The following is a 57,671-nucleotide window of genomic DNA, read 5'->3' on the forward strand; positions in this document are numbered from 1 at the left end:
AGAAGGCGATGTACAGATATTGCGGTTTATGAATACAACTGGGGGCTAACTTGCCTGATAGCAAATTCTAGCCACTTACCAGATAGTAAGTGGTGAAGTCTCTTTTTGGTTTCATTGGGCAGGGCTTACATTTGATGGTTTGTTGGTAACCATAGCTTCATTGGTACCTATTGCTTGCAGCAGGCTTTCATGTAGCTACTTCTGTGGGACGCTATAAATATATCCCTATACGCTCTGCGGTTTCATCCCTGAAACCGAAGCCCACAGCCGCACCTACACCGGTTATTTATCTCTTCGAATTAAGCTAATTGGCTACGAGCCCTTTGTTTAACTTAAGTTTATACCGACACTACCATTCTCAGTTATTTATTAATTGACCACTTGTAAACTATTGACTATTTGTCAAGTTTCAGTGATAATTTCAACTACAGGATGTTTCGTCCTGATGTTCTTTAAAATAATGACCTTTTTCGGATCGTAACTGGCAGTAATGCCGATTATCTTAGTGATAATCCACTTTACCCACACCTAAATGTAATGCTCGTCAGATAGACAGTTCGTCAGATAGACAGTTCGTCAGGCAGACAGTTCGTCAGGCAGACAGTTCGTCAGGCAGACAGTTCGTCAGGCAGACAGTTCGTCAGGCAGACAGTTCGTCAGGCAGACAGTTCGTCAGGCAGACAGTTCGTCAGATAGACTGTTCGTCAGATAGACTGTTCGTCAGGCAGGCAGCTAAAATGGAGGGAGAACAATAAATTGTTCTAAAGATTGTGGTTTACGCTATCTATATCATTTTATTCGGTTCGGTAAATTTTTGGAGGGAATTTTCCCAACATCGAATAAAAAGGTTGTTTTATGAATACTAAAATTTTAAAGAACTCACGTGAAGTACTAGAATTAATTTTACGTGAGAAACATGATGATATAGATAGCAGTACGAAACTTAAGGTAGAGCAATTACTCAGCCAGATCAATGCAGAACTTGAAGGAAAATCAGCTTCTAGAACAACTAAACGTGAGGTTTTGGAAACGTTTGGAGTGTTACTAGGTGTAATCCATAAAGGAGCAGAACTTGTTGAAAAAATGTTCTCCATCTTCAATTCGTAAAGTAAACCATTAGTTTTTTATTATGAATTTTTCAAATACTTTAGAAAAGTGCCGTAAGCACAGAAAATTATCCAAGAAATACTTGGCGGATAAGATTGGCAAAAGTGCCTCTTATATAACTCTTTTAGAACAAGGGAAGAGAGAACCAAACTTTAGTCTTGTTGAAGATTTGTGTGCAGCGCTAGATATTCCAACATCTGTCTTTATGTTTCTTGCTTCTCAGGATCAAGATTTACCTATGAGTGATGAGTTAACTACAAAGATAGAAAAACTTATGTATAAATTAATTGATGACTCTGACTCCTGAATACAAGCTAAAATCTATCGGTAGCATTGATGCTCTCGCCTTCTTACTAGATCTTCCATTAAACAGAGTTCAGTATTTAGCAAATAACGCATCTGATCTATATCGTGTAGCCAGAATTGAACAAAAGAAGTCTGGTGGTCAACGCGTTACCTATGATGCTTATAAAGTCCTTAAAGCCATTCACCGAAAACTTCAGCATCAAATCTTTAAAAAAGTAATATATCCTCAATACATGCAAGGCTCAATCAGTGGGCGTTCTTACATAACGAACGTTAGATATCATACAAAGTGTAAAATTGTGATTTGTGAAGATATTTCTAATTTCTTCCCTACTATTCAAGCCGTCCAAGTCGAAAAAATGTTTATGCGTCTGTTCCGCTTCCCTCTAGAGGTGGCAAAAACCTTAACAAATCTAGTAACTTTAAACGGCAGTGTACCCCAAGGTGGGATTTGCAGTAGTTACATCGCCAATCTGGTAATGTGGGAGAAAGAATCGATTCTTGTTTCACGCCTTCTTACTGTCAAACTAACCTATACCAGATATGTCGACGATATTACTGTATCTTCTAAATCTTACATGACTAAACAAGAAATCAGTGAAGTGATTGCCTCAATTTATGGAATGCTTCGTTATTACGGTGTTGAGCCAAATAAAAGTAAACATGAAGTTTTAGGTAATGGTTCGCACCAGGCCGTACATCGTGTTGGAGTTAATGGTAACCGTCCTAGTTTTGGTAAAGAAGAGAAGAAGAAAATAAGAAGTGCGGTTCATAATCTAAGTACCTTATTTTCTGATGACAAGTGTACATATGAAGCTTACTTGAGAGAATTTAGTTCTGTGAGTTCACAAGTAGGCAAGCTACAACAACTCAATGAATACCAAGGGAAGAGATATAGAGGAGACTTAAACACAATGAAACCGTCTATTAAACGATTTAACCTGGGATAATTGGGGTCGTGTAAACTTTTGCTCTACCTATTAGCACTTACCTTCAGAACTGCATTTGTCTCGAGAGACTTTAAGAGGATTATACGCTTGCGGGGGATGGATTCGTGATGGATATCAGGTTGTTTGCTTAAAACATAAGCTGATATGTATACAGTATGTCTATCAGTAATTTCACTGATTAGGTTTGTACCATCGCTCAATTTACTCATTATATTACAGCTAGTTAAGTAGCCACTAACATAACTCACTACTTCAGTTTTCTTACCCGTAGCCACAGGCTATTCTGTGAGCAACGCATTCTGTAGACGCTTCTCCTTCCTTAAGGCTTTCCACTCGCAGCGAAGCGTTCTAGCAGTGAGCCTGCGAACGACCTCTCAGGCACATAGTGCCGTCCTCGCAGGGCTAAGCCCGCTCTGTAAACACCAAACAAAAAAGCGATTCACCACGAAGGACACGAAGACCACGGAGAGGAGCAAAGAGGCTGAACACATTCGTTATTGATTAAACCGAAGAGATGACCTTTTTGTAGATCAGCAAGTTTAGATACGGTTGGAGGTTAAACTGTCCCCATTGGAAGTTGCCGAAATACGTAATTCAAAATGCTGTAGAGTCATCATGGATGATGACTCAGACTCGGAGCTACATGGACGGTGAACAGGCCCTTAAACAAAAAAGTTGTTGATGAGGCCGCTCTCTAACATCCATGTTATCGCGGCATTTGTGAATCCATTCACATCAAACAGCAGTCCTCCTTGCCCGGTGTGGTATGGAATACCACGACTTTAATTTCAAACAAAGTTTGAACAAAAGATAAAGCAGATGAAGATACTGCCTTCAACAAACAAACCAGATACCCAACCAGCTGGAAGCTAAACCAAACAATGTGACCAGTCTTCATTTGAAGACTGGGTAACTTACCGATACACTGATTAACTAACCAACATTAGATGACTAGCTGAAATAGAACTATGGCGCTATCACGTAAAAACTGGAATAACATCATCATCTTTAGCTCATTGATGATGATTGCCATACTCACTTTACTCAATGACAAAACCATTGAATTGCCTTCGGATGCGCATCCTCTTTTTGATGAACAATCGCCATTAGCGCAGCTGCAAATCAATGAACTCTGGTTGAGTAAAGGGAGCCAATGGCAATGCCATGAGAGCGTGCTTAATTGCCAAGTTTGGGCCAATGCTTGGAGTCAAATACAGCTATCACCTGTCGCCGATCAGCAAGTCTTGTTCGAACATGATAATGCCGATAAGCCCCTTGAGCTGATGATATTAATAGCCGATAACAGTCAGGCTCAAACTTGGTACTGGTATCAACATCAAGGGCTACTTAAATCTTCGGCAAATAATTGGTATCTCATCCCTCCAAGTTTAAGAGAAGCCTTGAACCCAATCATTAAAATATCTGCACCGGTTTCTGAAGCCGCTTCCGGTATGAATAAAGAGAGTTAATATGCCAGAACTACCAGAAGTTGAGGTCACCCGTCAGGGAGTCTCGCCATACTTGATTGACCAAGAGGTCACCGGGCTTACCGTACGTAACGCTAGTCTCCGTTGGCCAGTGCCTGAACTGGCACAGCAGATTGTCGGTCAAACTATACGTAGTGTGCATCGCCGTGCTAAGTATCTGCTTATCGACACTGATGCTGGCACGACAATCGTGCATTTAGGCATGTCGGGTAGTTTAAGGATTGTGACGGCGTTAACCCCTGTCGAGAAGCATGATCATATTGATTTAGCCTTAGCGAGTGGCAAGATATTACGCTTTAACGATCCTCGCCGCTTCGGTGCTTGGTTATGGTATGAACTCCCGATCGATGCGCATCCTCTACTCACGAAACTGGGGCCAGAGCCACTAACGGACGCATTCACACCCGACCATCTCTTTGGGGCATTAAAGAATAAGAAAAAGGCGATAAAGCTTTGCTTGATGGACAATCATATCGTGGTGGGGGTTGGCAATATCTACGCCAACGAAGCACTGTTTGCTGCTGGGATACACCCAGAGACTGAAGCGGGCAAGGTCGATTTAGAGCGTTTGGTCATCTTGGTATCTGAAGTAAAACAGATCTTAGCCAACGCGATTAAACAAGGCGGAACAACGTTAAAAGATTTTACCAATGCAGATGGGAAACCCGGATACTTTGCCCAGAAACTTCATGTTTATGGCCGAGGAGGTCAAATTTGTACTCAATGTGGCAATCTGCTCAGTGAAATAAAACTGGGGCAAAGAGCCACGGTCTTCTGCGGCTTGTGTCAGACGAGATAGAAAGTTGGAAAGAACGCCACTGCGTTATTACGAGGGCGTTCGCAAGCTCACAGCGAGCTGCTTCTAGGACCTAGAACCTAGAGTCTCGAACCTTCTCCTAAAAACGATACTCGTAGGTACCGAATAACGTTGCGTCAGTCTTCTTATCTTCAACCTCAAACTCAGATTGAGATACAGTCCCTCCAACACTCATCATCCCTTTCCAGATAGGCATACGATAACTCAATTCCAGCATCAGCAAATCTTCTTTAGGCGGCTGAGGTGCCCAGCCATGAGTTGGACTTGAACCATCTTTATTAAGCTGTGCATAACGGAGTATCGATGTTATTCCACGACTGTCAGCAAACTGCCCGATTAAGCCTAACGCATACACCTTGGCATCACTGTCATAAGTACTGCCATAAGCCTTGCCATGGTAACGGGAGCCACTTTTGTAATCACTGTGTTCATACATACAGTTGAAGACATTATCATCTTCACCACAGGCAACCATGGTGTCTGTGTACTCAAAAAACAATTTGTATTGAGCAGAGTCGATATTAAAACGAGTATCAACACCACCAGCGTGACCACAATCGACAATATCCCAAGGGGCAGAGCCAGTAGCATCTTCACAAGTTTGTTCGTAATAGACACCGAACGGCACATTGAACCAGGTATCGCTAAAACGAATATCGTAACCTGCTACTTGGTTTCCATAGTTAGTACAACCGCCCTCACCCTCTTCGCGACAATCTCTTTGGCCTGTTATCGACTTAAGCGCAGTCTGTAACGAACACTCTTGGCCTTCACCACAAAATTGGGTCGACCAAGAAAAACCTATCTCTAATTGTCTAAAAGGGCGCAGCGAACTTCTAAAATTCCACAACAGAGGATTGGCAATTGCTCGCTCCTCCTCTAAACGGCTAATACCAGCAGTGAGTGTCCAAGGGCCTAGCCAAGAGAGCCAAGGCGTCTCAAATGCAGCGGCATTATTACGACTCAGCATGACTGAAGGCAATGGTCGCGCATTATTCGTTCTGGCCATCGCCGAATCAAACCCTGGTCCCCACCATTGTTCAACAGCACCGACTGTCACCATCCAGTTACCTAATGCCATCGCCAGATAGGAATCATCGAGACGAACCTCTTTACCATCTGTTGGCTCATAGTTAGCAGACGCAGCAACTTTATAAGCGAAACGCTCCCCCATATATTCATGGGAAACTTGCAGCTCACCTTTTTCACGATAATCTGAACCGAAATGCTGGAAACGAGCAGGATCGGTGGCAGCCACAGCTTTAATTCGTGTATTGCCTTTATTGCCTACAGCATTACGGTAATAAAAATTAACGCGGGCAAAAGCCTGTGCTAAAGCAGGAGTCAAGGTAGATGGCTCAGTCTTAGCCAAATCCACAGCAATACCAGACCACATTAAAGGATATGTATTTACAGGAACGGTGATGACGCCTTCATCGGCAAGCGCTTGAATATCAGCTCGTAAATAGATATCAGACACATCAACCCAAGGCGCTGATAAAACTGAAAAAGAACTTAGAAGCAGTAAAACTGCCGTGAGCTGTACACTATAAAATTTCGACATAAAAATTGACTACTATCCTTTACTTAAAAGTGCTTTGCTCACTTCCGGGTGAACAAATTGGCTGACATCACCACCATGTAAAGCCACCTCTTTTACTAAGGTCGAAGAGATAAACGAGTTCTCCTCCGACGGCGTTAAAAATACGCTTTCTAGATCAGGGCTCAAACGGCGATTCATATTAGCCAGCTGAAATTCATATTCAAAATCAGACACAGCCCTTAACCCTCGAACGAGTACACTCGCTTGTTGATCTTTGGCAAAATCGACTAACAAACCACTGAAACCAACAACTTCTACATTATCAAGATGCGCCGTCACCAGTTTAAGCAGTTGAACTCTTTCATCTAAACTAAATCTAGGCTGTTTTGATGGATTAGCTGCGATACCTATCACCACATGCTTGAACAGCTTAGCGGCCCTTTCGATAAGATCCGCATGTCCATTCGTCACGGGATCAAAGGTCCCAGGATATATTGCTCGTTTATGCACTATGTTCTATCCAGTGATCATTCCAAATTCATTGGAACTATAGATGAGTCAGACACACATCTTACTTGGTTTACTTTAGTATGTGAATCGCACACATACTGCTCAACGTCATACAGACACTAAATATTAATGTCTGTTTTATACTGGCAGCGATAACACTATAACTTTGGAAACTCAGGCAACTTACTACGATTACACCATAATAGAATTTCATAGCGTATTTTTTGTAGAATACGTCGAATGGGCCTTTTCTTAACAATACGCCTATCACCGGTTTTATTAATTTCACTGCCAAAATCACCATTTAAGATAGGAAATGGAGAGACAACAAAACACCGAAGAGACTTTTCAAACCAATATTGAATATCCATGTCTATCGGTCTTGCAATAGGATAAGCGTGTGAAAGAAGCCTTTTAGCTCCAGATAATGAAATAAGTTGACCCGTTGTCGTTGAAGGCAATTTCAGTACTTTTTTTAGAGTAAGACCATCCCCAAGATCCATGCAATCCACAGCCGATTTAATCTTGCTACCGTGAGACAATTTAATATAGTCCCAGTCAGAGCTAGTATGAGCCAACTTATCAACATACTTGGCCATGTCTTCAGTTAGGATGGCATCATCTTCTAACACTAAAGCAAAATCTAACTGCTGCTCTACTATCAATTCCCAACAACGGATGTGGCTCATGTAACAACCAATCTCACCATCATTGAGTATCTTGTCGTACTTGCTAAGATTAGAGGAAAGTTGGTATACATCACTCTTCTCTTTTTCACTTAACAGACTGCCACGCACAGCGGAAACTCTTTGAGGCGACAAGCCTAAAAGATCACACTGCTTAGTCATCGACTCCCACCTGTCGGTACTGGAATCTAGATTAATCACCATCACATTAAATTTCATTTTACCGTCAAAAGAGTAGTTGATATAGACTGGTAGCATAATAACATGCAGCCATTTTATTTCATAAAACTTCCCTATATGATGTTAATATCTAGCTCAACAAATTTGCCTTAACGAAGCCATTATGAAACTGCCCATTAGCGTATTTATCATCACCAAGAATGAAGAGAAGCATATTGAGAAAACACTGCAAAGTGTTTCTCTTTTCGATGAGGTGATATTAGTCGATTCTGGCAGTACAGATGGTACTTTAACGATAGCCGAGCGTTATGGCGCTAAAATCTACTCTCACCCTTGGCAGGGCTACGCCAAACAGAAGCAATACGCAATGTCGCTCTGTTCACATGAGTGGGTATTAAATCTGGATGGCGATGAAGCGATAAATACGAGTTTAATCGAAGCGTTTAAGACAATTATGGAGCAAGATAAAGCTGACAGTGTTCGTTTTTGGCGCAACGATATCTTTATCGATAAACCCTTATCATCTTGGAGTAAGAAACCCAATAACCATAGATTTTATAAGCGTTCAAAGTCTTTCTTTGATGATTCTCGCTTAGCCCATGAAAGCGCAACGGTGGATGGTAAGGAGCTCTTTATTAATGAGACTTTTGATCACTTTGGCTACTGCTCCATTGAGGCTATCACAAGCAAAAACAACAGCTATTCAGGCTTAAAAGCCGATGAAAAATTTGCTAAAGGGAAGAAGTTTTCCAACTTGAAGTTGATTACGGTTTTTCCGCTTATCTTTATCAAAGAGTATTTTATTCAACGAAAGATCTTCTCTGGAAGACGTGGTTTTATTCTGGCGATCATGGACGCCTATTACGCCTTTATCAAAGAAGCTAAGCTTTATGAACACCATCAATTAAAAGATAATAAATAGACTTCATAAGAGAGAAAATACCTATACACAGCCGTTCACTGTGTATAGCGATACAGCTCGGAATTAGAGCCCCAGAATATTACAAATCTTGGCTTTTACTCTTTTAAAGCCAACGGAGAAATCTTTAGCAAATTGACTTTGACCAACCTTATATCTTATACCGCGGTGGTCACCAATATGACGAACAGATCCTTCAGGAAAAATCGCAGCTTTAAAGCCCTTCTCATGATAAAGCTGACTCATATTCAGTTCCCCCTCTAACTCACCGATGGGGGCAAACAACTGATAATCTTTAAGTCTTCTTAAACCCGGATTAAAAGTAAAACCATGCCATAAGCTTGAGCGCTCTCTACGCTTATGATTACGTTTCATAATTTGGTAGGGAGTTGATTGATCTTCGCCACAATAAAATACTTCAGCCTCTACAGGATGTTCATTAGTGTCATTTTGCTCTCTAAGCCAAACAGTGACCACTTTCTCATCGGCATTAAGTATCTTAAATGACTCTTCGATAAACCCTTTACGGTAAAACTCCCAATCATCCTCACAGTGGAAAATGTATTCCGAAGTGACAGCTGCATAAGCTCTATCGATACTCTTCATCTGTCCAAGTTGAGGCTCATTGTTAAGCACAGTAAAATCAATATCTGAAAACTTAGCCAATACTCTCTCTAGTTTATCTCGGTTATGACTATCTTCAATAATAACGTATTGAGCTATCGGGTAAGTATTGAACTTGAAAAAGCTGATTAATGTCTCTTCAAGTAGATCGAATCGATTACAGCTAGTCAGCACGAATGAAACTTGTGGATTATCCACTTACCGGTCCTCAAAATATGGAAATATGGAAATATGGAAACAGTCTATCAAAAATGTACACTCTAGCAATGTCGAAAATAACTCAGAAACAAAATTAACAAACCCAAAGCATGTAACTCTGGTGTTAAGCAGGTCAAAGAACCAACAGGCGCCGCAACCTATTTCGTATCAACAACCCCGCAAATAAAACAAAAAGATCCACTGCGTAACAAACGCATACTGAATGTATCGCCAGCTGTGTAATTACGGGGTTTTTCCTCTTAACCTAGATAAAATGAGCGTATAAAATACCCAATCTTTAAAAGCTTACTCAAGATTGGAATTCAGTTGATGACCTCATCATTAATCATTACGACTTATAATTGGCCCGAGGCTTTGGCGCGCGTACTTGAAAGCGTGATGTCTCAATCAGTCACTCCAGATGAAATAATCATTGCAGATGATGGTTCTACCAAAGAGACAGAAGAGGTTATTCGTCAATATCAGAATCTATTCTCTATTCCAATCATCCATAGTTGGCAAGAAGACAACGGCTTCAGATTATCTCGCAGCCGAAACAAGGCTATTTCTCTCGCGAAGATGGATTACATCATAATGATCGACGGCGATATGATACTCCATCAAAAGTTCATTGCTGATCATCTTAAACACTCAGAGAAAGGCTTCTTCATTACTGGCAAGCGAGTCAAACTCTCACCGGAGTTAAGCCAAAAGCAGCTCAAATCCCCTAAGCCACTTACTTTGTTCAGCCGAGGGTTATCTCGCGGACGTGAAAATGCGCTTAGACTGCCTTGGCAGCCAAATGTAATGAGTAAGACTCAAAAAAACTGTGTTGAAGGAATTCATGGCTGTAACTTGGCTTTCTGGAGAGCAGATGTATTAACAATAAATGGTTTTAATACACAATTTGAAGGATGGGGACCTGAGGATAAGGAGTTTGCTCTGCGTATGATCAACAACGGGACCAAAAGAAAGCGTCTAAAATACGCTGGTGTCGCTTTTCATATCTACCACGACGAGAGCCCTAAAACCCTCCTCGAAGCCAATAGGGCTATTTTTGAAGAAATCAAAATAAGTAGGGCTCGCTGGTGTTCGCTAGGGATAAGCGAGTTTATAGCAATCGAATATCCCCACATCAATGAATTTGACGCTAGCTTGGTAACTCACTCACTAGCTTAACATTGTTAAACTCACCCATTGAGCGTTCAAACACGGCACGATTTTTAAAATAAGAGTTATCAAGGAAGATAACCTGCTTACCTAACAGGGTTGACGCTATACACACATGCAGGCGATTGGTCACCATCTGCTCAAAAACATCTAAGTGAGACAAAAACTGCTGAGCAGCATAAAAATTCGTCGCTTTGGTTTTCGTTCCCAATGAAAACAGTGCGGACATATCCATATTTTCAACTGGAATATCAATATCACTTCGCTCTTCATCAAGTCTTAGAGCATTTAACTTTTCATTGCCATTACGCTTAATATAACTAGCCACCTGTGCATGGCTTTTGGCACCTTTTATACGATTTCGTATAGATGATAACGAGGATTTTGCAGACATAATACGCTTAAAATCTGCACCAAATACCATATCATGACTCAGGTATATTTTAGGACCGTTACAAATACTTCTTAAGTATTCAAAACTTACCTGTTCCCGACAAAACACACTGACTTTATCACTAAGACCACTCAATGTATCTGGGTACCCCTCAATCGTACAAGGAAGCAAAATCAACTGTTTTACATGGCGATCTAAGGCCGTCACTAATGTATTTGAATAAGGGTAGTGTTCGGTAAAGCCACCGCCGCCACCGAGTACAACCACTTTATCTTTAAGCTCAAACTTATCAACGATAGAGTGACCTTTTTTCAATACTTGTTTAATCTCCCTAGGAGATACAATCCTATACTCAAGTTTCATATCATCCAGAAACTGAAAACTGGCAGCATTGATTAATGAATCCCCCGCATTTCCCGGGTTAGGGATAAATACAAACTCTTGGCCTGACAACTCTGCCAGAACACTTCTCAACTCTTCCATCAATACACCTTACCAACGTGAAACTACTAGTTAATTTATCACAAACTCGTTACGACTCTTCAAGCGAAATAATCAGTCGATCAAAAGCTTGTAAAACAGGCTCTACCTCTATCATCGACATCAAGTCTTCCCCCTTGGCACGAGTCCCCCAGGCAACGGGCTGACTATATTGAGTAGTGATGACTTCGTCATACACGCTCACAGTATTTGCCAAACTCAAATAAGGGCCTGTTCGTCCCGGATTCGAGTGAGCATAAAGGCCAATAACGGGTGTACCTTGTGTGACTGCCATATGAGCAGGGCCGGTATCTGGCGCTAATACGATTGTCGCTTGCTTTAATACTGCCAATAACTGAGTGAGCGAGGTTTTACCCACGTTATTCTCAATAGGCTGAGTGCAATTTTTTTCAATTTCGACCGCTAAGTTTCGCTCTAATTCAGAAGGCCCACCACAGAGAATCACGCTAAAGCCTTTCGAGATAGCATACTCGGCTACGGCTGCGTAGCGCTCTGGTAACCAATTACGTTCCGCTTTACTTGCTGCCGCACAGATCACCAAGGTTTTATCGCCATCAGGGATCATATTCTTGGCAAACTCTGTATCTGCAACGGGCACAGGAATGTTCCAGCGAGGAGTGAGGTCTGTTACGCCAAGTGCCTTAGCAAAACCCATAAAACCTTCGAGTACATGAGGGCTATCTAAAGCTTCAACTCTCTGGTTGGTCACCAACCACTGCCCCTCTTTGGCTCTGGCACGATCAAAACCGATACGCACCTTGACAGAAATAGCTAACGACGCAATTGTTGCTCTCAAGGCGACCTGCATATGCAACAGCACATCAAACCTTTGACCTGCTAATGCTTTTCTCAGATTAAAGTAACTTCTCCAGCCCTGTGACTTATCAAAAATAACAAACTCAACGTCAGGTAGATGCTTGAGCAGTTGATATTCAACTTTACCTATCACCCAAGTGATCTTGAGATTGGGGTACTGTTTCTGTATCGCTTGCACCATGGCCACCGCATGACATACATCGCCAATAGCAGACAGTCGAAGTAAACAAAGTGAGTTAATATTATTCAGGTCTAGAGTCATAGGTTCGGAGTTAATCTTGAAAGAAAAAACAATGAGAGTTTAAAGGAGAATGTCCAAGGTTCCAAACTTAAGTTCCTCTGAAATAACGAATCGAAAGAACAGAGGTTAAGTTAACTTATTAGTTACTGTAGAATAGCCTTGCTTGCTAACCTAAACCAAATAAAGATAAGCCAGTTCCTATGCCCACTCAACTACCTGTGACAGAGCTAACCAAAATGCAGATCAAAGAAACGCCACAAGGTTCAATCGCTTTTTGCCACCCGACACCGGATACGATCTGCAGTGATTGGTTTACCATGGAATATTGGCAGCAAAAATCGGCCATCACAGGCTCGTCGAAAGGCCGTTACACCACTTGGTTTGTAAAGCCTGATTTGATTGAAACAGGTGATAGCCAATGGGTACTGCGTCACTATTATCGGGGCGGGTTGATGGCGAAAATCAGCAAAGACAGCTACCTCTATACCGGTCTACACAAGACCAGAGCCGTATCCGAACTGGCACTACTGGCACTGCTTTATAGTGAAGACTTTCCTGTTCCGAAACCTGTGGCAGCGAATGTTGAGCGACGCGGCCTGCATTATCGTGCTGATATTATTATAGAGCGTGTCGAAGGCGCCCAAGATCTCGTCGCTAAATTGAGTAAAGCGCCAATGTCAGATGCCCAATGGCAGCAACTGGGGAGCTGTATCGCCAAGTTCCATGAGCGCGGTGTTTACCATGCTGACTTGAATGCAAAGAATATTCTGATCACCGATGATAACTTCTATCTTATCGACTTCGACAGAGGCGAGATCCGCCAACCTGATACTAAATGGCAAAATGCCAATTTAGAACGCTTATTACGCTCTTTCAATAAAGAGAAAGGGATACTTAGCTCTCTTGAATTCACGCAAGATAATTGGCAGCAGTTGATGTTAGGTTATTCAAAAGCTTAAGCTTGAATTCCCTGGAATGCTGCAAGTCGATTCTCTGTAAGTTCGATGGTGACATACATGCCACCATCTCCAGCTTTAGATTCTTAAAACAAGGAAAGTTATTAATATCTTCTTAAGCTTTTTCTAGATTAACTAGGCTCCCATAAACTTGCTGACGAAGTTACCAACATTGCCGAAACTCGCAGCAGCCATGCCTAAGACAATCACGATCCCCACCATCGACAGGTACACGGGATGTTTATAATCACCGACAATATCTTTACGGCGCGTAGCCGCCAGCATGAACCCGAGTACGATGGGAAGAATGAGACTATTGATCAAGCCTGCCAACATCAAGAGTAAGATCGGCATGTCCATCATCACAGTACCTACGCTGGTTAATATGATAAACCCGACACACCAGGTTTTTTCGTTGCGCTCAACCACTGGGAATAGCGTCTTAATCAGTGAAATGGCCATATATGAGTTACCTACTACAGAGGTAATCGAAGCAACAAACAACACCAATCCGAAAATAAAGTAACCTGTATCACCAGCACCTTGGCGAAAAGCGTCAGCAGCTGGATTAGACGTGTCCAACACTGCACCTGTTGCAATCACACCAAATACAGCAAGGAAAAGTAAAATTCGAATCACTACGGCAATCGATATTCCCGCCCATGCAGCGCACTTAATCGCACCAATCTGTTCTTTTCCTTGCAGACCAATATCAATCAATCGCTGTGCGCCAGTGTAGTAACCACCAACTGCGCCACCAACGATGGTCAGAGTGGGTAGTAGCATGTTACCCATGTCCATTGGCATTATCGCAGCACTTAAGGTTTCGCCCATTGGCGGAAGACTGGTCATTGCGACGTATGCAATCAAGATAATCATAAACAAGCCGAGGTAACGGGCCATTTGATCCATACGTTTTGATGCATTATGAACCACAAATAACAGACAGCCCACCACACCAGTGAACAATGCGCCCCATGTAGTATCAACGCCCGTTAGCACGTTAATCCCCAGTGCTGCGCCACTGACGTTACCGAAATTAAAGGCCACAGCCCCCAGTGCCAGCAAAATGCCGATAAAGTAACCTGCGCCTGGTGTAATCTTATTGGCAATGTCTTGGATACGAAGGCCGGATACACCCACTATTCGCCATAGATTCATCACAATACCAAAAGTGATAAAAATTGAGGCAAAAACAGGGAATGCCATATCGATCTTATAAATATTGGTGAAAACCGCTGTTTGCGTCAGAAAACCAGGGCCAACGGAAGTTGTCGCCATCAAAAAGGCAACGCTAAGAATGGCTTTATTCTTCCAAGATGTGGACGATGAAGTAACGGTCGAGGTATTTTCTGTTGTCGCTGGCGTGGTCATTCTGTTCCCAAAAATAGTTGTCTCTCTATTTATAAAATAGAAAAGCAACTGATCGAGATCAGCTGACGTAAAGCATCGAAATTAATGATAAGACTTACCACTGCGGGCAGCCTTTTTGCTGGGAGCGGATATTAATGACTCATCAAAAACAAGTCAATCTTTTAATTTAAGATTTAAGACAACCCATTTAAATATAATAAATCCGATGAGAATCTAAGACTTTGATATAAGCATTGCACATTGAAAATAATGAAGAGTTCAAGATTAAGATTGATAAGCCATCAACATTTATCAATGGCTTATTGTGACTCCAATCAAATGCAATACTATCTGGCGTTGGTTGGTGCCGTTAAGACAGCTTTGCCAATCACATGTTGTAAAATGTAATAGCCAGCTAATGCACCAGAGGCATGTTCAGGTATCGTTATCTTATCGGTGTCTAATGCGTACACGGTCAACTGATATTGGTGTGGCTTCGCGCCTTCTGGAGGACAAGCACCACCATAACCAGCAAAACCAAAATCATTGGTTATCATACGTGCACCTTTGGGCAGCTTAGGCATTTTAAGATTACCTGCATCGCTGCTTAAACCGCGCGCTGAAGAATCGATATTAATCACTAACCAATGCCACCAGCCACTCCCAGTAGAAGCATCGGGATCGTACAAGGTGATGGCAAAGCTTTTAGTTCCACTCGGCACATCTGACCATTTAAGTTCTGGGGATACATTATCTCCAGTACACCCCCATTGATTAAATAACTGTTCGTTATTGAAAGTTTTACCATTAATTATTTCAGGACTGGTTAGCGTTAATGCTGCTAGCGCATTAGTACTGCATATCAAACAGAATAGATAAAATAGATAAAATAGATTACGCATTTTCTGACCCTTTCATATTTATAGGACACCGCATTGTAGAACAATAATTAACCACCCTCATCAAATAAATACTATGTAGCATTGGGAAACATTCTCTTTTAAAGATATTTTCCAATAACACCGTGTACTTAAAACATCGATGACACGTTAATTTTTTACATTACGAATATTTAGGTAAAGGCCATAAATAGCCTCGCGGAGCGTATGTAATCAGAAATGATATGGCATTCTAGTGACGTAGATCACACATGAATAAATATTAATTACCGTATTAGCCCTATTTAATGCGATCTATTACGCCAGTGATTTTCGATATAAATATTCCTTACTCAGGCTAATATCGAAAACACCATTTGCTACGTCAGCATTAAAGTACGTATCGAATGAATTCGTGCAAATTGCACACACTTTGGATAAACGTAAAACAATGGAATTTCTGCTTGAACCACAATTGTGGGTTGGTTTAATTACACTGATCATCATCGAGATTGTACTGGGTATCGACAACCTTGTTTTTATCGCCATTCTCGTCAAGAAACTACCACCAGAGCAAAGAGATAAGGCCAGAACCATCGGCTTATCATTAGCGTTAATCATGCGCCTAGCTCTACTCAGCGTTGTGTCATGGCTAGTCACGCTGACCAAACCTCTGTTTAGTATCTTTGAGTTTTCGTTCTCAGCACGAGATCTGATCCTGATTATTGGTGGACTCTTCTTGCTCTACAAAGCAACTCATGAACTTCATGAGCGAATGGAAGGCGATTTGAGCAATCAGCAAAGCACCAATGTATATGCTTCATTTGGCGTTATCATTGCACAAATTCTCGCACTTGATGCAGTGTTCTCTCTTGATTCGATCATTACCGCAGTGGGCATGGTAGATAGTTTATCTGTCATGATGGTAGCAGTAATTGTCGCCATGATTGTTATGTTAGTTGCTTCTAAATCAATAACTAACTTCGTCAATGCGCACCCAACTGTCATTGTATTGTGCTTAAGCTTCCTACTAATGATTGGCTTCATTCTCGTTGCAGAAGGTTTTGGTTTCCATATTCCAAAAGGTTACCTCTACGCGGCGATTGGCTTCTCTATTTTGATTGAGTTTTTGAATCAATTGATTCAATCAAATAAAGCTAAGAAGGCTGAACGTCAGCCTCTGCGCCAACGTACAACAGAAGCCATTTTTAGATTAATGGGTAATAAACATTATAACGAACAGCACGAAGAAGATGAAAGCGAGGAGCCAGCACCAGTCAGTTTTGCGGCAGCCGAGCGCGACATGGTTACCGGAGTATTGTCACTTGCTGAGCGTAATGTACGCACGGTCATGACACCTAAAAATGAGGTGGAATGGCTAAATGTAACTGATGACATCTCAAATATTAAAGAGATCATCAAGAATAGCTGCCATCAGTTATTCCCAGTATGTGAAGGTTCGCTCGATAACTTAATCGGTATCGTACGCAGTAAAGATCTGTTGTTAGGGATCGAAGCTGGGGAAAATATTGCAGAAATAGCGTCACGCCACACTGCCTACATAGTGCCTGACTCTATCAATGCCATTCGATTGCTCGATGGTTTTAGGGAGTCTCGTGCTGGCATGGCGATACTGGCCGATGAGTTTGGTCATATCCAAGGCATTGTCACTCTTCACGATCTGCTTGAATCGATAGTGGGTGACTTCCCAGATATCGGTGAGACACCAGAAATTAACGTGCTAGATGATGCATGGCTAGTGAGGGGCTCAGCCTCATTGCATGATTTGGAATCACGTTTAGAAACACAGGGATTGACCGACAAAAATCAAGAATACATTACCCTAGCAGGACTATTGTTGAGCTTAAGTTCAAACATACCTAAGGTTGGTGATGTAATTGAATATGCTAAGTTGAAATGTGAAATTGTAGAAGCGAATGACTTTAAAATCTTAATGGTAAAAGTCAGTCACGCAGAAGCAAATTAAGCGCCTATTATTCACCGTTAACCGATGTAACCTCACTAATGTCGCTGGAAGCAATGCTTTCAGCGACATTATGACGACTTACCAAATGTAATCAAAGCTCACTTCCACAGGCACACCTTCGATACTGATAGGTAACTCGACATCTGGGGTTAATGTCACTCGTAGTACCGGTTTCTCACCATCGAACGGACCCGATAATTGCCTCGGTAAACGACCGACTAATTCTGTTGGCTCAGATACCTGTGCCCTAAAATGATCACCATTGGGTAATTTCACCGTGGCCTTTTGACCCATCATGGTGTAATCAAGATACTTAGGGTCAAGAAATGCAAATATGACTGATGAAGAACGACCAGAGATTAAAACCAATGGCTGATCTTCAGCAATATGCTCACCTTGCTGAACCAAAATATCAGCAACATGACTGTCATACGGTGTATGGATCACTAAGTCCGCTTGCTGCGCTCTGAAGTTTGCTAACTGCAGTTCAATTCCATGACGAGCTTGGGTAATGCTCCCCGCCACAGACTCAATATGTTGTCGTTCCTTTTCCTGCAGCAAATCAACTTTAGCTTGCTCTAGTGCCATCTTAGATGCAGTGTGAGCCTGTAAAATCATCGCCATATCAGAGGTAGGAACAATGCCCCTTTTCTGAAAATCCTTATAGGTTTGCAGTAAATCGTTTTGGCGCTCCACCCCTTCATCAGCAACATCTATACGAAGCTGTAACTGCTGTAGAATCGTCTTATTCGATTGAGGTTTACCTTTATGGATGCTGAGAAGTTGACGATTCAACTCATTAATTTGGGCGTTAAGTTGGACGTTGACGATCTCCAACACCACATTGCCTTTTGCTAACTGCTGACCCTGCTTAACCGAAATAGACACCAGCTCACCTTTCGCAGGTGCTCTCATCTCAAGTGGTTCTGTCGTCACAATCCCGCTGGCAAGTACAAAAACATGAGGACGAGCTAGCACCCATAACACTATCAATACAGGCGAAATAACCAATAACAGTAATAAGTACCAACGCCCTTTAAATCCACCTCGCTTTGCTGCGGCATAATCGACTTTCAACCCTTTATCCACAGTTGGCCGTTCTGACTTGCTACTAGGCTGATAACTCACCTTCATTGTCGACTTTCCTCACCTTAAACCTAATACTTCTACTACTTAAATTTAAAATATTCTTACTACTAAGAACGCCACGAAACCTTTACTACGATTAAAACTTTTTACCTCGTTTAAGCACCCACCACGGGGCCATCGAACTCTCCTCATGCGAGCGTCTAACAATCTCATTGATCAGTGCAAATAAGCACACCATACGCATAAACAGGGCATAAAATGGATAAAGAGGTAACCACAAAGACAAACGCAAATCTTGTTTAGGCCGCTCTGAAATCGCTAAAAGCACCAAGGTATAAAAAAACAGTAAAAACGCTAAATAGAGCCCATAAATAATCGCTGAAATAGAAGCGACAAACTGCCATGGGTATTCAATAAAAATCCCGACGCCATAAATAACGATCACAAATGGCATCAACACATTTTGCAGAAAACCATATAATAAAGTGAATATAAACGTACCAGTACCTAATAGCTTAGGTGTGAATGCAGGCCAATGTTTGCGGAAATACAAAAAGAGCAGATCGCCATCCCAACGTAACCTTTGCCACACTAACGTTTTCAAGTCAGCTGGTGCATCAGTGTGGCCAATCGCCAAAGTCGCAAATGGAATACGCCAATTAGGATGACGCTTAAAATACTGTTTAATGCGTAATGTCAGATCCAAATCTTCAGCGGTATGGGTATCCCAACCACCAATTTGAATCAAAAATTCACGTCGAAAAGCGCCAAAGGCTCCTGAGATATTGTTAAGCAAATTCCACTGACTCAATCCTGTTTTTCCGCCCTGCATTGAGATCAAATACTCAATCGATTGCATGCGAGTAAATATAGACTCAGACACGTTTCGCACCCGCAATGCACCGCCAACCGCAGGCACATCAGGATCTTCGAAGTAGGGGATTATTTGTGCCACCATATCATTATCAAAAGAGGTGTCTGCATCGGCATTGATAACGATATCACCGGTGGCCATATGTAAGCCGGCATTAAGCGTCGACACCCGCCCACCACGCTGCCATTTCGGCAGTACAATCACTTTTCTGTTCGGTTGCTCACAAGCTAATGCCGCTGCGGTTGCAACTCGATAAGTTAATCCATTTTGCACAGCGCCATCGACCACAGCAATAATTTCAATCTCGCCGCGGTAGGTCTGCTCTATAAAAGATTCAATGGTCGATCTAACCGCTTCTCCCTCGGCATAACAAGTAATAACGCAAGAGACCTTGGGCCGATAAAACGATTCTTTAGGTGTAGTCATAAACTGACCATAAAAAAAACGAAGAATCCCCGTTATCACCAACAACATAAGAGGCGCTTCATACATCAAAATCAGAGGCACTAACCAGATAATAAAGCTCAAGTACTCGCCTAATTGATGCCAACTATCAAGCAAGATATATAAGACAGTATTTAATTCGCTCATGCTTACATAGGCCTAGTTTTAATTAGCTGATCAGTCAGCCAGTCAGCCACATTTTCACCCATTTCAGCAGGTAAGGTTATCGCCTTAACGGTTAACTCAATCTTGGTTGTATTTTGCATCTCTTTAAGATCAAATAACTTTTTGTAAATCGGCTGCAAGTGCGCCAATTCAGTCAGCGGTAACAACATCAAGAGTCCATCTTGCGTGTAGTTACTGCAAGCATCGGTCACCCTTACCACACTTCTTAGTCTCTCTTGAATCGCATCAAGTTGTGCAAAACCATTACTCTCACCTTCAGCCGCCAAAAATTCGGCTACATTTTCCATCTGAATCGACAAAATGGTGTGAGTTTGCTTATGTCTCTTTGCCAACTTGTTCTGCCAATCAATCAACCAGTAAAATTGTTGGCCACTCATCTGCTCACCGGGAACCAGATTAAATAAGGTTTGCCCACGGCCACGCCGCACTCTATTACGCCCAGTCTGAGTCAGCTTATAGCTATATATATTCCTAACATGTAATTCATCCAGAGCACTGTGAACATGACAGTGTAGGCATTCAGCCTCTACAATCGCATCCACAAACAGGGTGTCACAGCTGTTGCAGTGCTGATTTTCAATCGGCCGGTCATAATCCACACCGATATGTCTCAGGTTTTGTAAACAATTAGGACATTGTAAAGTCGACATTTTTCGGAAACTGTCCTGCTTTCCAATATGACCACAGTTAAAACAGTGAAGACTGCTTTGATGTGAAGTGTCTATACTTTGACATTGCGGGCAAACATCAATGTAATTTAGATGTCCTGAGTGACAGCTTGGACAGAAACGCACCCTGTTCACGAGCCTATCAGTCGTGATCCAATCACTGTTTTTCACGCTATTTAACCAGCTAAAACTCTCTTCAGCGGTAATTCCCCAAACATTCAGTAACGGATAATTATAAAGGTGCGACTTAGTCGGCTCTGAATGGGGTTCTAGACAAAAATCACTATGTAGCCACAAATAACTCAAAAGCTTAGCCTCTGCTTCACCTTGGTGATCGAGTCTGACTTGTGACTTCTTAACTAAATAATCTTGATATTGCTCATGGTAATTTTTACGCCAAAGCCCGTTAGCCAAATAAGGAGTAAGCGAGCTTTCATGAGTCACGAGAATAAGGCTATGAGAGGTCAATTCATGACTTCTCAAGGAGATCAACAGCTCATCTTGTAGCTCAGCCTGAACCGATAGAACAATCAACTGAGGGCTTTCAGTTTTCGCGAACACTTCATCAGCCGAGCTGGCACTTTCAAACCATGGATGCCAAGGTTGCTCGTCATAGTTACCCAGCCACACACAGTAATCGTGTGGGAATTCAATAGTCTCGTTCACTATTTCAGACATAATACACCTTTAATACGAATTTGAAGCTGGTCTAGTTTGACCAGCTAAAACGGCTTTCGAATAAAAACTCTCTAATTTATATATGACTAATTAAAATTTAGTTCTATTTTGCCCACATGAGCAAATTTCAGGCAAAATAACACCTTAGTCTCAGACTGAAAGATGACTCAAGCGTCAGTTCTATCGTTATCTATAATGTGAAATATCAATTTTAATTACCTACAGATTCAACATCCTGAGATAATAAAGGCTGGATTTTAATCCAATCAATCAATAAGGTTTTTGGCTTCTCGCTCAATTGCCCAGTCCAAGCCATATGCCGCACACCGATATTCAAGTCAGCAGCTGTAGTGGGGATATTTCCAATGAACTCACCCTGCTTCACGCTATCTATAAAAAATTCAACGCGATCTTGATACCAATCGAGTTGATAAATATGAAAACGATCATCCTGGTGCGACGTTGCCCCCCCTTTACTATTCACAATACCTTGATGAATAAAACGCTCTGCCGTATCTGAATTTAAAGGCGCACGGTTCCATAAATTCATTCTTAAATCGGTCCAATTTGTTTGGCTTTTAAGCCCTGTACGAGCAGGTAAATCTCTATCTTGGCCAACAATTTCAAGATCGATTTCACTCAATCCTCCCCGTTCAGTGTACGTAAAAATAAAACTAGCCACCCCAGGCAAAACCATGTTTTTAGCTCGAATGCTAATGCTGTGATTAGGACCTATAGGGCTGATCATCAACATTTGAAAGGGCCACTTTATTTCAGGAGACAATCTGTTTTTCGCACCATTAACTCTGATATAGGCCAACCCATCCCCTGGTATTATTTGCTCCCAGGTCGTGACTTTTGCAAGCTCAGAACGATAACGCCACGTAACTCCAGCATGCACAGGTTTACCCGGCTTAGTAAACTCTTCGAAAATGGATATTTCTTGAGCATTAACTACAAAGGAGCTACCAAAAATTAACAATACCAATATAGCAGACAAGGTTATTCTGAATTTACACACCTCTTTCATCAACGCTCCTGCTGTACAAAAACCAAAAAACTCAAAAAAGTATTTTTTAAAATTCAGTCAGTTAATTTCAACCTCATCTAACAGTACTTATTTCTAGATAATAAGACAAAAGCAGTAAAACTTTAGTCTTATCGATTTGACGGTCAAAAAAAATACTGTCGCCAAAATATTGACACTCTGTGTATATAGTGTAACATTTTATTCCACTAGCACAAATAACCAGCCCACAACCAGATATGGATCAAACAATCCTCAAATACGGTGAAGCGCAGTTCTTTAAGCTTAATTAACCATGCCGAATCAGATATAACGCCTCGAATAGAATCAACTTTCTAATGATGAGATAACACTCTGACATTGAGAAAAACATCTTAATACAATGTTTTTCAATGGTTTCTTTATATAAGTAAGAAACGAAAATTGCATATTGAATTTTCGTTATTCAATTAATTGATCTGTTGTACTGGGAACACCGAATATGAATAAACTAATGCTAAGCACGCTTATCTCAAGTTGCTTAATTAGCACTGCAGCTTCTGCAACTGTACCGAGTTGTTTAGGGGAGATGTATGGCATCAACAATAAAGGTTCAGCGAAGATATTTAAGCTGAACAGTACGCTGACTTCGGTTGAAGAGCATTCAGATGCTTTGGCAACTTCAGCTGCACTGGCTTACAGTCCTAATGAGAGTCGACTCTACTATGTCACTCGCCCCATTTACGGGAAAAGCCGTTTAATCTATGTTGATTTAGACACTAACCTGCACACAGATCTCGGCTATACCAAGCATGTTTATCGCTTAACCTTCTCTCCCGATGGCAGCACCTTATACGGTTCAAAAGGGAGCTCCCTGTACACTATCGACACTCAAACAGCTGAAGCGACGCTTTTAGGTAGACTCACAGGATTTCCTCACCACGTTGATAAAAGAATGGGTGACATTGCCTATGTTGGTGATGATTTACACCTGATAAGTAAAAAGCGAATCTTTAAAATCAACCTCAATACCTTAGAAGTTGAGCTCGTCGCAAAACATCATATTAAGCATGTAAACGGTGCTGAGTACGGTGGGGAAAACAAGCTGATTTTAACTAGAGCTATTGGCGGAAGAAGCAAACTCTTTGAATATGACTTAGTCACCAAGAAAAAACGCTACCTATCAACGGTACATGCACGCCTTAATGATTTAGCGTTAGATACCAGCTCTTGTACTGCCCCAGGTGAAATCGTTGTCGATGAACTAACAGCAGACAAAACTCAGGTCGATGAAGGAGACTTTGTTGATTATACAGTCACCCTAACTGGCCCAACTGAGGAAGCTAGAGGTCTGAACCTTTCTTTTGTACAAAATGGTACTCAAGTTAAAGTCGATCACAGCAGCTTAGTCTCTGTCAGTTTTGATGGCGGCATTACTTGGCCAGATATCATTGATATCAATACGACAGCCAGACTCGAGCTACCAGTAGGAACAAGCTCGGTTATGCTACGAGTGTTAACCTTGGTTGACGGCAGAGATCCTGGTGAAGAGATGGAGCTGCAAGCATGGCTCAAAGATGATCAAGACGATTTAGCATCAAGTGTTATTCCACTCATCGATAGAGCAAATGATCCCACGCTGGATGGTCAATATATCAGTGCGATGATTACTGATGTTCCAGAGATACTTGAAGGCGAATCCACCAGCACTAAAATTCAGCTCATCAGAGAAACTGATCGCAACACACCAATGCATATTCAGTTTATAAACCACTCTGCTAAAAAAGCTGAAGACATCAATCAGATTGTCCAGATTTCATATTCTAACGGCGTGACTGATTTCCAGTATGATCTCGACCTGCTCGACTTTAAAGTACTCAATATTCCTACAGGCGTCAGTGAGCTAACTGTAACCTATCAAGCACTTGAAGATGATATTATCGACTGTAACGAAGACTTCTATTTTGCAGCTTGGATTGTGGGCAGTGGTGTTGATTACTTCAAACATAAAGTCGATATTATCGATGAAGCAAGTCAGTGTACTCCAGCACCAGAAGAAGTTGAGTTCACACTTACCGCTGTTACTGATACCGTCGAAGAAGGCAATTACGCTGAATTTGAAGTCACACTAGATGAAGAATTAGCAACTGATGCAACGCTAACAGTCTCAGCCACTGCCGACAGTGCAGACACTGAGGATTACGAGTTAGTCACCTACGAACTTATGATCCCAGCCGGACAGCTTACTGCTGACATCGATATCTTTACCATAGATGATTCGGATTTTGAGCCGACTGAAACATTTACCTTAAATGTTGCAGCGAAAACAAATACCGTTGGTTCTCACAGTTTGCCGGTTTACATTACCGACAATGATCCAGAGCCTGCAGCTGAATTTAGTGTAGACGCGGTGACTGATAACGTTACTGAGGGCCAAACAGCTCAATTTACAATTAACTTGAGTAACACGCTAACGACTGATGCAACAGTAAACGTCAGTGCTGTAGCAGGTTCAGCTGGCAGCAGTGACTATAGCTTTACCAATGAAGCCTATATCATCTATGCAGGTCAAACTTCGGTAACTGTAAATGTACCAACAGTAGACGACAGTCAATATGAAGGAACTGAAACATTCAGTTTCAACGTCACTGCGGGAACAAATACAACGGGTTCTACGAGCAACACAGTCACCATTAACGACAATGACCCTGTTCCACAGCAGTGTATGAGAGTGTCTGGTAATGGGCTCTATTTTGCTCCAGGACTCAATGTTCGAGTCGATCACGTTAGACATGCTTTAGATAACCAAAGATTTATCTTCAAGAAGAATGGTTCAAACCAAACTGGTTGGGTTTATCCGGTTGATAACCAATGGAGACACCTAACAAACGTTTCTGGCGGAAGTACATATACTGTAGATTATCAATACGATAAGAGTAACAACGGTCATTGGGCTAACAATGCATGTCGTGCCGTCATTAAATCAGCTGGCCATGGTGAAATACAGTGTGACGATGTGTTCTTGCCAAGCTGGGATGACACCATCATTAAGTTCACTTACAGCGGTAATTCAAGCTGTTCGAACTAATACCAAGAGCTAACATACTCAGGGTAAAGCTAATGTTGTAATGTTGGTAAGACCAAAAGATAGCGCCAACATCTAGTTAAAAACAAACAGCCTGCAAATATGCAGGCTGTTTTTTGTCTAATGAATAATGACTTACTTTATGCAGTCATTGCCGCTTTCACGTAGACATCGAAGCGATTTTTCTTGGTCGCAATCACCATACTCGGTTTCACACCATCCAAGTCTTCGGCGTAATCAGGGCGCTTGACCACAACACGTTTACTGGCCAACGCCATTGCGGGTGCGAGCAGGCCATCGGCATCGAGATCGGCGCCTACCAATGATTGAAACACGCGCATCTCTTTTTTCACTAGGGCTGATTTTTCACGGTGAGGATACATAGGATCCAAATACACCACATCAACCTCTTCGCCCAACGCAGCAACAGACTCTAAACTGGAACCATGTACCAATCGCATACGTTCTTGCATCCAAGCACCTATCTCTGCACTTTCATAGGCGCGGCGCAAACCATCTTCCAATAATGCAGCCACCACAGGGTGACGCTCAACCATGGTCACATTACAGCCTAAACTCGCCAACACAAATGCATCTCGGCCAAGACCCGCAGTGCCATCGACAACACTCGGGTTAACCCCTTGCTTCAGGCCAACAGCTTTGGCAATTGACTGACCACGACCACCACCAAATTTGCGTCTGTGCGCTACAGCACCGGAAACAAAATCAACACAGATCCCATTGAGCTTAGGCTCATCGCGTTTATTTAACACAAGACAGTTATTTTCAAATACCAATTCAAACTCGGCATTGGCGTCAAATACAAGACCCCAGCGCTCACAAGCAGACTCGAGTGTTGGGTAATGGCGATTAAAGAAAATGCTGGTCACAATTAGACTCTATTGTTGAATATTGACCAACGAATGATACCACTCCTCAATCAGAAACAATATCGACTACATGGCACTCATAAGCCTAATCTTGCGTCATTTTCTCCCCTAAAACGCCTCAAAATAGCTCAAAGAAGCTGAAATTCACCTAATAAACTTCAAGATAACTATAAATAGGTAGCTGTTCACATCGTGAGATTCACGCTTAGGGCACACTTTTTTGAGTCGTTGATGAATCAAGCGACATTAAAAGAGAGATAAATGATGATGAGCACAAAAAAATTCACAACAAAGCTGTGTTATGCCGCGTTGCTTACCGCTTGCTCAATGAGCATGTTGGCTTGCTCCGATGGTGAAGACGGTAAAACAGGCGAAGATGGTAAGCCCGGTAACGACGTGACGACACAGGCAAAAGCCTTAACCGTCACGATCGATAAAACCTCGATCACCGACAATATCTTAAGCATCAACTTTAGTGCTGAAAATGAACAGGCTATTCCAGTCGTTAAAATTGCAGCCATTAAAATAGACGCTGCACAGTTGTTGCCACAAGCTCTGGGCGAACGTTCGCAATGGCAAAAGCTGGCGAGTGAAACTTGCTCACCTGAAAAAAGCTGTGATGGCACTTTAGTCGACAACATGGACGGCAGCTATGTCTACACCATGCATGCATCACTCGTCGCTGGCGATATTAGCCATGATGCTGAATTTACTCAGCGCTTACTGTTTAAAGTGCTAGAAACCGACAATATCCCTGCAACAGAAGTGATTAATGACTTTAAAGTCAACGGCAGTGAGGTCACTGATAACCGTGGCATCATTAATGGCGACTCATGCTTAAGTTGTCATGATGACATTGCTTCAATTAAACATGGCGGCGAGAACATTGAAAACTGCGCCAGCTGTCATGCCAGCAATAATATGACCGACCCCGCAAAAGTATGGCCTGTGCTCGCGCACACTGCGCATATTGGTATCACACCACAAGCGTTGGGTAACTGTACTACTTGTCACGCAAAAGAAAGCAGTGATAGCCAGCCACAAGCGACTAACTGGAACCAAGTACCAACTCGTGAAACTTGCTCAAGTTGCCATGACATGGCAACAAATCCCGTTTATGACCACCTCACTCAACCTGATAATGGCAATTGCTTGACCTGTCACTCACCAGAAAACACTTATAACGTGCACTTAGGTAAATCAGAAAAAGCCATGGCAGAAGATGAGCGAAATATCGTTAACATCAGCCTTGAACAAGCTAAGTTAGTCGAAAAAGCGGGTCAGCATTTTGCTGAGATCAGTTTTTCTCTACTTGATAGGCAAGGCCAACGCATTAGCGTGCCCAATAATAATCCAGCCGATGCACTGTGGATTAAAAACTTACAGCTATACGTCAACTGGGGCACTTCAGTCGACTTTACCACCAGCCGTGGTTACAGCATTTTTGTAAAAAGTAACAAGAAAGACATCACTCAAGATGGCAGTGACGGCATTACTCCAACTGGTGAGCGGGCACGTACGCCACTAGAAAAATCTGAAGGCAATGTGTTCACTTATCTAATGGGCCCTGTTGTCACTCAAGACCAGTTCTCTGGTGATCTCCTTGCCGATGCGGGCTTTATCACTAACCGTTTAATCTACTGCTTCGACGATGCTCAGAACCTCGTCAGCTGTGATCAAGCGGGTCACGCTAAGAATGCAGAGGCTAACAAACGCTGGTTCTTTAATAAGGATGGACTAACTGATGCTCCTGAAGCTAAGCGTCCTTTGATTGTTAGTAACAAAACCTGCGGCACTTGCCATGGCTATGATGAGTTCAACGACAACTCAGAGCTTGCCTGTCGCAGCTGTCACAGCCGCAATACTAACATCAACAAAGAGCTCGCTGACACAACTTGCTTCTCAGGTCACGACCACGATGAACTTGGTGAGCATGTACGTCCATTTGAAGAGCGCGCGATGGTGCCAGGCGGTAAGCCTGGATTCCTCAGCTCTACTGCAGATATCATCGACCCTTGTTTGGCTTGTCATAATCCCAATACCCCACCAACGCAGGCGATTCGTGAGATGCATACTAAGCCTAGTGATTGGGATTACGTTGAACAATTAACGGTAAGCCACCCTGATCATAAAGTGTGGATGCACTCACTGCATACCAATCAACGCGTAACTCAAGATCGTGAAAATGGCGTGCGAAATATCGAATTCCCAGCGGATAAAGCCAACTGTTATCGTTGCCACGAAGGCGATACCTTTGGTGTCGAACGTCTCACTGCGGTTGGTCGTCCATTAGCCCTCGACTTAGACTACAACCCTGATTCAAGAGCCAGTCCGGCAATTGACATCACCGTTGACGCTTATAGCTCTCCGGTATCTGCAACCTGCTACGCTTGTCATGCTAAACAGGAAGATGCCGACGGTAAGCTGGTGATCAACAAAGCTGTGCGTGCTCACATGGAACAAAATGGAGGCCGATTTGGTGTGGCAGCCAACGAGCTACAAGTTGAAGCCTGTGCAGTTTGTCACTCAGTAGACAACCTCAAGAAGGTGCACAACCTATAAAATTGATATCCCTGCAAGTATATCAAGCCACCCAAATCTGTTGCGTTGGGTGGCAACCTTTATCAAAATCAAGAAGTTGATCATACTTTACAGGCAAATATTTCCACGCTAGCTCACCTAAGAATATACTGAATTAGATCACCGTCTTGTTTGGAAACCTTGTGCAGCTAACACCACAGTTAAGCCTTAACGTCACCCAACAGTCTCTATTTGATGCTGATGATTCGTCACGTATTGAGCTCAGCTATGCGGAAACTGCTGTTTTACATCTGATGCTCAAGCATCAAGGAATCCTTGTCACTCGCGAAGCGTTATTAGACGCGGGTTGGCACGAACGTGTTGTCTCTCCCTCATCGTTACAACAGTGCATCAGTGTTCTGAGAAAAAAGCTCGCTAATTATCCCGAGGTCGAACTTAAAACCATTCCAAGGCACGGTTATGTATTGCACCTTACGGGACAGGACAAAGATAAGCCTCTATTAAAGAAACCTAAAGCGATGGCAATATTCGGGATAGCGGTTATCGCCTGCATTTTGCTACTCAGCTACGCTTATATTAGCCACCATCAAGCCCCCTATAACGAAACCCTCGTTACCAGTAAAATCAGCGATATTGAAGGCACCACTCGAGTGTTTACGACAACAAACACTAAGATAAAATCTGCTGAATCGACCAACCAACGTTTAGCGAACCAAATAACTCACGAACCTCACTGGCAAGCTCCCTTTAAAACCTTCACCAGCTTCGCGTTACTCAGCGACAAGATGGACAGTTTTGCCATCTGTCCCGATGCTCAACACCAAGAGTGCAGTGGTAAACAGCTGATAAATATTAGCAGTGAGAAAGGCCATGGTGGCCAGCTCGATTTATCGAATTTTCTGACCACTAAGATACGGATGGAACAGAAAACCTATAACAAGTTGGATCTACCTGAACTTAAGTTGCATAAGGGAGAGTTAAACGAGCAGATTTATCACGGCGATCTGTACTTCTCTATTGATGATCACCAACTGGTGCGCAGTGATATCCGCATTTCGTTAGTCGATCTGACACCAGATAGCGGAATTTTCTACTTTGCAGCCTGCATCACCGACGAAGACTGCTATACCACTCCAATCCGATATGAAATCCGTGGCCAATTTAAGCGTACTTCAGAGAAATGGCAGCAACGCACAGTAGAGCGTTTTGATATTGAAGTTGATAAAACAACACTCTCCTCACCCAACGCACTGTCTGACACCGCACAAATTATCTATCTTGCATTGAGAAAACAGCACCTTACTCAGGCAGAGCTTAGTTTCTATCGTGTCTATCAAGATGACGGTACTGCCGTATGGCAACTGCCATTGGTGAACGATAATATCATGTGGATGCAGAGACAAACCCTTCAATTATGATCCCCTCTTCGAGTTAGTATATAATCTCCTCCTCTTTACCCTGTAGGCCAATAGAACCCAATGTTAAGTTACCGCCACGGCTACCATGCCGGCAATTATGCCGATGTATTAAAACACTCTGTTTTACTGCAAGTGCTTAAACTGATGCACAAGAAACCAACACCTTTCGCCTATATCGATACTCATGCAGGTGCCGGTGGTTATGCGTTAACGGATCAGTTTGCACAAAAGACAGGCGAATACTTAGAGGGTGTGGCCAAACTGTGGGGCAAAGAAGATCTACCTGAGCCATTGGCTGAGTATCTTGCCGATGTGATTCACTTCAACCAAGGTAAGCCGGAACTGGCTTTCTATCCGGGCTCACCAGCGTTTGTTGATATGAACCGTTATGAAAAAGAGCGCATGGTATTGCATGAACTTCATGGTGCTGACTACGCTTTGCTAGAAGAGCAGTTCACCGGCGATCGATACATACGTATTGTAAAAGATGATGGATTAAAGGGGCTAATCGCAGCCGTCCCTCCTCGTGAACGACGGGGCGTGATCTTAATCGACCCAAGTTACGAGATGAAAACTGATTACCAAGATGTGCCAAGTGCAATCATTAAGGCCCATAAAAAGTTCTCAACTGGGGTGTATATGCTCTGGTATCCCGTGGTAAACCGCGCCCAAACCGAAGGCATGTTGAAATTACTCGCCCAGAGTGGCATTAAGAATCAGCTTCGCATCGAACAAGCGGTGAAAGCCGACAGTGATGAGTTTGGTATGACAGCGGCGGGATTGTGGATCATTAATCCTCCTTGGCAGCTCGATACCAAGGCAAGCGAGATACTGGATTACCTCTCACCTCTATTAAACCAAGGTGGCGGCAAGGTGACGATGAAACTCGAAGTCCCTGAGTAATTTTTAAACCAATAGAGTCAGCTAACTAAGCTGGCTCTTTTGTTTAAAGTATTCGTTAAAATGCCTCGCATGGCGTCCCTTGATGAAAAATCAATTGCCATCTTCCATCCTCCTCTTTCCAGAGTGAGCTGCGCAGGGAATAGCGGGTAATAAATTCGTTAGGTTTAAGGATAGTCGCACGATACAAAAGCTGAGCCAAATCTGGCGCTAGCATTCTCAACTCAAAATCTGTGGCACTAAATTCCGGACATTTTACCTGAGGTAGCCGGATTAATACCTCCTCCTTACCAAAGCGAATCCCTGAACCGCCAAACTCCAGAAAATCATCATGGATTAAGGCTGAAAGCTCTTTAGCCGACGTTCTGACTTCAGATTTAAGCAGATAGAGTTCAAGCTCAATGAGCTGTTGCTTCAAACCAGTTAACATGGCTTCACCTTATCATTCCCTTCAGCCTATGGACTTATTCAGCTGCGGAATATGAGATTTGTGATTGAATCTATTAATTATTCGTTTGTTCTAAACATGGACTCAATCTCTAAAAAGATCCACTCCATAACTGGACCATAAGCTTTATCACGTCGATTAACGATCCCAATTTCAACTAAAAGTGGAGTGGGAATGTACTCAGTAGACAACTCAATGATGTCACCTGTATACCATTCTGAGTTGGCGATATGCTCGGGAACCAACGCCCAACCAACCCCCCTGATAACCAGTGCCGTCATATAGTAATAACTATCGATGTACCAATGATTTGCTGAAAGGGCTTTTGCCTGACTATTTCCGATTCGATCACGAATAACTAACTGTCGATACTGATTCAACAGCTTAATTTTCGGTGCTGGGTACTGAGCTAAGGGATGATTAGGCGACACGATAAGCGACTGCTTGAACTGCCCAATAGACATAAACTCTAACGAGTTTGGCAGCTCTTCAGCAAGAAACAGTATCCCCATATCCGCTTTACCTTCATCGACCCATGAGCTTATGTCATCTTGTGAGCCATTGATGATGGTCAACTTTAGCAGCGGGTACTTAATTGATACCTTTTCAAACAGAGATTCAAATGCATTAATCGGCACAGCTTCATCTAATGCGACCGTCAATGCGATCTCCTGACCCGAAGCAAGTGTCATCGCGCGAGATTCTAGCCGTTGACACTGATCCAATACCGCCTGAGCCTCGAGATACATATCTTCACCATAACGCGTCAGCACTGGCAACCTGGCACTGCGATCAAAAAGCTCGAAACCGAGATCAGCTTCTAGATTACTAATCGCTGTACTGATCCTCGATTGTGCTCGCCCTAGCTTTCTTGCAGCAGCCGAAAATGAGCCATGCCTGACCGATAACACAAAAGCCTCAAGCTGATATAAGCTCCAATTCATCGCTCTCTCCATGGTGAAATTGGCTAAATACTTCACCAGTCTATACGAAAAACGGATACCAACTAACTTATTCAATCCGATAATTGAAGATACTCTTGCGCATCTTTCCAATATTAGTAGAAGCTCATGCTCGCCCATCAACCATCACAGAACCCGATGTCTACCTCCATCAATCGTACATTTTGGCGTTATGCCATACCGTCGGTCGCGGCAATGTTGGTCAATGGTGTTTATCAGATAGTCGATGGTATTTTTATTGGACAATACGTGGGTTATCAAGGCTTAGCTGGTATTAACATGGCTTGGCCCATCATCTATGTGTTTGCGGGCATTGGTCTTATGATCGGCATGGGCTCTGGGAGTTTACTCTCGGTCAGTCGTGGTGAAAATACCCATAAACACGATTCTGAAGAAGCGAATTCAGCCAAAATAAATCGCACCTTAGCCAGCGCGCTTATTCTCATTCTAGCTTTTGGACTATTAGGCACTATTGCGCTTAGTTTTAGTGTTGATTCATTATTACAGTTGCAAGGTGGAACAGGGCAAACCCTGATAATGGCACAGCAATATACGACCCCTTTTATCTGGTCTCTGCTGTTTACCATTCTTGCTTCGGCTCTCCCCATTTTAATCCGTAATGATGAAAGCCCCAATATTGCGACGGGACTGATGGTCATGGGTGCTTGCTTGAACATTGTGCTGGATTATCTGCTCATTGTTCAATTTGATTTGGCGCTACACGGCGCTGCCATTGCCACTATTTCGGCACAAGCAGCCGTGTCTATTGGCGGTATAATCTATTTTCTATCGTCAAAAACCAGCGTTAAATTTGTCGCTTCCAAGTTCACATTCAACGCTAAACTTGCCAGACAAATTTTGATATTGGGCGCCTCCAGCTTTGTGATGTATCTGTACACTAGCTTTGTGTTCGCACTGCATAATCGGCTTTTTATGGAGTATGGGTCGTCATTAACCGTTGGGGCTTTTGCGATCGTCGGATACCTAATGGTGCTCTATTACTTTGTTGCAGAGGGATTGGGCGAAGGTATGCAGCCACCGGTTAGCTTTTTCTTCGGCGCTAGAGAACCTAAAAATATCAAACGTATGGTGATACTTGCCGCTAAAGTCTCTATTTCAGCTGGGCTACTTTGGGTGTTGATATTAAATCTATTTCCAAACGCGATCATCGGACTCTTTAACAGTGATGACAATGCGCTGCTGCAAGAGACTATTTCAGGCATTCAGATGCATCTATTTTCGATGTTCCTAGATGGATTTGTCGTGCTGGCAATCATGTATTTCATGGCGGTAAATGAGGGGACAAAAGCTTTATGGATATCGATTAGCAATATGCTGATTCAATTACCATTTCTCTATGTGCTCCCTAAGCTGCTGGGAGTTAATGGTGTCTGGTTGGCCATGCCAATATCCAATGTGGTGATCTTTGCTATTGTCGCCCCGATGGTCTGGAGACACATTAACTCAGCTATCGAAGCGGACAATAGTCGAATATTGAGTACGGCTTAACCTAGATTTTGATACCGTTTGAATAGTATTTTAACTCGCTCAACATAGGCAATGGTTTCTGGATAAGGTGGGATTCCATTGTACTCTGTGACCCTTGTAGGGCCTGCGTTATAGGCAGCGCAGGCCAGTTCAATATCACCATCAAACTGTTTGAGCATTTTTGCCAGGTATTTAGCCCCGCCATCAATATTCTGCGCAGGTTTAAACGCATTTTCCACCCCAAGCTCTTCCGCAGTGTCTGGCATTAACTGCATTAATCCCATGGCACCCGTTTTAGAGATAGCATAAACATCAAAAGCAGACTCGGCATGGATCACCGCACGGATGAGTGCAGGTTCCAGCTGATAATTTTTTGCAGCACGCTGTATGAGATCATCGAAACGTTTCGAATAAAGCGGCATCCTTTTCCAATCAAGGTTTGAATCAGGTCTGCAGGCATAGCAATCATACAGGATCACTTGATACTTGCGCGATCCAGGGGCGTGGTCGGTAAATACTGCAACACCATTTTTATCTTGATACTGGTACACCTTCACTCGGTCATCCGCTGTTGTTTCTAGGGTATATTGTTTTGAGGCACTACTGTTATCCAACATATGTCCAGATACAACTGGTGGATTTTTACCGCCTAAACTAGCTGGATTAACGAGGCTATTGGCACGGGGAACTGATTGTTTGATCTTTAGTGCACTGGCATTATTTAAGACTTTTTTTTCAACGTTCTCTTTGTCTATCGCTACCGCTTGACCCGTGACCACCAGCCCACTAGCCGAACGACTCGCTTTATAATGGGGTTTATCCGCAGCTTGAACCGTATGCAGGAAAGCAAAGCAAAATGAGAGCACAAACATGAAGCCATATCGTCTTCTCTCACTGCGCTTTAATATCATCTATAAGCCCGTGTATTCATCGAGTTTGAGTACTTCAATCATAGCAAAGAGTTGTCGCATCTCTTTATTTATCTGGCTAAATTCATATTCGAAGGTCGCACCATTAAAGATAGAACCTAACTCAAATCGGTTCTCACTGCTTGCCAACATAATAAGCAACTTATCTTCATAAAATGCGCACTGGATCTTGCCAGAGAAGCAACTAGCCAGCTCTTGCAGTCGCTCCATAAAGGTCACTGTTAATAAAAATCGAGCCTCGATTTGATCGGACGAGAACACATCAAACTGCTTTTCAAATCTAACATCTTCAAGTTTTGCTCGCGATAAGCTCTTAAAAGAATCAGAGAGAAAATTGATGAACCCACCGCGAGTTTTTACCACAACCGTGTGCCCAGTGAACTTTTTGTGGCTGCTCAACTGTACCATCACCCCTCTAAATACCCTCTGGGTCTCGTTGCGTTTATCTCGCTTCACCTCTTTAGTTAACTCAAGCTCGTTGATCGCAATTTCAATCCCTTTATACGTCCCCCGAACATAGTCCTCAAAATTGGCATCATCATAATAGGGAAGTAACTTAGAGCGCTTCAATGTCGATAAGCTCATGCTGTCAGTTGGGCTAAAGGTAAAGTCATCACCGAAATAACGAAAAATCTTAGGGTAAACTAGCTCTTTTACACCGGATTTATAACGTGAAATAGGTTTAGAGGACCACCAAACAAGCGGGATAAGAGGAAGGAAAAAAAAGACCCAAGGAATATCCAGTCGTTGCTGATTATCAATCAAAATAGCGACAGAAAATATCGCCAAGAAGATAGCGATACTCATGTACATCCGCTGTCTAAGGGTCTTTAACATCGCCACACGTCGATTCTCAAACTTACGCGTTAACGGTTCAATATGTTCATCGTAATGGGCCTGCAGTGACACAAGCTCATCGCCAGCAGCAACCAAGGACTTAGATTGACGCTTAGCCTTGATAGGCGCGCCGAAAATGAAACTAACAATATTCATTGGATTAATTCAGGTAATCGCCAGCATTCACTGGGGCTTTAGCCGCCTCATCAGCCTCATAGAAAGGCATGACTTTAATATTCGCCATCGAAGCGATAATTGAACCGGGGAAGATTTCCACAGCATTGTTCAGCTCAGTCACCGCAGCATTATAGAAACGGCGTGCGGCTGAGATATGAGCTTCAACCTCGTTATAGGTCTGCATAGCTTGTAGCATGGTATTATCAGACTTTAACTCAGGATAGTTCTCAACAGTCACCATTAGCTGGCCCATCTTACTGTTCAGACGTTCAGCGGCAGCGAGATGTTGTTTAATCTCATCGGCATCACCAGTGTCATAGCTATTGGTCACTTGAGTTCTTAATTCAGTGATCTCGGTAAGCAGTGACTTCTCATGATCCATAAATTTCTTAGCGATGGTTAAAATGTTAGGAACAACATTCGCCCTTTTCTTCAGTTGTACATCAATCCCTGACAGTGCTTCACGACCCGCATTGCGTTTCTTCACTAGGCTGACGTACCAAAGGTAGGCAATGATAACAACCAGGCCTAAACCTAATAACACTCCATCCATATTATGTCCTTATTATTTTTTTAATTACGACTACACGTACTTAACCCATTAACATCACCTATTTTCTTCTCTATTTCCAGATATTTATCAGCATGAATATACTAAATGGATGGGTGCGAATTGTGCATATTTCATAAAACTTGCCTACAAATACCATCCAATCCCCATCTCAAGCCAATGTAATGGAGGAGATAATGTTAATTTTGCAATTAAAGCGCTTAAATACGATTTAAAATAAATTGAGGAGTGATTAATAATATAAACCCTTGTTAAGTGGGAAACTAAGCACAAGATAGAAACGGTAAAAAATGAACAGCACCTCAAAAAAAGCACAACTCTTTAACGATTAACACCAACTAAACTTACTTAAATACTGACTAGAGGGGGAATATATGCTGGAGTGAGGATTAGTTTTCGCTTCTGTATCATTATTCAGCAAAGGTACAGCAATCAATCGTTATATTAAGGTTGAACGAAACAGACCATTCTCAGTGATTCACTGAAAACACTTCGCTCAACCATAATCCTTTAGGACTCATGCTTACCTGGCATGAGTCCATTTTTTTACCTTAAATTCACCACACTCTAATCCAGCGTTAACTCGATAGTATCAACTAAATCAGCCTTAATCTGCTCAGCGGTAAAGACCACAGGACGCCACTCTCCTTTAGAGAATAAGCGTGTTTGGTCAACAAAGTGCTCAGATTCAGGATCATGAGATTGTCCATAAGTTAAGAAAGCATCGGCTTTAGGGCCTGACTCGGTAAACTCAAGTGCCATCAACCAACTCGCACCATGAAACACGGGGTAACCGTAACTGGCAACCTTAGCACTACTTCCCGTATTAATGTTGAACACCCCATCAATCGTGCCGCCACCAGGGATAGCAATCTTCTCATCATTTTTCATATGATATTGAATGCTGCCTAACGGTGCCGTTAGTGGAATATTAACGCTGGCAAGATGTTGAACAGTGCCAGCTAATGCCTGTAATACTGGGTCGCTATTCGCTGTTCCGTCATGTTTCATCAGCTGTGATGGCGTCGTGACGGGTTTTCTAACATCGAATCCCTGACTAAAGAGGTTATCACTCAACGCTTGTTCACCACCGACATCGAATACTCTCAAGAACTCCCTGAAAACGTGGGCGCCCTGACTGTCATTCCGGTATAGACCATCCCAGTTGGATAGCGTCATACACGCTGCGGAGATATCGACCACATCTGAATTACCCAGCGTAATATTGGTCACGCCGTTACAGCGTTCAATCACTTGTGCTCTCAATATTTCAGACAGCAAGCCACGCTCACTTGTAACCACACTCTTAAGTTCATTGAGGTTGAACTTACCATCAGCACCTGAGATACCTTGCGTAGAGTGCTCCTCTAGCATAATGGCATTCATACGTGTTCTAGGGCTACGAATAGTCTGCTCAGGCCCGTAGACAATGGAATATCCCTCTAATGGTTCTTCAGCATGAGTTAACCAATGACTACTGTTGGCATTAAACACGTAATCGCTTCGCAGTGCTTTGGGGGCTCGCTCAAACGGCACAACGCCAGCAATCGGTGTGTTACCTGTATCCACCCATTCAAACAAAGACATACTGCCATCTAACACTAACTGACCTCGGCCGCCTTGCCATAAAGCTTTGCCAACAGGATCGTTATTCACAAAATCTTTCACTAGAATTGCCGCAAAAGAGTTCAAATTAGGTGCTCTTGAACCATCGATATAAAAAGCATTTCCTTTGTTATCAGTGGCCATGGTGTTCACCCAAGGGATCCCTTGGTAAGTCTTAAATGCAGCCTCAAACTCCTCAATTGATTTAGCACGACCCATGGCAAACCACTGACTCACCATGTTGCCGTTATTGAGGTTTGCATCACGATATGTCACCGCGCTTCCATCAGGAAACCAGCCAATCATAGGACCATAGTGAGAAGCATAAAGTGTCTTTTTTATCTCTGAACTGGTGCCATCTTCGTTCTTCACAGACACACTATAATCTTGGCTCGTCATCTGCTTGTACTCACCATCGTAAAGGTAACGAGTCGGATCCTTGGGATCCAGCGTCAGACGATAAGTGGTGAAACGTTTAGATTGAGAGACGGTATGCGTCCACGCGATATTCTCGTTGAAACCGATAAGCACACCTGGAACACCGACAAACGAAACGCCAGTCACATTCATCTCTCCAGGGATCTGCAGATGATTCTCCACAAATCTGAGGTTACCACTCCAAGGAAAATGAGGATTAGAGAGCAACATGCCGCTGCCAGATTCAGTTTTATCACGTCCTAATGCCCAACCATTACTGCCAAGTCCCTCATTTTGAGCGGCTATCTCATTAAACGTTTGGTTCAATGGCTTCTCATTGGTGATCGGCGATGCACTGGCGATTTGGCGGCTTAACGCACCACCACTGGCAAACAAGGCTAATTTCAGATGATAAGCTTGTAGATCCGTCACGGTAATCTCAGGAACCCAATCTGCACCACGGCAAGGTGAAGGGTAATTTTGCGATCCCGCTTTATCAGACACAGCCTGATTAAAGCCATCGGCATAACCTGACAATAGGTCAAACTGCTCGTCGGTCATTGAATCAATGCTCGCTTGAGCATCACTGTAGATATTAAGTGCTTGAGTACCAAAATCTGTAATGACGTTGGCATTACCACTTCCCGCACCAAATGTTATTGCTCGCTCTCCCCTAACTTCAATAATTTGATCGGCCAAGGTACACATATTTTCCTGAGCATGAGCATAGGCTTGCCCATAACCCAAAGATCTGAAATCTGACGCGGTAATATGAGGCACACCAAATGAGGTATATTCAATTTTAGCGGTGCTGGGTAGCACTTCTTCTTTAGGATCATCGCTGTCGCTGCTTTTACAACCGGCTAACGCAAGCGTTAATGCCAGTGCGATAGGAGTAAGGTGTCTCTGCTTATTATTATTTATCATCACAATTAAACCTCTGGGCGTTGCCATTCAATAATACCAATCAGTATAAGAAAGAGGGCTCTACCATTTTATCTAAATATAAGTTTGTGGTTTGTTCACCATTTGTTACTTTATTATCTATAGCGGATTATCTCGACCGCCCCGACCCGTTCGGACTTTTTGATTTACATTCAAAATCAGATATTTATAATCACAAACGGATTTTTATCCTTTATTTTGTTAAACAATAGTTATTCCCCAACTTATTCCCTTATGAGATCCTGCAGAGGAAAGCCATGCAGTTAATGACAGTCCTATTGCTGATTTCTGTTGGCATGAGTTTTTTTATGATGGGATATGTAGCAACCACCCCTCATCAAAATGCCAAAGCTAAGCTCTGTTTCTCTTTAATGTTGGTGGGGCTAATAAGCTTAATGATTGAACTGGCTATGTTTGAAGAGGGAGAAAGTTTTCTCTACATCATCTCAATTTCCGGTCCTTTATCCGTTTCTGTGCCAATTTTTTTCTTTCTCTATTTCAAAGCGAGTGTTGGCTTGAGTGATGAGTTTCAATGGAAAAATGCTAAACACCTATTCATCCCACTGATTTACCTCGCTGTCATGATGCCCTACAACCTATTGGACGAAACGAGTAAAGCCCAATTTTTCTCGCAAGTTTATGCCAAAGAGGCGATCCCTTGGCCGCTCTCAATGACACCGATCCGTTTCTCTCGATTATTAGTTGTTAGTAGCTTAGGGCTGGCTTATCTCTACTTAAGTTGGCGTGAACTGCATGTTGAATTAAACAATAAGAAGCAAGATGTGCTCAGGGAAATGACCAAACTCCAGGGCGCATTTCTAGCCATTAGCTTGAGTTTTATTGTGATTTTTATGTTTTTCCTATTCCGACTCCCACACCAGTTTACTTGGATGATTTCAAGCGTGTTGTTGATCATAACCGCAATCAGTTGCATGATTTTTTACTATCTACCTGTACTGGGTAAAAAGCTCACTTCAGATGCAGACCTACATCAGTTACTGCCTCATCCCCCTTTTCAGCAGGTAAAGGATAATCAGCAGATTGATGAAAATGGTAAACAATATCGCTCCTCAGTCACCACCAGCTTAGCGAAAGAAGTGCTGCATAATCTTCATATACTCATGCAAGGTGGGATCTATAAAGATGCGACCCTGTCGCTGGGAAAGCTGGCTTCTCAGCTGGAGCTTAGTACTCATCACCTGTCTCAAATCATCAATCAACAAACCCAAGGCAACTACTTCGATCTGATCAACCAGTACCGAATTCAAGATGCCCAGCAACTGCTTATCAATACCCAGATGAGCATTATTGATATTGCCTATGAAGTTGGCTACAACAGTAAATCCTCTTTTTATACCGAATTTAAACGCCGTACCCAAATGACACCGAACCAATTTAAGAAATCAAATAAATCTAAATAACACTAATGATCCACGCGAGAAATCTCTACTTTTAAGCCAATTTAAGTTTGAATTAAAGCTTTTAGGACACTATGGAGCGTCCACTCGGATATTCCGAGCCATAACAATGAGAAAGCCGCGACTAACACCGCTTAGTACAAAGACGGCGAAAAACAAAAATTGAAAGGATAAAAATGGGACTGAATAAAGACGAGAGCGCACCTTCACCTCTCAACTCTCCGGGATCTCCTGAGAAACAAAGTGGCTGGTTTGTCAGCTTCCTTAATGTTGTCGAACGTCTAGGCAACTTACTTCCCCACCCCATTACGCTTTTCGCCACCTTCTGTATGGCCGTGATCGTCATCAGCGGAATAGCAGGATACTTCGAACTTACCGTGGTCGATCCAAGACCTGTGGGCTCATCAGGACGCGGCGAAGATGGTCTTATCCATGTGGTCAGCCTGATGAACGGTGAAGGGTTGAGAATGATCGTCTCCAACCTCGTCACCAATTTCACCGGCTTTACACCGCTTGGTACAGTACTAGTCGCCTTACTCGGTGTGGGTATTGCCGAACGTTCAGGTATGCTATCAGCAGCAATGCGTTTACTGGTCATGGGGGCATCGAAACGACTTGTCACCTTAACCATTGTATTCGCTGGTATCGTATCCAACACAGCATCAGAGCTTGGCTATGTGGTGCTTATCCCTATGGCAGCGCTGATATTTCACTCCCTTGGGCGTCATCCGCTTGCGGGTCTAGCTGCTGCATTTGCCGGTGTATCTGGTGGCTACAGTGCCAATTTGTTATTAGGCACCGTTGATCCTTTACTGTCTGGAATCACTGAAGCCGCAGCTCAGATGATCGATCCTGATTACTTAGTTGGGCCAGAAGTAAACTGGTACTTCATGTTTGTATCGACCTTCCTTATCACGGGTCTAGGTGCATTGGTCACCGAAAAGATAGTTGAACCTAAGCTAGGGAAATATGATCCAGCTGAAGCCAATATAGACCTCACAAATCAGTCTATGGATAAGGTCACACAGCTTGAAAAACAAGGATTAAAAGCTGCTGGCGTTTCGATATTGATCTTATCAGTGTTACTCGCGTTAACCGTAGTGCCTGAAAATGGCCCCCTTAGAAATCCTGAAACAGGCCTAATTTCAGGCTCACCCTTCCTTAAAGGTATTGTCGCCTTTATCTTTATCTGCTTTGCTATTCCGGGGTTAGTCTACGGTAAAGTCGTTGGCACCATGAAGCGTGACAAAGATGTTATTGACGCCATGTCCAACAGCATGAGCTCCATGGGCATGTATATCGTGCTCGTGTTCTTTGCTTCACAGTTTGTGGCCTTCTTTAAGTGGACTAACTTAGGCGCAGTACTGGCGGTTTCAGGGGCTGATGCCCTAAATGCCATCGGCCTTACCGGACCACTGGTATTTGTGCTGTTTATCATGATGTGTGGCGTGATCAACTTGATGCTTGGCAGTGCTTCAGCTCAGTGGGCTGTGACCGCTCCGATTTTCGTGCCGATGTTGATGTTGGTAGGTTACGCACCTGAAACCATTCAGGCGGCTTATCGAATTGGCGATTCTGTCACTAACCTGATCACTCCGATGATGAGTTACTTCGGCCTGATCTTAGCGGTCGCCTCCCAGTATAAGAAAAACTTGGGTATTGGCACGCTCATCGCCACCATGTTGCCTTACTCCATCGTCTTCTTTATCGGCTGGACCTGTTTCTTCTTCCTTTGGGTATTTGTACTCGGTCTGCCAGTAGGACCCGGCGCAGCAACCTACTATACGCCTTAAGATGATGAGCTTTTGATGCCGATCAAAAGCGTTAATGTAAACATGGCTCGGTAAATCTGATTTACCGAGCCATCATTTCAATCTAAGTCTGTTCAAACAAAAGGTAAAATTTCGAGAGATCTCCCCTCCAACTTTAAATGCTCGGCAAAAGAATTCAACACAGCAAGTTCATGTACCTGCTTGATATCTCTACGACTAACCATAGCCCTCCTCCTGAACAATATTTCAAAAGAAAACTAGCTTACTCCCTTCATTATAGGAGAGATAAAATGTGTGGATGATATATAAGTCATTATAAAGACAATTAAAATATTGGAATTGGACGTTATTGGTACCAAGGATATAGAGATGATGAGATAGAAAGCGGTGAATTTTAGAGTAGAAAACGCAATCATCTTGTCGTTAATTTATAGCCAACAAAAAGCCCGGCAAATGCCGGGCTTTCATATCAAAACTGACTAACATTGCCTATTCAGGCGATGTCTCAGTTTTAACTTTCTTTTTCTGTTCGCGTTTACTGAAGATACGCTCAACAACCACGAAGAAGATTGGAATAAAGAAAATACCAATAAAGGTCGAGCTCATCATGCCGCCAAGTACACCAGTACCAATCGCGTTTTGGCTACCAGAACCAACACCAGTACTGATGGCTAGTGGCACAACACCGAGACCGAAGGCCAGTGACGTCATCAAAATAGGACGTAAACGTACTCGGACTGCGTGCAGAGTCGCCTCTACCAATCCAGCGCCTTTCTCGTAGAACTCTTTCGCGAATTCTACGATCAAGATGGCATTCTTTGTCGCCAGACCCACCGTTGTCAGTAGACCGACTTGGAAGAACACGTCATTAGGCAAACCGCGAGCATTCATGGCTATAAGCGCACCAATAATACCCAGTGGGATAACCAAAATAACCGAGAATGGTACAGACCAACTCTCGTATAACGCTGCGAGAACCAAGAAGACGACCAACACAGATAACGCATATAGCATCGGCGCTTGGTTACCCGAGAGACGCTCCTCATAGGATAAACCGTTCCACTCAACACCAAAGCCTGTAGGTAATTGCTTCACCATGGCTTCCATGTCATCCATCGCTGCACCAGTACTGTAACCTGGCGCTGTTCCACCTTGGATGTTCATGGCAGGCAGTCCGTTAAATCGCTCTAAACGAGGCGATGCGTACTCCCATTTACCCGTCGCAAAGGCGGAGAAGGGTACCATTTCACCTAAACTGTTCTTCACATACCAAGAGTCGAGATCTTCAGCCTGCATTCGATACTGAGCATCGCCCTGTACGTACACTTTCTTCACGCGACCACGATCGATAAAGTCGTTAACGTAAGATCCGCCCCAAGCAGTGCCCAGCACACTATTCACCGAATTAATGTCGATGCCTAGCGCTCTGATCTTGGCTTGATCTATCTCTACCTGATACATAGGTGCATCATCTTGACCGTTAGGGCGTACACCCACTAGATTAGGATTTTGTGATGCCATGCCTAATAGCTCATTACGTGCTGCAACTAGCTTTTCATGTCCCTGACCATTTCGGTCCTGCAGATACATATCAAAACCATTAGCCGTTCCCAACTCAATAACAGCAGGAGGAACGAAAGCCACCACGATAGCTTCACTCCACGACATGAATGTGCCCATAGCACGAGCCGCAACAGCTTGGATCCCTTGACCTGCGCCTTCACGTTCAGACCAAGGCTTTAAGCTGATAAAGGCCATACCCATGTTCTGTCCACTACCAGCGAAACTGAAACCAGACACACTAAACACAGAGCTGACATTCTCGCCCTCTTCATTTAGATAGTAATCAGTCACCTTTTCCATCACTTTCGCAGTGCTCTCTTGGGTCGAGTTCACAGGTAAGATGGCTTGGCTAAACATGATCCCTTGATCTTCATTAGGCAGGAAGGCAGTTGGCATGCGAACGAAAATCCAACCTACTGCAATCGTTAATGCTAGGTAAACTAACATCACACGACCAGTACGCTTGATCATCGACGCAACGCTGGCTTCATAACGTTCAGTCATTCTGTCAAAATTACGGTTAAACCAACCGAAGAAACCTGTTGTAGTGTGGCTTCCACCTTTAGGAATTGGTTTAAGCATGGTCGCACACAAAGCAGGCGTCAGAATGATTGCCACTATGACCGACAGCGCCATCGCGGCGACAATCGTTATCGAGAACTGGCGGTAAATAATACCGGTAGAGCCCGACATAAAGGCCATAGGCACGAATACTGCTGACAAGGTCAAACCAATACCAACTAGAGCACTGGTGATCTGATCCATCGACTTCTTTGTCGCCTCGATCGGGCTCAGTCCCTCCTCCTGCATGACACGTTCAACGTTTTCCACCACGACGATGGCGTCGTCCACCAGCAAGCCGATGGCCAATACCATGGCGAACATGGTTAAGGTGTTAATCGAGTAACCTGAGACATTCAAAATCGCAAATGTACCCAGTAAAACAACAGGGACCGCAATGGTAGGAATTAAGGTCGCTCGGAAGTTCTGCAAGAAGAGATACATGATGATAAACACCAAAGCTACTGCTTCCAACAAAGTGTGCACAACCCCTTCAATAGACTTCTCAACGAATGGTGTCGTATCGTAGGGATAAACCACTTCAAGCCCTTCTGGGAAGAAAGGTTTTAACTCGTCAATTTTAGCGCGAACAGCAGTAGCCGTTGCCAATGCATTTGCACCAGTGGCAATCTTAACCGCAAGACCTGCAGCAGGACGGCCATTATAGAATGACTCTACCGCATAACTCTCAGCGCCAAGCTCAACACGAGCAACATCAGAAAGAACAACGATTGCACCTGAAGTATCTGATTTAACAATTATCTTCTGGAACTCTTCAACCGTACTCAAACGGCTCTGAGCTGACACTGTCGCGTTTAACTGCTGACCAGGTAATGAAGGAACACCACCAAGTTGGCCTGCTGATACCTGAGCATTCTGCTCACGGATCGACGACATGACATCAATACTGGTTAGGTTATATTGCGTCAGTTTAAGCGGGTCAAGCCAGATGCGCATTGCATACTGGGCACCAAACATCTCAATCTCACCCACACCGCTAACACGGCTCATGGGATTTTGAACGTTTGTACCTACATAATCGGCAATATCATTCTTATTGAGCGATCCATCCTGAGACACAAAACCGATCACCATCAAGAAGCCAGCACTCGACTTGTTGACTTTAACCCCTTGAGCCTGCACTTCTTGAGGAAGTAATGGCATGGCCAACTGCAGCTTGTTTTGTACCTGAACCTGAGCAATATCAGGATCAGTTCCAGCATTAAAGGTCAATGTGACAATGCCATTACCAAAACTATCACTGGTTGAGGAGAAGTATCGCATGTTGTCGATACCCGTCATCCGCTCCTCGATGACCTGAGTCACCGAGTCTTCAACCGTCTTAGCTGACGCACCAGGATAAGTCGCGGTGATCACAACCGTCGGTGGCGCAATGCTTGGATACTGAGACACTGGCAATATGAAAATTGACAACACCCCAGCGAGCATAATGATAATGGCTATAACCCATGCAAATATAGGGCGGTCAATAAAAAAACGTGCCATAGTATTACCCTATTTCTTTGATGGACTATTATTGGCCGACACGGGAACCGTAGTCACCGTCGATCCAGCACGAATTTTTTGCAAGCCTTCAACAACCAACTTATCACCAACCGCTAAGCCTTTAGTAATGCGCCATTGGTTATCAATCACTTCAGCTGTCGTAACAACACGTGACTCAACCTTGTTCTGGGCATTGACCAGCATGGCAATTGCTTGGCCTTTAGGATTACGAGTAATCGCTTTTTGAGGGACTAAAATGGCTTCTGAATCTGTGCCTGTATTCAACAACGCGCGCACATACATACCAGGCATTAATATCCCATCAGGATTAGGGAACTCAGCTCTTAAAATAACCGAACCTGTGTTCTCATCAACACTCACTTCAGAGAACTGCAATAGCCCCTCTTGAGCGTAAGTGCTGCCATCTTCTAAGATCAAACTAACACCCGCGTTATTCGTCGCTTTGAGTTGACCTTGTTTCAATTTAGCTTTTAAACGTAACAGTTGAGCACTTGACTGAGCGATATCCACATTAATTGGATCTAGCTGCTGGATCTTAGTTAAGATCTGCGTCTGATTTGCCGTTACCAACGCACCAGCAGTGACATTAGAAACGCCAATGTGGCCAGAGATTGGCGCTTGCACTTGGGTGTATTCTAGGTTAATTTTTGCAGTGTGTATTGCCGCTTTCGCGACAGTAACACTGGCCAAAGCCTCTTTATAAAGCGCATCGGCTTCATCGAAATCTTGCTGACTAATGGCATTAATCTTAACCAGTTCTTGAAAACGCACAGCTTTAGACTTAGTCGAAGCTAAGCTAGCGCTTGCACGCGCAAGATCAGCTTCAGCGCTTATCACTGCCGCTTGGTACGTAGAAGGATCGATTTGATACAGAGATTGACCCTGTTCTACATTACCGCCTTCAACAAAACCACGCTCGGTGATAATGCCCGAAACTTGAGGACGAACCTCAGCTTCCAAATAAGCTTTACTTCGACCTGGGAGTTCCACAAGGATAGACTGAGGACCAGAAACAACCTCCATCACGCTAACTTCGACACTTCTAGGTGCGCCAGCGCCTTGATTTTCGTTTGCTTTTTGCCCGCAAGCCGTTATCCATAACGCCACGCTTATAACAGAGGCAATTTTGACTATTTGCCGCATGAGAACTCCTAATCGATGCCACCAATTGTGGACACGTATACTGATAGCAGAAAATTCCGCAGCTTGATACGTAGGCAGCATATGTTTTTGTGTAAGATTTGAACTTTCCTTTATCTCATAACTGGCCTTTTCCAACAAGAAGAAGCGATATTATTTTGTAAGACAATGCTAATAATCACATAATATCAGCCCTTTATGTTGCCAACCCGTTAAATTTAAACGGCACTAGATATCCTTGTTACTCACTTGTTTTATTACAGCTGAATGTATTGTAAAAACAGACAAAAGTATTATCAGCCCCTGTTTATGCCCTCTAAATATCACTTTGTTCATAATTGTTCATATTTGTTAGCTATTGATTCATCCGATACGTCATTGCCATTCACAAATTATCCTTATAGTGCTCCTGTACTTACAAATACTTAAACGAGACGACCTCATGACGATTAAGATGAAACTTCAACACAAGTTACTTATCAGTGGCCTATTGCTTTCAGCCGTATCAATCGCTCACGCCGAAGATAAAGAGCAAGTACTAGGTGGTACCATCAATGGCAACCTGACTTTTGCATCTGACTATGTTTTTCGTGGTGAATCTGAAACGATGGACGGCGATGTTCCTGTAGTACAAGGTACTTTAGGCTGGGGTAATGATGATGGTTGGTATGCAGGCGTATTCGCTTCTAACATCAAGTTTGCCGATCCTAATCTTGAAATCGTCACCGCACCATTTATCGGTAAAGCTGGAGAACTTGGTGACAGCGGCTTTACTTACGATGTGATGGTCTTCTCGTACCTGTATCCAGGTGCTTCATACTCAAACTACACCGAGCTTTGGCTTAAAGTCGGCAAGCAGTTTGGTCAAGCAAACGTACAACTCGAAATCACACCAACTCTGGATGACTGGTTTGGTGTTGATGGTTGGCAAGGTGTTAACTACGCAGTCCACCCAAGCTATGCATTTAGCAACGGAATCAACGTATCTGGTTCAGTGGGTTACCAAGATCTTGATGGCGAAGGCGCTGAAGGATGGGGACACTGGAACTTAGGTCTAAGTAAAACCTATGCTGGCCTTAAATTTGACCTTAGATACCATGGCAGCACAGTAGATGGTACCCACAAGGTTTATGGTACACAGACAGAAATTTTTGATGACCGATTCGTTGTTGGCATCAGCAAAAGCTTTTAAGTTTTAACTCGCTTTCCCTGCACCAAAGCTCAATCTTTATCTCTATTTATTGCTCATTCTTTGGCAAACATGCACCAGCCCATCCGGGCTGGTTTTTTTATATTAGGTAACCCCTAAATTTAAACTCGATTATCGCCGACACTGCAGGCTAAGATTCGGCTAATATCAGCCAAACTTCTGCCCGACTCTTGTTGCCAAGCATTAAACACACCCTGAACCTGCTTTAAACCACTCTTAGAACTAAAGCCAAAATCCACCAGCTTATGGGAAGTGAGATAACCTTGAACATCGCCGGTGAGTAGAAAGGTATCTTTGCCTATCGCCCGTAAGAAGTAAGGCCCAGTATTGCCGCCTAAACGTGTACCTCGACGTTTAAGCACAGCCCAAAGATCAGTGATCTCTTCAGCGGGCCAACGGCCAATATATTCGGCTAAACTGCCATGCTCAAGTGCAATATCATGAGCCATCAACGCATTATCATAGATTGCCATGGTTTTCTTCATATGGCGGATCAAATTAGTATCGCTCGCCCTTTCCTGCAACTGCTCAGGGGATAACATCAGGACTTTGGTAGGCTCAAAGTTAAAGAAAGCCTCCTGATAAGCTGGCCACTTATGGTCTACAATCCGCCAAACAAAGCCAGATTGGAATACCTTCTTACTCATCTCAGAGAGTAGTTCAGCATCTTTATACTGACCTATTTCGTCTTCCGTTAAACTGCCGCTCAGCAGGCTTTCGAGGCCTTCATCCCCGCCTTTACGATCGCTGGCTCTTTGGTAAATCGATGCAAAGGATTCAAGTTGGCTCATTTAACACACTCAATTAGTTGGTAAGCAAGTTCACATTGTTGCTGCAATGCCCCCTTGTTAGTATTCACGACTCGTAAAGCAGCTTCACTCGCGTTCTGGTAAATGAGCTTGTCATCAAACTTAACAATTAACTCTTCAGCCAGCTCATCGGCAGAAACAATCACTTTCAAGGCGCCAGCATCGTCAAGCAAACGCGTGATTTCGGCAAAGTCCCAATGATTAGGACCGACATAAACAGGTAGACCAAAAGCGGCTGGTTCCAATGGATTGTGACCGCCATTACTGATTAAGGTGCCACCAATAAAAGCTTGATCTGCTGCGCCATAGAATGTCAACAGTTCACCCATGGTATCACCCAGTAATACTTGGGTATTGAAAGTCACGCTATCTTGTAAACTCCGACGCGCCAAGCTCAAACCTGATGCAAGAATCTTCTCCGCTGCTGCATTAAATTGCTCAGGATGGCGTGGAACCATCACTAATAGAGCATCAGGCTTGCTGGCTAACAAGCGTTTATGCGCCTGTATCATTGCCTCAAACTCTCCAGGATGAACACTGCCCGCCACCCAGATTGGGGCACTCTTGTCACGCCACTGCTGACGTAATATTTTGGCTTGAGCAATCTTATCCTCAGGGAGGGTGAGATCGAACTTCAAACTGCCACACACCTTAACTCGACTCGGACTGACACCAAGCTCGATAAAGCGCTCTGCCGCTTGCAGTGATTGAGCTGCAATGATATCTAAACTCTGTAACATCGGCTGACTAAGCTTCATTCGCTTACTGTATTGCCCTGCCGATTTCTCAGATAGTCTTGCGTTGGCTAGCATCACTTTCACACCTTGCTTGGACGCAAAGTAGATGGAGTTTGGCCACAGTTCAGTCTCCATAATAATCCAGCTTTTAGGCGATACCTGACGTAAAAAACGCTTCACACAAATGGAGATATCAAAGGGGAGATAACAATGCTGAACACTCGGTCCAAACGCTTTAACCACTTCAGCAGATCCTGTAGGACTGGTGGTGGTGACGGTTATTGATACTTGAGGATAGCGCTGTTGGATCGCTTTTATGAGAGGAATGGCAGCTAATGTTTCCCCCATAGAGACAGAATGGATCAACAGATCACTTTGTTTCAATTTGGCCAGACCAAACCTCTCCCCCCAACGACAACGGTAATCAGGGCTTTTTATGGATCTAAATGCCAAGTACAAAACGAGCAAGGGTAATAAGAGGTAAAGTAATGCTGAATATATAAAACGATTCATTTGATCTGATACTTATTTAACGTATTAGCGGCTTAGTAGAGTAATGCTAACATACCTTAAACCGATCACTTGCTGCATTATGATTTACGCCCGAAACTCACTTCATTTATGGCCAAAGGTGAAATTAACGCTGTAATTAGGATAAATCAGTTTTGCCTGATAAATTATGTCAGTGCTAGTATACCAAAACGACCTCATGACATACTGCAAGTGGTTGCGGTATATTTATCCAAGATCAGGGCAATCTAGTATCAATCGACCTGTGATTAAACATCGATTCAATTAGGACGACAATGAAAACCCGCGATAAAATAATTTACGCCAGTCTTGAGCTTTTTAATGAAAAAGGTGAACGCAACGTCACCACTAATCATATCGCCGCGCATTTAGGGATCAGCCCTGGCAACCTCTATTATCACTTCCGTAATAAAGAGGACATCATTCGTTCTATTTTCAGCTTATATCAAAGCCACCTTGAAACCAGTTTTCAACCCTATGAGGGTGAGCCGGTTAACATAGATCTGCTTATCGGCTACTTCGATGCTATGTTTTACGCAATGTGGGAGTTCCGGTTTATGTACGCTAATCTCACGGATATTTTAAATCGTGATGATGAACTTAAATCTCTGTATCTCATTACTCAACAACAAGTACTCACTCGATGCAGCCATGTCCTGACTAAGCTCAATCAAGATGGTGTGCTCGCAATTGATAGTGAAGATATTCCTTCCCTTGCAGAGACGATTCGTATGATTGTCTGTTTCTGGATCGGTTATAAGCAGACGCATTCAAGCAAAATGGAGATCACTAAGTCTTCAATCTACGAGGGGTTACTTAGAATTCTTATGATTTCAAAAGCCTACTCGACAGCAGACTCTCGCAGTACTTTCATGAGATTAGAACAACATTACCGAGAGCTAGCAGCCGCACCGACGGAATAGATGACATCCACCAACACAAGTTGGTGGTTTTTTTACTCATATCCAGTTAACGTTTTCCTCTATAATCAATCCTTAGTCACCAGATTATCCTCGCTCAAACCTTATTTGTTATTGATTAGTTTTTTTAATGTGAATCGTCTTGTTACCCTAAACTAAATAATCCTACCTGTTCACAGTAAAAAAAGGCTGTGAGCGTAAGCAGATTTAAGGTTAAAATGCCGCCACTCCAATAAACAAAATAATGCTAATTAAGGAGAATTCAGGTGGCAAAGACCTCATTCTACGATCAAATGAACCTACAACTTACCCAAGTAAAAGCCGAAGGCTTGTACAAGAGTGAGCGTATTATCGTCTCTCCTCAGCAAACTGAGATCCAAGTCAATGGCAGCGAAGTGATGAACTTCTGCGCCAATAACTATCTTGGTCTAGCCAACCATCCAGAGCTCATTGAGGCCGCTAAAGCCGGACTTAACGCTCATGGTTTTGGTATGGCTTCGGTACGTTTTATCTGTGGTACCCAAAATATTCACAAGCAACTCGAAGCAAGTCTTAGCGAGTTCTTAGGCATGGAAGACACCATTCTTTACTCTTCATGCTTCGATGCTAACGCAGGTCTTTTCGAAACTTTGCTAGGCCCTGAAGATGCCATTATTTCTGATGCACTCAACCACGCTTCTATTATTGATGGTGTGCGTTTGTGTAAAGCTAAGCGTTTCCGCTATGCCAACAACGATATGGCCGAGCTTGAAATTCAACTTAAAGCAGCCAAAGAAGCCGGTGCACGCAACATCATGATCGCCACCGATGGCGTATTCTCGATGGACGGTGTCATCGCTAATTTAAATGGTGTTTGCGATCTGGCTGATCAATACGGCGCACTCGTGATGGTCGATGATTCTCACGCAGTGGGTTTTGTTGGTCAAAATGGCCGTGGTACTCATGAGCACTGCCAAGTGATGGATCGCGTTGATATCATTACCGGTACATTAGGCAAAGCCCTTGGTGGAGCATCGGGCGGATTCACATCTGCGAAGAAAGAAGTGGTCGATTGGTTACGTCAACGTTCACGCCCTTATCTGTTTTCAAACTCTTTAGCGCCATCAATCGTGACGGCATCGATTCACGTACTTGAGATGCTAAAATCAGGTCAAGCACTTCGCGAAGCCGTATGGGAAAACAGTCGTTATTTCCGTGAGAAAATGACTGAGGCTGGATTTACACTCGGCGGCGCAGATCACGCGATTATTCCAGTGATGATCGGTGATGCTAAGCTCGCTGGCGATTTTGCCAGTCGACTGCTTGAAGAGAACATCTATGTAGTTGGTTTCTCATTCCCTGTCGTCCCTAAAGGGCAGGCACGTATCAGAACTCAAATGTCTGCGGCACATACAAAAGCGCAGATAGATAAGGCAATCGAGGCATTTACTCGTATCGCTAAAGAGATGGGTATCATTTAGGAATTTATGCGATGAAAGCACTAAGCAAGCTTAAACCTGAAGAAGGGATCTGGATGGTCGATGCTCCGAAACCGGAGATGGGCCATAACGATCTACTGATTAAAATTCGTAAAACGGCTATTTGTGGTACAGATGTCCATATCTACAATTGGGACGAGTGGTCACAAAACACCATTCCGGTTCCTATGGTTGTTGGCCACGAATACGTGGGTGAAGTGATCGGTATCGGTCAGGAAGTACGTGGATTCTCAATCGGCGATCGTGTCTCTGGCGAAGGACATATCACTTGTGGCCATTGCCGTAACTGCCGTGCTGGACGTACTCATCTGTGTCGTAATACTTCTGGCGTTGGGGTTAACCGTGACGGTGCTTTTGCCGAATACTTAGTGATCCCAGCATTCAATGCGTTCAAAATCCCAGATGATATCTCTGACGATCTTGCTTCAATCTTTGATCCGTTTGGTAACGCGGTACACACTGCGCTCTCTTTTGATCTGGTCGGTGAAGATGTATTGATCACAGGCGCTGGTCCTATTGGTATTATGGCCGCTGCGGTTTGTCGTCATGTTGGTGCACGCCATGTGGTCATTACTGACGTCAATGAGTATCGTCTCGAACTTGCACGTAAAATGGGGGCCACACGCGCCGTTAATGTTGCAAAAGAGAATCTCAAAGATGTGATGAGTGAACTTGGTATGACCGAAGGCTTCGACGTCGGTCTTGAGATGTCAGGCGTACCTTCTGCATTCCACTCTATGCTAGACACCATGAATCATGGCGGGAAAGTGGCCATGTTAGGTATTCCTGGCGGCGAGATGGCGATTGATTGGAGTAAAGTGATCTTCAAGGGACTTATCATCAAAGGCATTTACGGTCGCGAGATGTTTGAAACTTGGTACAAGATGGCGAGCCTGATTCAATCTGGACTCGATATCTCACCGATTATTACTCATCACTACAATATTGATGATTTCCAGCAAGGCTTTGACGCCATGCGCTCTGGTCAATCAGGTAAAGTTATCCTTAATTGGGATTAACTTAATCTTAAAGGGTTGGCGACGTCAGCCCTTTTTATACATCCACTCAATCATTTAAGTAAATATTACTATGCCTAACTTCCAACACTTTAGCGTTAACCAGCTCATTCAATTAGCTGAAACGAACCCCGACATTCAGATTGTTGATATCCGTGATACAGCCAGCTTTGAGTCTGCGAATATCAAAGGATCGGTTAACTTAACCAATGACAACCTAGCCAACTTTATTGCTGAAGCCGATATGGATCAGCCTCTGATTGTTGTTTGCTATCATGGGATCAGCAGTCAAAATGCTGCAGAGTACCTCATTGAGCAAGGCTTTGATGATGTATACAGCTTAGATGGCGGCTATCAGGCATGGCGTGAGTCAGAGAGTTAACTTTTTTCATCTCCTCGCCTGAGAATGTCTATCAAGGTGTGGCCTTAGTCTTTGTATTAGCTGTATATAATTGTTTATTCCGAGCCAAAGAGTGCTATTCTATTTAATGTTACCCTCCCAGATATGAGGTTCAGCCTATGATCGAGATTGGCAGGTTACCTAATGAAAGAGCGGCCCAAGCTCTGGTCGATTACCTTAAAGGCGAGAACATTGACTGTAAAGTCACCCACGTCGAACAAGGAGTCAGTCTGGCCGTAGTGCGAGATCAAGACAGCGTCAAAGCGGCGATGGAATTTCAACGTTTTATCCAGAATCCCCATGATGATAAATACCTACAAGCCTCTTGGGATAATGGCGATACACACGTCAAGATGGATTATGGCGCACCTTCTTTGCAGCTACTGACTCAATTTATCTCAGGCGCAGGCCCGTTAACACTGTCCATATTCTTTATTTGCGTCATCGTTTTCGCAGGTTTTAACTTGGGCTTTGCTAACCCAATTTATGAATATCTCTCTTTTTTCAATGCCGTACCCGACACTAACTTAAGCCAAGTGTGGCGAATTTTCACGCCAACACTCCTTCACTTCTCAGCACTGCATATCATCTTTAACTTACTCTGGTGGTGGTATTTGGGTGGTAAAATTGAAAACAAGTTAGGCGCAGCGCCATTGTTCATCTTACTCATTGTCGCTGGCACCTTACCCAACGTATTACAGTATTACATTGGTGGGCCTAACTTCGGCGGCCTGTCTGGTGTCGTATACGCTGTGGTCGGATACACTTGGATTATGGGGGTTAAACGCCCCGAATTAGGTATAGGGCTTCCACCGGCATACATGGGCTTTATGCTGTTATGGCTAGTATTTGGTTTTACCGATCTATTCGGACTCTCCATTGCTAACGGCGCTCATATCGGCGGATTAATGGTAGGACTTGCTCAGGGATTCATAGACAGTAAACGCAGACTTTAAGCACTCGCTATATCCACTTCAACAGTACAAACTTTAGCTCTGTCACGACAAGATGTTAAATCCAGCATCTTGTCGTAATTTGAGCACTGGACACTCAAGACTTTCCCCTTCATCACACAGGTAGTCATCTACCTACTTCTCCTAATACGCCTTCATAAAATCGATATCTGCGAGACCTTAAGATCAATCAGATCGGCTTGAATTAGTTTGCCCAAAAACACTCTAAGTAGATCAACTTCTTATACTGATTGGTATTAAGCACAGATATCAAACGCCTGATTTCAAGAGGGTAAACATAGCGAATAAAGAGTCATGTGCCCCTCAACCATTGAAAACTTTAGAATGACTCACTAACCCTAAAATTTTTTTTCATTAAAACCCTCCTGTATATATCTTTTTATTTTAACAAGAGCATAACAAATAGCTTGATCTGTTTATTTTTCATGCTAAGTTAGTGCATCAACTATATTAAGCGCTGTTTATTTAGCCAAATCAAGAGTGTTATAAGTAGTTAAATAAAAAAGTCCACAAAATAAAACCAAAATAAGAAAACTACAACACAGTTCACACTTTTTTTCCTTTCACTTTACTTTCAACACCTTACAATCAAGCCTTTTCTATGAATGGTTGAACAATTTCAGTTAATATTTTTTTTAGTGCACAGACTTATCCACAAGCAGTGGAATAAATTCCCGTGGCTGTAAACTCCCTTCTGTGGCATGCTAGCGCCACTATCGAAAACATCACTCGAAACCAAAGTCGAATACTCATTATGCCGAAAATTGCCGAAAATCCCTTAGTTCTTGTGGATGGTTCTTCATACCTCTATCGAGCTTATTACTCACCACCACATTTGACAAACTCGAAAGGGGAAGCTACGGGGGCAGTGTATGGCGTGATCAACATGCTCCGCAGTTTGCTGAATCAATATAAGCCAGATCAGATGGCTGTCGTTTTCGATGCAAAAGGAAAAACCTTTCGTAATGATATGTACGAAGACTATAAAGCACAGCGCCCACCCATGCCGGACGACCTTCGGACGCAAATTGAGCCTCTACACAATATTATTCGTGCGTTAGGCCTACCTCTTGTGTGTATCTCAGGCGTCGAAGCCGATGATGTGATAGGAACGATTGCGACACAAGCAAGTAAAGAGGGGCGCGCCGTACTGATCAGTACTGGCGATAAAGATATGGCTCAGCTTGTCGATGACAATGTCACCTTAATTAATACCATGACCAATACCGTTATGGGACCAGCAGAGGTGAAAGAGAAGTTTGGCGTAGGACCTGAGTTAATCATTGATCTGCTAGCGCTTCAGGGTGATAAAGCCGATAACATTCCTGGTTTGCCAGGTGTGGGTGAGAAGACAGCCGTTGCAATGTTAATTGGCGCTGGTAGCGTCGAACAGATCTTGGCAGCACCTGAGAAGATTCCAGCACTAGGCTTCAGAGGTTCTAAAACCATGCCGGCCAAACTGGCTGAACATGGCGATATGCTCAAACTATCTTATGAGCTGGCCACTATTAAACTTGATGTTGAAATGGAGCAAAATTGGAAAGAGTTAACTATTACTCCAGCCAATAAAGATGACCTCATTAAATATTATGGTGAAATGGAGTTTAAGCGTTGGTTAGCTGAGGTATTAGACAATAAAACGGGTACCGCTAAAGACTCTGACGACAGTTCGAATGAAGAAGAGGTAACGCCTCAAGAGATCGCAACAGAGTATGAAACCATTCTAACTCATGAAGCGTTAGATCGATGGATTGAGCAACTCTCCAAAGCAGAACTGATCTCCATAGATACAGAGACCACAAGCATCGATTATATGGTCGCTAAATTGGTCGGT

Annotated in this window: 47 protein-coding genes (2 of these 47 cut by a window edge); 24 read left to right on the top strand and 23 right to left on the bottom strand. The window is 43.2% G+C overall.

Annotated elements, in window-relative coordinates; genetic code table 11:
- The 6 genes from moaA to mutM all read left to right on the top strand — a co-directional run.
- Positions 1-49: the 3' portion of a GTP 3',8-cyclase MoaA gene (gene moaA / locus FN961_RS09515; protein ID WP_144039946.1), read on the top strand. 938 nt of this gene lie to the left of the window's left edge; only the last 49 of its 987 coding nucleotides appear in the window; the start codon falls outside the window, past its left edge; its stop codon occupies positions 47-49.
- Positions 50-855: 806 nt separating this feature from the next.
- Positions 856-1,107: a hypothetical protein gene (locus FN961_RS09520; RefSeq protein ID WP_144039947.1), complete on the top strand. Its 252-nt coding sequence runs from the start codon at positions 856-858 to the stop codon at positions 1,105-1,107.
- Between the two features lie 22 nt (positions 1,108-1,129).
- On the top strand, positions 1,130-1,414 hold the full coding sequence (locus tag FN961_RS09525; RefSeq protein ID WP_144039948.1) for a helix-turn-helix domain-containing protein: 285 nt from the start codon (positions 1,130-1,132) through the stop codon (positions 1,412-1,414).
- On the top strand, positions 1,398-2,363 hold the full coding sequence (locus FN961_RS09530; protein ID WP_144039949.1) for a reverse transcriptase family protein: 966 nt from the start codon (positions 1,398-1,400) through the stop codon (positions 2,361-2,363). The genes FN961_RS09525 and FN961_RS09530 overlap by 17 nt, the downstream gene beginning before the upstream one ends.
- A 968-nt stretch (positions 2,364-3,331) precedes the next feature.
- Entirely contained in the window at positions 3,332-3,832 is a 501-nt protein-coding gene (locus FN961_RS09535) for a hypothetical protein (RefSeq protein WP_144039950.1), read from the top strand.
- Between the two features lies 1 nt (position 3,833).
- The gene (gene mutM, locus FN961_RS09540; protein WP_144039951.1) at positions 3,834-4,649 is read left to right on the top strand and encodes a bifunctional DNA-formamidopyrimidine glycosylase/DNA-(apurinic or apyrimidinic site) lyase; all 816 of its coding nucleotides are present in this window, start codon (positions 3,834-3,836) and stop codon (positions 4,647-4,649) included.
- Between the two features lie 97 nt (positions 4,650-4,746).
- On the opposite strand, the gene FN961_RS09545 is transcribed toward mutM, so the two are convergent.
- The 3 genes from FN961_RS09545 to FN961_RS09555 all read right to left on the bottom strand — a co-directional run bounded on the left by FN961_RS09545 (position 4,747) and on the right by FN961_RS09555 (position 7,664).
- Entirely contained in the window at positions 4,747-6,231 is a 1,485-nt protein-coding gene (locus tag FN961_RS09545; RefSeq protein WP_144039952.1) for a capsule assembly Wzi family protein, read from the bottom strand.
- A 12-nt stretch (positions 6,232-6,243) separates the two neighbouring features.
- Positions 6,244-6,720 (bottom strand): pantetheine-phosphate adenylyltransferase, encoded by a 477-nt coding sequence (gene coaD, locus FN961_RS09550; protein WP_144039953.1) that lies wholly within the window; start codon positions 6,718-6,720, stop codon positions 6,244-6,246.
- Between the two features lie 158 nt (positions 6,721-6,878).
- Positions 6,879-7,664: a glycosyltransferase family 25 protein gene (locus tag FN961_RS09555; RefSeq protein WP_229814648.1), complete on the bottom strand. Its 786-nt coding sequence runs from the start codon at positions 7,662-7,664 to the stop codon at positions 6,879-6,881.
- An 85-nt stretch (positions 7,665-7,749) separates the two neighbouring features.
- Here FN961_RS09555 and FN961_RS09560 point away from each other — a divergent pair, with 85 nt between their 5' ends.
- Positions 7,750-8,508 (top strand): glycosyltransferase family 2 protein, encoded by a 759-nt coding sequence (locus FN961_RS09560; protein ID WP_144039954.1) that lies wholly within the window; start codon positions 7,750-7,752, stop codon positions 8,506-8,508.
- A 63-nt stretch (positions 8,509-8,571) separates the two neighbouring features.
- On the opposite strand, the gene FN961_RS09565 is transcribed toward FN961_RS09560, so the two are convergent.
- Positions 8,572-9,327 carry a glycosyltransferase gene (locus FN961_RS09565; protein WP_144039955.1) on the bottom strand — a complete coding sequence of 252 codons (756 nt, stop codon included), beginning with the start codon at positions 9,325-9,327 and terminating at the stop codon, positions 8,572-8,574.
- A 330-nt stretch (positions 9,328-9,657) separates the two neighbouring features.
- Between FN961_RS09565 and FN961_RS09570 the strand changes: the two genes are divergently transcribed.
- A complete protein-coding gene (locus tag FN961_RS09570) occupies positions 9,658-10,506 on the top strand; it encodes a glycosyltransferase family 2 protein (RefSeq protein WP_144039956.1) in 849 nt (282 codons plus the stop codon).
- On the opposite strand, the gene FN961_RS09575 is transcribed toward FN961_RS09570, so the two are convergent.
- Both FN961_RS09575 and FN961_RS09580 read right to left on the bottom strand, forming a co-directional pair.
- Complete coding sequence (locus tag FN961_RS09575; protein ID WP_144039957.1) at positions 10,478-11,374, bottom strand: polysaccharide pyruvyl transferase family protein; 897 nt, start codon at positions 11,372-11,374, stop codon at positions 10,478-10,480. The genes FN961_RS09570 and FN961_RS09575 overlap by 29 nt on opposite strands.
- A 49-nt stretch (positions 11,375-11,423) precedes the next feature.
- Positions 11,424-12,470, bottom strand: coding sequence for a glycosyltransferase family 9 protein (locus FN961_RS09580; protein ID WP_144039958.1), 1,047 nt, complete (start codon positions 12,468-12,470; stop codon positions 11,424-11,426).
- A 179-nt stretch (positions 12,471-12,649) separates the two neighbouring features.
- Here FN961_RS09580 and FN961_RS09585 point away from each other — a divergent pair, with 179 nt between their 5' ends.
- Positions 12,650-13,408 (top strand): 3-deoxy-D-manno-octulosonic acid kinase, encoded by a 759-nt coding sequence (locus FN961_RS09585; protein ID WP_144039959.1) that lies wholly within the window; start codon positions 12,650-12,652, stop codon positions 13,406-13,408.
- Positions 13,409-13,540: 132 nt separating this feature from the next.
- Here the strand turns inward: FN961_RS09585 and FN961_RS09590 are convergent, their stop codons facing one another.
- Together FN961_RS09590 and FN961_RS09595 are read right to left on the bottom strand one after the other, a co-directional pair.
- Positions 13,541-14,779, bottom strand: a complete 1,239-nt coding sequence (locus FN961_RS09590) for an NRAMP family divalent metal transporter (RefSeq protein WP_144039960.1) — start codon at positions 14,777-14,779, stop codon at positions 13,541-13,543.
- 326 nt (positions 14,780-15,105) lie between these two features.
- Positions 15,106-15,660, bottom strand: coding sequence for a YbhB/YbcL family Raf kinase inhibitor-like protein (locus FN961_RS09595; RefSeq protein WP_144039961.1), 555 nt, complete (start codon positions 15,658-15,660; stop codon positions 15,106-15,108).
- Between the two features lie 391 nt (positions 15,661-16,051).
- Between FN961_RS09595 and FN961_RS09600 the strand changes: the two genes are divergently transcribed.
- On the top strand, positions 16,052-17,623 hold the full coding sequence (locus FN961_RS09600) for a TerC family protein (protein WP_229814647.1): 1,572 nt from the start codon (positions 16,052-16,054) through the stop codon (positions 17,621-17,623).
- A 78-nt stretch (positions 17,624-17,701) separates the two neighbouring features.
- Here the strand turns inward: FN961_RS09600 and FN961_RS09605 are convergent, their stop codons facing one another.
- The 4 genes from FN961_RS09605 to FN961_RS09620 form a co-directional block, all read right to left on the bottom strand.
- Positions 17,702-18,757, bottom strand: a complete 1,056-nt coding sequence (locus FN961_RS09605; protein ID WP_144039962.1) for an HlyD family secretion protein — start codon at positions 18,755-18,757, stop codon at positions 17,702-17,704.
- Positions 18,758-18,848: 91 nt separating this feature from the next.
- A complete protein-coding gene (locus tag FN961_RS09610) occupies positions 18,849-20,177 on the bottom strand; it encodes a glycosyltransferase family 2 protein (protein WP_144039963.1) in 1,329 nt (442 codons plus the stop codon).
- A gap of 2 nt (positions 20,178-20,179) precedes the next feature.
- The gene (locus FN961_RS09615) at positions 20,180-21,562 is read right to left on the bottom strand and encodes a TackOD1 domain-containing metal-binding protein (protein ID WP_144039964.1); all 1,383 of its coding nucleotides are present in this window, start codon (positions 21,560-21,562) and stop codon (positions 20,180-20,182) included.
- A gap of 211 nt (positions 21,563-21,773) precedes the next feature.
- Positions 21,774-22,592: a glycoside hydrolase family 16 protein gene (locus FN961_RS09620; protein ID WP_229814654.1), complete on the bottom strand. Its 819-nt coding sequence runs from the start codon at positions 22,590-22,592 to the stop codon at positions 21,774-21,776.
- 478 nt (positions 22,593-23,070) lie between these two features.
- Between FN961_RS09620 and FN961_RS09625 the strand changes: the two genes are divergently transcribed.
- Entirely contained in the window at positions 23,071-25,656 is a 2,586-nt protein-coding gene (locus FN961_RS09625) for a Calx-beta domain-containing protein (RefSeq protein ID WP_144039966.1), read from the top strand.
- Positions 25,657-25,793: 137 nt separating this feature from the next.
- On the opposite strand, the gene FN961_RS09630 is transcribed toward FN961_RS09625, so the two are convergent.
- Positions 25,794-26,543: a class I SAM-dependent methyltransferase gene (locus FN961_RS09630; RefSeq protein ID WP_144039967.1), complete on the bottom strand. Its 750-nt coding sequence runs from the start codon at positions 26,541-26,543 to the stop codon at positions 25,794-25,796.
- Positions 26,544-26,804: 261 nt separating this feature from the next.
- Between FN961_RS09630 and FN961_RS09635 the strand changes: the two genes are divergently transcribed.
- From FN961_RS09635 to FN961_RS09645, 3 genes are all read left to right on the top strand, one after another.
- Positions 26,805-29,105, top strand: coding sequence for an OmcA/MtrC family decaheme c-type cytochrome (locus FN961_RS09635; protein ID WP_229814646.1), 2,301 nt, complete (start codon positions 26,805-26,807; stop codon positions 29,103-29,105).
- Positions 29,106-29,266: 161 nt separating this feature from the next.
- Complete coding sequence (locus FN961_RS09640; protein ID WP_144039968.1) at positions 29,267-30,502, top strand: winged helix-turn-helix domain-containing protein; 1,236 nt, start codon at positions 29,267-29,269, stop codon at positions 30,500-30,502.
- Positions 30,503-30,562: 60 nt separating this feature from the next.
- Complete coding sequence (locus tag FN961_RS09645; protein ID WP_144039969.1) at positions 30,563-31,405, top strand: 23S rRNA (adenine(2030)-N(6))-methyltransferase RlmJ; 843 nt, start codon at positions 30,563-30,565, stop codon at positions 31,403-31,405.
- Positions 31,406-31,460: 55 nt separating this feature from the next.
- Here the strand turns inward: FN961_RS09645 and FN961_RS09650 are convergent, their stop codons facing one another.
- The gene (locus FN961_RS09650; RefSeq protein ID WP_144039970.1) at positions 31,461-31,832 is read right to left on the bottom strand and encodes a nuclear transport factor 2 family protein; all 372 of its coding nucleotides are present in this window, start codon (positions 31,830-31,832) and stop codon (positions 31,461-31,463) included.
- Between the two features lie 77 nt (positions 31,833-31,909).
- A complete protein-coding gene (locus FN961_RS09655) occupies positions 31,910-32,794 on the bottom strand; it encodes a LysR family transcriptional regulator (RefSeq protein WP_144039971.1) in 885 nt (294 codons plus the stop codon).
- 126 nt (positions 32,795-32,920) lie between these two features.
- Here FN961_RS09655 and FN961_RS09660 point away from each other — a divergent pair, with 126 nt between their 5' ends.
- Entirely contained in the window at positions 32,921-34,321 is a 1,401-nt protein-coding gene (locus FN961_RS09660) for an MATE family efflux transporter (protein WP_144039972.1), read from the top strand.
- Here the strand turns inward: FN961_RS09660 and FN961_RS09665 are convergent.
- The 4 genes from FN961_RS09665 to FN961_RS09680 all read right to left on the bottom strand — a co-directional run bounded on the left by FN961_RS09665 (position 34,318) and on the right by FN961_RS09680 (position 39,763).
- Entirely contained in the window at positions 34,318-35,211 is an 894-nt protein-coding gene (locus FN961_RS09665; protein ID WP_229814645.1) for a lytic transglycosylase domain-containing protein, read from the bottom strand. The two genes, FN961_RS09660 and FN961_RS09665, sit on opposite strands and share 4 nt — an antisense overlap.
- Positions 35,212-36,222, bottom strand: a complete 1,011-nt coding sequence (locus FN961_RS09670) for a DUF3137 domain-containing protein (protein ID WP_144039973.1) — start codon at positions 36,220-36,222, stop codon at positions 35,212-35,214.
- A 4-nt stretch (positions 36,223-36,226) separates the two neighbouring features.
- Positions 36,227-36,796 (bottom strand): LemA family protein, encoded by a 570-nt coding sequence (locus FN961_RS09675; RefSeq protein ID WP_144039974.1) that lies wholly within the window; start codon positions 36,794-36,796, stop codon positions 36,227-36,229.
- A gap of 585 nt (positions 36,797-37,381) precedes the next feature.
- The gene (locus FN961_RS09680; protein ID WP_144039975.1) at positions 37,382-39,763 is read right to left on the bottom strand and encodes an acylase; all 2,382 of its coding nucleotides are present in this window, start codon (positions 39,761-39,763) and stop codon (positions 37,382-37,384) included.
- Between the two features lie 275 nt (positions 39,764-40,038).
- Between FN961_RS09680 and FN961_RS09685 the strand changes: the two genes are divergently transcribed.
- Together FN961_RS09685 and FN961_RS09690 are read left to right on the top strand one after the other, a co-directional pair.
- On the top strand, positions 40,039-41,202 hold the full coding sequence (locus FN961_RS09685; protein ID WP_144039976.1) for a helix-turn-helix domain-containing protein: 1,164 nt from the start codon (positions 40,039-40,041) through the stop codon (positions 41,200-41,202).
- A gap of 173 nt (positions 41,203-41,375) precedes the next feature.
- Positions 41,376-42,992 carry an AbgT family transporter gene (locus tag FN961_RS09690; RefSeq protein ID WP_144039977.1) on the top strand — a complete coding sequence of 539 codons (1,617 nt, stop codon included), beginning with the start codon at positions 41,376-41,378 and terminating at the stop codon, positions 42,990-42,992.
- A 468-nt stretch (positions 42,993-43,460) separates the two neighbouring features.
- Here FN961_RS09690 and FN961_RS09695 read toward each other — a convergent pair whose 3' ends face one another.
- Positions 43,461-46,601 carry an efflux RND transporter permease subunit gene (locus tag FN961_RS09695; RefSeq protein ID WP_144039978.1) on the bottom strand — a complete coding sequence of 1,047 codons (3,141 nt, stop codon included), beginning with the start codon at positions 46,599-46,601 and terminating at the stop codon, positions 43,461-43,463.
- A 9-nt stretch (positions 46,602-46,610) separates the two neighbouring features.
- Complete coding sequence (locus FN961_RS09700) at positions 46,611-47,765, bottom strand: efflux RND transporter periplasmic adaptor subunit (protein WP_144039979.1); 1,155 nt, start codon at positions 47,763-47,765, stop codon at positions 46,611-46,613.
- 439 nt (positions 47,766-48,204) lie between these two features.
- On the opposite strand from FN961_RS09700, the gene FN961_RS09705 reads away from it, so the two are divergent.
- Entirely contained in the window at positions 48,205-48,954 is a 750-nt protein-coding gene (locus FN961_RS09705) for a TorF family putative porin (protein ID WP_373293372.1), read from the top strand.
- A 119-nt stretch (positions 48,955-49,073) separates the two neighbouring features.
- Here FN961_RS09705 and FN961_RS09710 read toward each other — a convergent pair whose 3' ends face one another.
- Together FN961_RS09710 and waaA are read right to left on the bottom strand one after the other, a co-directional pair.
- Positions 49,074-49,763, bottom strand: a complete 690-nt coding sequence (locus FN961_RS09710; protein WP_144039980.1) for a DNA-3-methyladenine glycosylase I — start codon at positions 49,761-49,763, stop codon at positions 49,074-49,076.
- Positions 49,760-51,031, bottom strand: a complete 1,272-nt coding sequence (waaA, locus tag FN961_RS09715; protein WP_144039981.1) for a lipid IV(A) 3-deoxy-D-manno-octulosonic acid transferase — start codon at positions 51,029-51,031, stop codon at positions 49,760-49,762. The genes FN961_RS09710 and waaA overlap by 4 nt, the downstream gene beginning before the upstream one ends.
- A gap of 293 nt (positions 51,032-51,324) precedes the next feature.
- Here waaA and FN961_RS09720 point away from each other — a divergent pair, with 293 nt between their 5' ends.
- The 6 genes from FN961_RS09720 to polA form a co-directional block, all read left to right on the top strand.
- Positions 51,325-51,972 (top strand): TetR/AcrR family transcriptional regulator, encoded by a 648-nt coding sequence (locus tag FN961_RS09720; protein WP_144039982.1) that lies wholly within the window; start codon positions 51,325-51,327, stop codon positions 51,970-51,972.
- A 263-nt stretch (positions 51,973-52,235) separates the two neighbouring features.
- Positions 52,236-53,429 (top strand): glycine C-acetyltransferase, encoded by a 1,194-nt coding sequence (locus FN961_RS09725; RefSeq protein WP_144039983.1) that lies wholly within the window; start codon positions 52,236-52,238, stop codon positions 53,427-53,429.
- 11 nt (positions 53,430-53,440) lie between these two features.
- Complete coding sequence (gene tdh / locus FN961_RS09730) at positions 53,441-54,466, top strand: L-threonine 3-dehydrogenase (protein ID WP_144039984.1); 1,026 nt, start codon at positions 53,441-53,443, stop codon at positions 54,464-54,466.
- A gap of 70 nt (positions 54,467-54,536) precedes the next feature.
- On the top strand, positions 54,537-54,845 hold the full coding sequence (glpE, locus tag FN961_RS09735) for a thiosulfate sulfurtransferase GlpE (protein ID WP_144039985.1): 309 nt from the start codon (positions 54,537-54,539) through the stop codon (positions 54,843-54,845).
- A 137-nt stretch (positions 54,846-54,982) separates the two neighbouring features.
- Positions 54,983-55,819, top strand: a complete 837-nt coding sequence (gene glpG, locus FN961_RS09740) for a rhomboid family intramembrane serine protease GlpG (protein ID WP_144039986.1) — start codon at positions 54,983-54,985, stop codon at positions 55,817-55,819.
- A 772-nt stretch (positions 55,820-56,591) separates the two neighbouring features.
- Positions 56,592-57,671: the 5' end (the start) of a DNA polymerase I gene (gene polA / locus FN961_RS09745; protein WP_144040006.1), read on the top strand. 1,680 nt of this gene lie beyond the right edge of the window; the window shows 1,080 of its 2,760 coding nt (coding positions 1-1,080); the start codon lies at positions 56,592-56,594; the stop codon falls past the right edge of the window.

It is taken from the genome of Shewanella hanedai, assembly GCF_007197645.1.
GTDB classification, from domain to species: domain Bacteria; phylum Pseudomonadota; class Gammaproteobacteria; order Enterobacterales; family Shewanellaceae; genus Shewanella; species Shewanella hanedai.

Coding starts and splice junctions, on each gene's coding strand:
- FN961_RS09720 (WP_144039982.1), top strand. CDS start 51,325: ATGAAAACCCGCGATAAAATAATTTACGCCAGTCTTGAGCTTTTTAAT.
- FN961_RS09710 (WP_144039980.1), bottom strand. CDS start 49,763: ATGAGCCAACTTGAATCCTTTGCATCGATTTACCAAAGAGCCAGCGAT.
- FN961_RS09580 (WP_144039958.1), bottom strand. CDS start 12,470: ATGACTCTAGACCTGAATAATATTAACTCACTTTGTTTACTTCGACTG.
- FN961_RS09605 (WP_144039962.1), bottom strand. CDS start 18,757: ATGAAGGTGAGTTATCAGCCTAGTAGCAAGTCAGAACGGCCAACTGTG.
- FN961_RS09660 (WP_144039972.1), top strand. CDS start 32,921: ATGCTCGCCCATCAACCATCACAGAACCCGATGTCTACCTCCATCAAT.
- FN961_RS09590 (WP_144039960.1), bottom strand. CDS start 14,779: ATGACCACGCCAGCGACAACAGAAAATACCTCGACCGTTACTTCATCG.
- waaA (WP_144039981.1), bottom strand. CDS start 51,031: ATGAATCGTTTTATATATTCAGCATTACTTTACCTCTTATTACCCTTG.
- FN961_RS09650 (WP_144039970.1), bottom strand. CDS start 31,832: ATGTTAACTGGTTTGAAGCAACAGCTCATTGAGCTTGAACTCTATCTG.
- tdh (WP_144039984.1), top strand. CDS start 53,441: ATGAAAGCACTAAGCAAGCTTAAACCTGAAGAAGGGATCTGGATGGTC.
- FN961_RS09545 (WP_144039952.1), bottom strand. CDS start 6,231: ATGTCGAAATTTTATAGTGTACAGCTCACGGCAGTTTTACTGCTTCTA.
- FN961_RS09635 (WP_229814646.1), top strand. CDS start 26,805: ATGATGATGAGCACAAAAAAATTCACAACAAAGCTGTGTTATGCCGCG.
- FN961_RS09705 (WP_373293372.1), top strand. CDS start 48,205: ATGACGATTAAGATGAAACTTCAACACAAGTTACTTATCAGTGGCCTA.
- glpG (WP_144039986.1), top strand. CDS start 54,983: ATGATCGAGATTGGCAGGTTACCTAATGAAAGAGCGGCCCAAGCTCTG.
- FN961_RS09560 (WP_144039954.1), top strand. CDS start 7,750: ATGAAACTGCCCATTAGCGTATTTATCATCACCAAGAATGAAGAGAAG.
- FN961_RS09530 (WP_144039949.1), top strand. CDS start 1,398: ATGACTCTGACTCCTGAATACAAGCTAAAATCTATCGGTAGCATTGAT.
- FN961_RS09525 (WP_144039948.1), top strand. CDS start 1,130: ATGAATTTTTCAAATACTTTAGAAAAGTGCCGTAAGCACAGAAAATTA.
- FN961_RS09695 (WP_144039978.1), bottom strand. CDS start 46,601: ATGGCACGTTTTTTTATTGACCGCCCTATATTTGCATGGGTTATAGCC.
- FN961_RS09690 (WP_144039977.1), top strand. CDS start 41,376: ATGGGACTGAATAAAGACGAGAGCGCACCTTCACCTCTCAACTCTCCG.
- FN961_RS09535 (WP_144039950.1), top strand. CDS start 3,332: ATGGCGCTATCACGTAAAAACTGGAATAACATCATCATCTTTAGCTCA.
- FN961_RS09645 (WP_144039969.1), top strand. CDS start 30,563: ATGTTAAGTTACCGCCACGGCTACCATGCCGGCAATTATGCCGATGTA.
- FN961_RS09625 (WP_144039966.1), top strand. CDS start 23,071: ATGAATAAACTAATGCTAAGCACGCTTATCTCAAGTTGCTTAATTAGC.
- FN961_RS09575 (WP_144039957.1), bottom strand. CDS start 11,374: ATGGAAGAGTTGAGAAGTGTTCTGGCAGAGTTGTCAGGCCAAGAGTTT.
- FN961_RS09620 (WP_229814654.1), bottom strand. CDS start 22,592: ATGAAAGAGGTGTGTAAATTCAGAATAACCTTGTCTGCTATATTGGTA.
- FN961_RS09520 (WP_144039947.1), top strand. CDS start 856: ATGAATACTAAAATTTTAAAGAACTCACGTGAAGTACTAGAATTAATT.
- FN961_RS09555 (WP_229814648.1), bottom strand. CDS start 7,664: ATGCTACCAGTCTATATCAACTACTCTTTTGACGGTAAAATGAAATTT.
- FN961_RS09670 (WP_144039973.1), bottom strand. CDS start 36,222: ATGAATATTGTTAGTTTCATTTTCGGCGCGCCTATCAAGGCTAAGCGT.
- mutM (WP_144039951.1), top strand. CDS start 3,834: ATGCCAGAACTACCAGAAGTTGAGGTCACCCGTCAGGGAGTCTCGCCA.
- FN961_RS09675 (WP_144039974.1), bottom strand. CDS start 36,796: ATGGATGGAGTGTTATTAGGTTTAGGCCTGGTTGTTATCATTGCCTAC.
- FN961_RS09680 (WP_144039975.1), bottom strand. CDS start 39,763: ATGATAAATAATAATAAGCAGAGACACCTTACTCCTATCGCACTGGCA.
- FN961_RS09615 (WP_144039964.1), bottom strand. CDS start 21,562: ATGTCTGAAATAGTGAACGAGACTATTGAATTCCCACACGATTACTGT.
- FN961_RS09665 (WP_229814645.1), bottom strand. CDS start 35,211: ATGATATTAAAGCGCAGTGAGAGAAGACGATATGGCTTCATGTTTGTG.
- FN961_RS09585 (WP_144039959.1), top strand. CDS start 12,650: ATGCCCACTCAACTACCTGTGACAGAGCTAACCAAAATGCAGATCAAA.
- FN961_RS09595 (WP_144039961.1), bottom strand. CDS start 15,660: ATGCGTAATCTATTTTATCTATTTTATCTATTCTGTTTGATATGCAGT.
- FN961_RS09570 (WP_144039956.1), top strand. CDS start 9,658: ATGACCTCATCATTAATCATTACGACTTATAATTGGCCCGAGGCTTTG.
- FN961_RS09610 (WP_144039963.1), bottom strand. CDS start 20,177: ATGAGCGAATTAAATACTGTCTTATATATCTTGCTTGATAGTTGGCAT.
- FN961_RS09685 (WP_144039976.1), top strand. CDS start 40,039: ATGCAGTTAATGACAGTCCTATTGCTGATTTCTGTTGGCATGAGTTTT.
- FN961_RS09655 (WP_144039971.1), bottom strand. CDS start 32,794: ATGAATTGGAGCTTATATCAGCTTGAGGCTTTTGTGTTATCGGTCAGG.
- FN961_RS09700 (WP_144039979.1), bottom strand. CDS start 47,765: ATGCGGCAAATAGTCAAAATTGCCTCTGTTATAAGCGTGGCGTTATGG.
- glpE (WP_144039985.1), top strand. CDS start 54,537: ATGCCTAACTTCCAACACTTTAGCGTTAACCAGCTCATTCAATTAGCT.